This is a genomic window from Micromonospora sp. NPDC049891 (assembly GCF_040660295.1).
In the GTDB taxonomy this organism is placed as follows: Bacteria; Actinomycetota; Actinomycetes; order Mycobacteriales; family Micromonosporaceae; genus Micromonospora.
Genome location: NZ_JBFAML010000005.1, coordinates 173,015 through 228,564 on the forward strand (window position 1 = coordinate 173,015; position 55,550 = coordinate 228,564).

Genomic DNA, 55,550 nt, shown 5'->3' on the forward strand with positions numbered 1-55,550 from the left:
CACTCGTCACCGGCGTCGGCGACCGCCGGTGGCAGGCCGTCCGCCGACAGGGGCGCCTGCCGCAGCACCGGCAGGCGCGAGACGGTGACCAGTTCCCCGGCCGCCACGACGTGGAAGCCGGGGAACTCGGCGCGCAGCCGTTCCAGTGCCGTCTCCGTCGGCCCGGCGGTCCGGGCGTACCAGTACTCCTGCAACAGGTAGACGTCGGCGTCGGCCTCCCGCAGCACCCGGTACAGCGCCTCGGTCTGGCCGCCCTCGTCCCAGTAGTCGGTGTTCCACACGAAGACCCGCACCGCGTCGGCCGGTGCGACACCGTCGCCGCCCTGCCACCGACGGGTGTTGATGCCGGACTGGCCGGCGCCGAGCAGCAGCGCGGCGGTGGCGAGCAGCGCCACCGTGCGCCACCGTCGGCGCAGCACCGCCGCGCCGACGCCGAGGGTCAGGGGGACGACGACGAAGGCCAGCGGCGGCACGGCGTCCACCGCGAGCCACAGCCACCAACGCCCGCTGACCGCCAGGTGCACGGCGGTGAACACGAGCCAGAGCGCCGCGCCGGCGACCAGGAACGCAGCCGGCAGGCGCCGGGGCGCCGCGCGGGCGGGCGCGTCCGGTTCGGTGCCGGCGGTGGCCACCGGCGCGGCGGTCGTCACGCCGACTCCCACCGGGGGGTGCTGTCGATCGGGAACGAGGCGTCGTACAACTGCCGGAAGGGCCGCGACAGCAGCCACTGCGCCGCGCCGGTCGCCACTCCGGCGGTGATGGTGACGTTGACCAGGAAGTGCAGCACGGCGAAGCCGAGCAGGGACGGCAGCCCGCGACGGCGCAGCACGAAGCGGTACATCCCGGCGTCGCAGGCCAGCGAGGTGGCGAGCAGAGCGGCCGGTACGACGGCAGCCCAGGGCCCCAGCACCAGCGGCACGGCCAGCGCCGGCAGGACGGCGAAGGCGGCGAGGCTGCCCCAGGCACGGGAGGCGGTCTCGAAACCCTTGCCGAATCGCCGGGCCCGCGCGTACAGCGGGATGCGCAGCCGGCCCCGGTGGAACAGCTTGCGCAACAGCCCGACCAGTTCGTGGTCGTGGTCGTGCCGGCCGCGTACGTCGGAGGTGAGCAGCATCCGGTGCCGGCGGGTGAGCCGGTAGCCGTAGTCCACCTCCTCGGTCTGCCGCAGGGCCGGGTTGAACGGCCCCACCTCCTCGTGGACGCTGCGCCGGATGACGCACATTGCGGGGAAGAGGAACGACACGTCGCCTTCGGAGCTGATCGACCAGTAGTGGTACTGCAGGCCCCGGTAACGGGAGACCACCGTGTCGTGGAGCAACGGTTCGGCGTCCTGGATGCCGCAGACGGCGCCGATGCTCGGGTCCTCGGTGAGGATCCGCACCGCGGTCGCCACCGCGTCGGGTGCGAGCGCCAGGTCGGAGTCGACGTAGCAGATCAGCTCACCTCGGGTGTGCGCGACACCCACGTTGCGGGCGGTACCGCAGCCACCGTTGACGCCGGTGCTGACCACGTTCACGCCGAGGGCGGCGGCCACCGCGACGGACTGGTCGGTGCTGCAGTCGTCGACCATCAGCAGCTCGATGTTCGGGTAGGTCTGGTCGAGAATGGACCGCAGGCACAGGTCCAGCGACTCGGCGTAGTTGTAGTTCGGCACGATTATCGAGACCAGCGGAAGCTCGTTCATCGGGTGGCGACCTCCGGACGGTCGTAGAGCCGGCGGAACCGGGCCGAGGTCAACCAGGCGGCCACACCGCACGCCGCGGCGACGGCGATCACCAGGTTCAGGAAGAAGTGCATCGCGATGAAGTAGACCAGAAACAGGATGCCGCGTTCGGCCCGGACGAACCGGTACATCGGCAGGTCTCCGGCGACGAACGCGACAAGCGCGGCGGCCGGCACCAGCAGGAATGCCGGACCGAGCAGCAGGGGCAGTACCGCGGTGAGCACCGACAGCGGGGCGGCGATGCTCACCCAGGCGCGGGGACCGCTGCGCAGCCCGCCGGGAAACTCCGGCTTGCGGGCGTACAGCGGGATGTGCAGCGCGGTGCGGGTGAACACCTTGCGCACCAGCACGCCGAGTTCGTGGTCGTGGTCGTGCACGCCGCGTACCCGTGGGGAGAGCAGGATCCGGTAGCGCTGTGCGAGCCGCATCCCGTAGTCCGCGTTCTCGGTCTCCCGTAGCCCCGGGTTGAACGGTCCCACCTCGGCGAACACCCGCGCCGGAATGGCCAGCAGCGCGGTGTAGAGGGTCATGATCTGGCCCTCGTCGGCGATCAGCCAGTAGGACTGTTGCAGGCAGCGGTACTCCTCCAGCAGGCTGTCCCGGATCAACGGCACCGGGTCGTAGTTGCCGCAGACCGCCCCGATGGTCGGGTCGGTGGTGAGCAGTTCGACAGCGTTGGCCACCGCGTCGGGCCGGGCGGCCACGTCCGAGTCGATGAAGAACAGGATCTCCCCCTTGGCGACCGCCGCGCCCAGGTTGCGCGCCGCCGCCGGCCCACCGTTGTACGGGGTACGCGTCACCCGCGCCCCGTGCGCCTCGGCGACCGCTACCGAATCGTCGGTGCTGCAGTCGTCCACCACGATGATCTCCAGGTGGGGGTAGGTCTGCGCGCGCAGCGAGTCCAGGCAGAGGTGCAGCGCGCGGGCGTAGTTGTAGTTCGGCACGATGACCGACACCAGGGGTTGCTTCATCAACTGTCCGTCCAGGTCAGCAGGTTGGGGTAACGGGCGATGATCTGGGCCAGGGCCAGCGTGGCGCCGGCCAGCGCGGCGCACACGACGATGGTCCGGTCCCGGAGCAGGATCCGGATCGGGTCGCCGCCACCGCGCAGCACCAGGACCGCCTGGAGATAGCGGAACGCGGCGAGCAGGCCCAGCGGTACGACGATGGCCAGCGCGACCGGCGGGTAGGCGTCGACCGGCGCGTCGATGTGCAGGTACAGCAGGAAGGTGGTGCCGGCCAGCGAGGCGGTGAGGCCGAGCAGGTGGTCGGCGAGCAGCAGGTTGTACCCGTCGAGCGCGGGACGGTGGGGCGTCCCCAGGGCGGCCAGCTCGTGCCGCCGCTTGCCGAGGATGAGCACCAGGCACCCGCTGAACACCGCGGTCAGCAGCAGGCTGGAGACCTCCGCCCCGGTCGCCGCGTAACCCTGCAACACCCGCAGCACGAAGCCGGCGGAGACCACGCAGACGTCCAGCAGCGGCACGTGCTTGAGCCACCGGCTGTAGGCGATGCTCAGCGCCAGGTAGGTGAGCAGCGGCCACCAGCTCATGGCCGGCCCGCTGGCGGTGACCACGGCGAGCGCGGCACCGAGGACGCCCGCGTACGCCCAGGCCACCGGGACCGGGACGTGGCCGGCGGCGATCGGGCGGGTCCGCTTGGCCGGGTGGTCCCGATCCCGGTGGCGGTCGGCGATGTCGTTGACCACGTAGATCACCGAGGACGCCAGGGTGAACGCGGTGACCGCCCAGAGACAGCGCCACAGCGTCGCGGCGGTCCACACCGGGGTGTCGGCCAGCGCGAGCGGCACGGCGAGCAGGTTCTTCACGGCGTGGCCGGGCCGGGCCAGCGCCACCAGATGTCGCAGCGGCGCGGGCAGGCGGGTGGTGCGCCGGGTGACCACCGGGGCGACCGGCTCCACCACGGTTTCGACGGACGTCATCGCGGGACCCCTGTCAGAAGAAGATCTTGGCGGCGGCCAGGGCACCCTGCCGCCAGGGATCGCGGCTGGTCCGCCCCTGGCGGGCCGGACGGGCCCGGTGCTGCTCGGCGCGCCACCACTCGTAGGTGCGCAGGATGGCGTCCTGGTTGGACAGCTTGGGTTGGAAGCCCAGTCGGTGTCGGGCCTTGTCCGTGCTGACGTACGAGTCGGCCATCAGCTTGTGCAGCAGCCGGCCGTAGACCGGCGACAGTCTGAGACGTTCGAGCAGGCTGAGGGCGGCCAGCGCGGGCCGGGCGGGCAGCGAGACCACCCGTCGGCCGTGACCGGCGGCGTCCAGGACCGCCTGGAAGTCCTCGCGGAGGGTGCCGAAGCGGTCGGCGCCGAGGTTGTAGGTGTCGTTGGCGACCTCGTCCGGTGCGTTGAGGACGGTGACCACCGCGTCGACCAGATCGTCGACGGCGAACATCTGGATCCGCACGTCGCCACGGCCCAGCACGGGGAAGTTACGACCCTCCTCCGCCCATTCGAAGAGCATCGCGAACAGCCCCATCCGGCCGGGGCCGAGGAAGGTCTTGGGCCGCAGCACCGCCACCGGCAACCCAGCGGCGCGGTGTCCTTCGGCGATCTCCTCCGCCGCTGCCTTGGCCGCGCTGTAGGTGTCCACCGGGGTGCGGGGGTGCTCCTCGGGGGTGGGCACCTGCCTGGGCAGTCCGTACACGGCCGTCGACGACACGTGCACGACCCGCGCGGCGTGGGCCCGCTGCGCGGCGGCGAACACGCTTCGGGTGCCGTCGACGATCACCGACCGGATCTGGTCGGGCGGGTAGCTGGGCAGCGCCGCGGCGCAGTGGATGACCACGCTGCTGTCGGTGAAGGCGCGGTCCAGCAGCCGCGCGTCACGGATGTCGCCGACGTCGGTGACGGTGGCCTGGTCCCGTAGGTCGACGCCGCGTACCTGGTGCCCGTCGGCGGTGAGCCGTTCGACCAGGCGGGACCCGAGCATGCCGGCGGCGCCGGTAACGGTGATCACCACAGCGAGCCCATCTTCTGCGCGACGAAGCGGGAGACCAGCCGGGTCAGACCCTGGTCGAGCACCTGGCCGAGGGCGTCGACGCCACGTTGCACGTCGGCCGGGTCGGTGACCAGGGAGGGACCGATGATCAGAGGGTTGCGTCCGTTCAGGGCGTAGTAGGTGAAGATGTCGTGGTCGCGGTACAGGGCGTTGACCACGGCGGAGGTCACCAGTTTCGCCTTGAACCGGGGATCGCGGGCGACGCCGCCCGGGGCGAGGCGGGACACCAGGTCGAGAACCTTCGGGCCGCCCTCGATCTGGACACCCCAGAGCGCCCCGGCGCCGGCCACCCGGCCGACGGCGTCCGGGTACTCCTTGGCCAGTCGGTTCAGCGCCGGTTCGAGGACGCGTTCCAGCTCGCGGGCACGCGCCGGGTAGTCGTCCTCCACCACCACGTTCATCGCCTCGATGGCGGTGACGCACTCCTCCCCCATGCCGTAGTAGGTGGTGCTGGTGCTCTGGAGCAGCGCGTCGGTCAGATTGTCGTAGGCCCTGCGAAACACCGGCTTCCGGGCGACGAAGGCCGAAATGGACGACTTGCCGCCACCGAAGGATTTGCTCGTGGTCAGCACGTCCGGTATAAGGCCCGGGTATCGCATGAAGTAGAAGAGGCTGCCCGTCTTGCCCCAACCGGTGTAGATCTCATCAAAGATCAACACGATGTCGTGCTGGTCACACAGTTCTCGCACCCCGCGTAGGAAAGATTCGTCACACCACTGAATCGTAGAGGCGCTGAACGGCTCGACGATGAGCGCATAGACGTCGTCCGGATTGTCGTCAATGGCCGACCGGACGGAATTTAGATCGCCATAGGCGAAAGGGACGATTCCCGGAATCGTCGGAAAGTTGAAGTGCGGTTGTCCGGTGAGCCCACCGGAAGCGAGCAGCTTTCCGTGAAAACCGCAGTCCGCGCGCAGGATGGTCCCGCGCCGGCCGCCGTGGTACTTGTAGGCGAGCTTCACCGCACCCTCCACCGCCTCCGCCCCCGAGTTGGGCAGGAAAGACATGGAGAGGTCACCGGGCAGCAGCTGCGCGAGGTTGTGACCGAGCGCCGCAAGGTAGGGCGAAAAGTACGTCTTGTGGACCTCCATCCGCTGGCGTTCGGCGAACCGGCGGCGAGCCTCGACGATCCGTGGGTGGTTGTGCCCGTGGTTGAGCACCCCCACCCCGCCGGTCAGATCGAGGATCCGGCGACCGTCACGTAATGTCAGGTAGGCGCCCTCGGCCCGGTCGACCAATTCTCGGCCGAACCCGAACGAGGTCATCAGATTGACCTGGCTTGCGTTCACGTACCGCCGATAGAGGTCGTGCACCTCCCGAATGGTGAGACGTTCGCATTCCTCGACGCTGACCAGATTGGGCATGTCGGGACGCTATCCATTGCCCCGAGATCTTTCCTGGACCGATGCTGGATGCAACCTTGACTACGCAAGGCAACACTTGCGGCAGGGCTTGCCGGTAGATAACTTGGTCGCTGCACAGAGAATTTTCCCCGTCAATTTCCTTAGTGCATTGCCCTACGCCCCGAAGGTGTTGAACATGCCGCCGACGGTCTCGGTCATCATCCCCACCCACAACAGCTCGAAGACCCTGGGTGCCTGTCTCGAGGCGATTCGTCGGCAACGCCATCCGGTGACCGAGGTCATCGTCGTCGACGACGCCAGTACCGACGACACCCGGGCGATCGCCCGACGTTTCCCGTGCCGGGTACTCGTCACCGACCGCAACGCCGGACCGGCCGCCGCCCGCAACCGCGGCATTCTGGCCAGCACCGGTGAGCTGCTGTTCTTTCTGGACTCCGACTGCGCGCCCGAACCGGACGCGCTGGAGAACGCCCTCGCGGTCCTGCGCGAGCAGCCGGACGTCGCCTGCGTACACGGCATCTACGCGCTCGAACCGCTTGTCGACGACGGGCCCGTCGAGGCGTACCGGCTGCTGCACGGGCACTACTGGCGGCTGCGTCACGTCGGGCGGGTACGCACCACCCTCTTCGCGATCTGCCTCATCCGGCGCGAGGTCTTCACCTCCGTCGGCCTGTTCGACGAGAACCTGCGCGCTTCCGAGGACGTCGAGCTCGGCGACCGGATGGGCGACCGGTACGGCATCGTCCTCACCGACGCGGTCGTCTGCCGCCACGACGACGACAGCCGGCTCGGTGCGCTGCTGCGCAAGCAGTTCCGCCGCTCGCAGCTGCTGATCCCGGTGGCCCTGGCCGAACGCGGCCCGGCCGGCATCCGGGCGAACACCCCGGCGGGCCTGCTCACCGCCGCTTTGGTGCCGGCCTCGCTGATGCTGGCCCCGCTCACCGGCGGTTGGCCGCTGGCGGCCCTGCTGTGTTTCGCGCTGTTCAGCGTCGCCGAGCCCGGCCTGCTGCGGTTCGTGCTACGCCAGCGGGGGCCCGCCTTCACCGCATTCTTCTTCGCCGTGCACCTGACGGTCCAGCTGTCCGTCGTCGCCGGCGCCGTGGTGGGCGGGTTGCGGCACCTCAGCGACCGCGACTTCGGGCCGACCCGGGTGACCGCCGCGAAAACGTCCCGATGAGCGCCTGCCGCGGGCCGGTCACCCGGCTCACCTCTCACCTCTGCGCGCAGGCACTGCACTACCTGCTGTTCGCCTACCGTGGCCGCCAGCTGCTGCGCCGCCGTCCGACGCTCGGCGGTCCCCGCTGGCCGGCGTTCGGCACCCCCGGCGACGGCATCGCGCTCACCATCGACGACGGCCCGCACCCGACGTGGACCCCGCCGATGCTCGACCTGCTCGACGCCCACGGGGTACGCGCCACGTTCTTCCTCATCGGCGACCGGGTACGCGAGCACCCCGAGCTGGCCCGGCGGGTGCTGGCCGCCGGTCACCTGATCGGCAACCACTCCATGACGCATCCCCAGCCGTTCGCCGCCCTGCCCCGCCCGATGCTGCGGGCGGAGATCGACCGGACCCAGCGCGAGATCGAGGACGCCACCGGGATCAGCCCTCGGCTGTTCCGCGCCCCCGGCGGCAACTGGTCACCCGCAGTCCTCCGAACCACAGTCGACAGTGGCCTCACCCCGGTCGACTGGACGGTCAACCCCAGCGACTGGCGCAGTCCGGGCGTCGAACGGATCACCCGGACCCTGTCCCGTACCCGTCCCGGGCAGATCATCCTCTGCCACGACGGCGGCGGCGACCGGTCACAAACCCTCGCCGCCCTGACCGCTGTCATCCCGAGGCTGATCGGCCGGGGACTCCGCTTCGTCACCGTCGCGGACGACCGGTAGGTGGGAAATGCCGGAGCCGTCGACACCGCACAAAGCGCCGGAGCCGGGTCGTGACACCCGGCTCGATTGGCTGGGGGAGAAACTCTGATGTCGCACGATGACCTGTCCATACTGCTGCTCGGCCCGATCCAGGCCCGCCGGGCGGACACCCGCCTGTATCTGGGCACCCCACGACAACGCGAAGTCCTTGCGGTGCTGGCGATGCGCAGCGGCATGGTGCTGTCCGTGGCCCAGATCGTCGACGCCATCTGGGTGGGCCGCCGACCCGATTCGGTGGAGAACATGGTGCACACCTACATCGGCCGGCTGCGCCGGGTGCTGGAGCCGCCCGGCCGTCGCCCGGCCCTGGCCCGGGTGCTGCGCTCCACCCGTCCCGGGTACACGCTCGACGTACCGCCGGACGCGGTGGACATCGTCCGCTTCGAGCGTGACGTCCGGGCGGCCCGCGCCGCTCGCTCCCGGGCCGACCTGTCCCAGTCGCTCTACCTCTTCCAGCGCGGCCTGGCGCACTGGTCCGGCCAGGCCCTGCACGAGGCGACCGGCCCACTGGCCGAGGCCGAACGGATCCGGCTGACCGAGCTGCGTCAGGACGTGCTGGAAGAGGTGACCGGCCTGCGCCTGCTGCTGGGCGACGTGGAGGACGTGGTGGCCGAGCTGCGCTGGATGCTCGTCGAGCATCCGATGCGGGAGCGGCTCTGGGAACTGCTGCTCGTCGCCCTCGGGCAGACCTCCCGGCGGGCGGAGGCGCTCACCGCCTTCCAGGACGCCCGGGCCACTCTCGCCGACCGGCTCGGCGTGGAGCCGGGACACCGGCTGCAGGATCTGCACCGCCGGCTGCTGCGCAGCGAGCCGGTGACGGTCCGCCCGTGGTGGGAGCGGCGGGTACCGGTCTGACCGGCACGTTCGGCGCTGCGCGGCGGGGGGCAGGGCTTCGGGGCGGCGGTCGGGTCAGGGCTTCGGGGCGGTGGCGGGGGTGAGCACGAAGAATGCCCCCGCCGCGCCACCGTCGGAGTCCGTGGGCAACCGGGTGGCCACGTCGAGCGCACACTCGCGGATCACCTCCACGAACTGCCGCGACCGCTGCACGTCGTAGATCTGCACGAGGATCCGACCCCGGTCGGTGAGCAGCCCGGGTAGCCGGCGCAGCAGGTGCGTCGCCTCCGGCACGGACAGGTAGTAGATGACCTCACGCAGCAGGATCGCGTCGAACCGCCGGGTGGTGTCGTACGTCCGGATGTCGGCCACCTCGAACGACGCGGCCGGCCGATCGAGCGACCGGGCCGCCTCGATCGCCCGCCGACTGATGTCCACCCCGTGGTAGTGCCGGTGCCGGCCCTCGGCCAGCGGCAGGTTGGCGCTGGTGCCGCAGCCCAGGTCGAGAATCGTCGGGCGCGGTGCCCAGGTCTCGATGAGCGACAGCGGCACCTCACCGCCGCCGGTGTCGTCCAGGTAGCCCCAGAACCCCAGCGCGTACTGGGTGTCCCAGAGCGCGGCGGTCAGCCGAGGGCTGCGCCGCACCAGCGCCCGAACCGGCGCGCCGACCAGCCGTGCCATCGTCCGCAGTGGTGCCTTACCCATGGTCTCCTCCGACAGGTCGAACAGGACGGTGCTCAGCCGACGGGTGCGACCCGTTGCGCCGGGTCGGGGCGGCGCCGGTGCATGTACTGGGCCAGCAGCAGCCCTCCCCCACCGACCGCCACCTCGCTGAGTGCGCAGACCAGCCGGCTGACCAGCACCACAGGCGTGGCCACGGCGACCGGCAGCACGGTGACCAGCCCGAGCATGAGCACCGCCTCACGCACCCCCAGGCCGTCCGGGGCGATCATCACCGACAGGCCGGCCACCGTCGCGGCGGCGAATCCGGCGACACAGATCAGGTACGACCGGGCCGGCGGCGCTCCGGCGACCACCGCGAGCAGCCACAGGTGGTGCCCGGAGACCAGCCAGGACAGCGACTGTGCGGTGACCGCCCGACGTACGCCGCCGGGGGACGCGGTCACCTGTGGGGGTGGTCGCCGCAGCAGCCGGGCCGCCGTCGCCAGGCCCCGGTTCAGCAGGTCCGGACGGGCCACCAGCACCACCAGGGGCACGGTGGCGACCAGCAGCCACCCGGTGGCCCCCGACAGCAACGCCGGCCCCGCCGCGAGCGCGACAGTCATCCCGGTCATCGCCACCACCGCCCAGCTGAGCAGGAAGACCCCGGCCAGTCGGACCGGACCCACCTCGATCTCCTTGCCCATCCGCAGCAGCACCGGCAGGGCGACGAAGCGGCCCGGGACGAACTTGGCCAGGAAACCCACGAAGAACAGCCGGTACGCGGTCCACTTGTCCACCGCCGCGCCGAGGTCGACGAAGAGCGCCCGCCAGGAGGCGAGCCCGAGCAGCAGCCCGGCGGCGTTGATCAGCAGCGCTGCGGTAAGCGCCGCCGTCACCCGCAGCGGATCCAGCTGGCCGGCCAGCGTGGCCACCGGAGTCCAGTCCTGGGACCGCACGAACAGCACCAGGCCGACGGTCAGGGCCACCACGAACACGGCGGTGAACACCTGGTTGGCCAGCCGCCACCAGCGGCCGTTCACCGACGTGACACCAGGCTCGCCGGTCGGGACCGGTCGGCGCGGACCCGTCTCAGCAGCGCGGCGCACACCCCCAGCCCCATCCCGACGAACTCGGTCAGGTGGGTCATCGACCGCAACCAGGTGGCGTAGATCAGGAACCCGGGCCCCCGGTGCCGCAGGGCGAACGCCAGCAGCTCGCGGTCGACCACCACGGCGGCGGTGAACAGGGCCACCGGCAGCAACCCCAGCCAGGGCGAGACGACGACAAGTGGCACACCGGCCACCGCCAGCCCGGTCGCGCCCATACCGACAACGGACCCCACGTCCACCGAAGGCGGCAGCCGCTCCCCGGCGTCGGCCCCGGCGGGCGGCCGCTGCCAGCGGGCCGCCACGACCGCGTCGGCGTACGTCACCGCCCGGCGGAACAGCTCCGACAGGTACGGCCACAGCCGGTCCACGTCGTCGTGCCGGCCGACGATCTCGTCGCTGACCCGGACCTCGTACCGCCGGGGCAGTCGGGTGCCGAACTCCACGTCCTCGGCGTCCCGCAGCCGCTCGTCGAAACCGCCCACCAGGTCGAAAACGTCCCTGGGCACGGCCGTGAGCGCGAACATGGTGCTCGTGGTGACCCCGGTGGCCCGACGTCGCCAGTAGTGCTCGAACAACGTCTTGTACGCCTCGACCGGCCCGTCGTCGTAGAGCGGACGCAGGTCGTAGATGCCCTGCACCACGCCACAGTCGGGGTGGCTCTCCAGGGCGCGCACCGCGGCGGCCAGCGCGCCGGGGGCCAGCGCGATGTCCGAGTCGACGAAGAACAACACGTCGCCGGTGGCCCGGGCGGCACCGGCGTTGCGGGCCGCCGACACGCCCCGGTTGGCCGCGAAGGCCACCACCGTGCAGGGGAAGCCGGCCGCGATCTGTCGCGACCGGTCGGTGCTCGCGTCGTCGACGACGATCACCTCGGCCGGCGGCGGGGTCTGCGCGTACACCGCCGACAGGCAGTCGTGCAGCGTCCGCTCCTTGTTGAAGTTGGGCACGACCACCGAAACCCTCACCGGATCCCGCCCTCGATGGTGTCGGCGCGGTTCACTGTGGCACCGTCCCTTCCGTCCGGACGCGCGATGGGGGTGGCTGCCGGCCGTGGGCGGGGCGGCTGCGCGTCGGTGGCCGATCCACCCGGACGCAGCGCCAGCCAGCCCAGTGCGGCCACCCCGACCAGCACGTACAGGTTTGTGTGCAGCAGCTCCCAGCCCTGGAAGTGCAGGTCCGTCCCGCGCAGACCGATGACCGTCCACCCGGCGCTGGCCACGTAGCCGGCCCAGAGGGCCGCGCCGAGCAGCACCGTGGGCCGATGCCCGGCCCGGCGTCCGCGTACCACGAGCAGCACCAGCGCCGGCACGCACCACACCCAGTGGTGGTGCCAGGAGACCGGCGACACGAGCAGGCCGGTCGTAGCGGAGGCGATCACGCCGAGCAACGGTGCGCCGGCCCGGACGCAGCGCGCCGCGATCACCAGCCCGGCCACCGCGGTCAGCGCCGCCACCGGCAGCCAGACGGCCCGTACGTCGGCGGTGTCGCCGAGCCGGGCCAGCGCGCCGTGCAGCGACTGGTTCAGCACGGTGCGGGGGTCCCCGGTCACCCGGGCGGTGTCGAGCAGGCCACCGCCCCAGAACCGGGCCGAGTCCGCCGGACGCCAGGCGAATCCGAGCCCGACGGTGGCGCCGAATCCGGCCAGCGCCACGCCGGCGGCCCGCCACCGACCGGTGCACAGCAGGTACGCCACAAAGATGAGCGGGGTCAGCTTCACCCCGGCGGCGATCCCGACACCGAGACCGTGCCAGCGTCGGCCGGGGCCGCGCATCAGGTCCAGCAGCACGATCAGCATCAGGAACAGGCCGACCTGACCGACCTGGAGATGGCCGGCCACCGGGAACACCGGCAGCATCGCCACGGTGCCGGTCAGCACCGCACCGGCGGACGCGGCCACACCGGCGGCGCGCAGCGTCACGCCGACCACGGCGGACAGCGCGACGACCGAGGCCAGCAGCCAGATCCCGACGCCCACCGTGGGGTCGACGTGCGCCAGCGGTTGCAGCAGGAGGGCGGCGAACGGGGGGTAGGTGAAGCCCAGCACGATGCCGTCGGTGCCCCGGTGGGCGACCTCGTAGAGCTGCCCGTCACCGCGCGCGGCCGCAGCGGCGCCGGCCTGGTAGACCGCGAAGTCACCCCAGAACAGACCGGTCGTCCGGTGTACGGCGGCGGCCGCGCCGGCCAGCAGCAGCGGCAGCAGCACCAGGGCTGTTCGGCGTGGTGCCAGCCACCGCCGGACGCCCGGACGGAGGGCTGGTGCCGGAGAAAGGGCCATCACCGGTCTCCCCCTTCAGGCGTCGGCGCAGGAAAGGTAGCAATCGATCTATCAACGGATCCTGTAACCGATCTGGATTACCGAGGGTCCACTGCCGGCGGCCCACGGACCGCCGCGAGGAATGGGTGACCACCGACCGGGGTATGGCACACCTGTTCGAGAGGAAGGGGCGTGGAGATGACCGAGCAGCACGATCCGCAGGCCGCGGTGAAGGACCCGGACGAGTGGGTGACCGGCGACGAGCCGACGACGGCGGCGCAGGAGTCGTACCTGCGGACCCTGGCCCGCGAGGCGGGCGAGACCGTGCCGGACGGCCTCACCAAGGCCGAGGCGGCAAAGTTGATCGATCAGTTGCAGCAGCAGACCGGGCGGGGTGATCAGGGCTGATCCCCTGAGGCCACCTTCATCTTATCTATCGGTCAAGTCGTGCGAATCACCCTGGATGCCGATTTTATGGGTCTGGCCGGTACATATTCTCGACCAGTCCCCGTGCAGCAGCCTCTGGCAGACCAGGGAGCGGTGTGTCCGAAACAGTGCGGCAGCTCGCGATCGAGCAGCAGGTGGTCGACAAGGTGTACGAGCGACTGGAGGTCATGCGTACGCAGGCGAGGGAACTGGAATCGGAGGGTCGCGGACGCGCCTCGGCCGGCCCGTTGACCGGGCTGGTCGAGCGCGACGCGATGGTGTTACGCGCCGCGGCGAGGCTGTCCGACCTGGACGGTCAGGAGGAGGGCCTCGTCTTCGGCCGGTTGGACTTCGACGACGGCGACACCTACCGCGTCGGCCGGCTGGGCGTACGCGACGAGGACCGGGAGCCGCTGGTGGTGGACTGGCGGGCGCCGGCCGCCGCGCCGTTCTACCGCGCCACCCCCGGTGAGCCACTGGGGGTGGTACGCCGTCGGATCATCACCTGCGCCGGTCCCAGGGTGGTCGGCGTCGACGACGAGGTGCTGTCGGCCGGCGACGTCGACGGTGTGGTGGGCGAGGGAGCCCTGCTCGCGTCACTCACCCGGGAACGCGGCCCGCACATGCGTGACATCGTCAGCACCATCCAGCGCGAGCAGGACGAGGCGATCCGCGCGCCGGCGCACGGTGTCACAGTCATCACCGGCGGTCCAGGGACCGGCAAGACCCAGGTCGCCCTGCACCGTGCGGCCTATCTGCTCTACACCGACCGGGGCAGGTTCGCCGACGGTCGGGTGCTGGTGGTCGGTCCGTCGACGGTGTTCACCGAGTACATCGGCAGGGTGCTGCCCGGTCTCGGTGAGGACAGCGTCCACCTGCGGGCGATCGGCGAGCTGTTCGACGGGGTCGTGGCGACCCGACGTGACCGCGCCGAGGTCGCCAGATCCAAGGGCGACCTGAAGATGGTGCGGGTGCTCACCGAACTGGCCTGGGACACCCCGCCCAACGCGCCGGGGCGGTTGGGCAGGCTCGACGCCGACGACCTGGCGAAGGCCCGTCTCGACGTACGACGACGGTGCGAGGCGCGCGGCATCAAGCCCAACGGCGCCCGCGCCGAGGCGGCGAAGGTGCTCTCGGAACTGCTCGGCGGCAGGGAGATCCCGGACGCCTTCCTGAACGCGTGGTGGCCGACGCTGACCCCGCAGGACGTGCTGCCCGCGCAGCACGGGCAGTGGTCGGTGGACGACGTCCCGCTGCTCGACGAACTCGCCGAGATCCTGGGCCGGCCGGTCACCCCGACGGTGGCCGGGAGCGAGTGGCAGGTACGCGAGTTGAGCAGTGGTCCGCGGCTGGCGGAGACCTTCGTGCTCAGCCTGAGCCTCAACGACGGCTGGCAGCTCTTCGCGCCCGGACTGGCCACCCCGATCGCCGTCTCCGGCCAGTCCCTGGACAGCGGCAACGCCTGGGCGGCCCAGCGCTGGGCGGCGGCGATCATCCTGCGTGAGGGCCACAAGGTGGTGGGCTGGGCGGACGGCTTCGACCCGTACGGCGAGGAGGGGTACCTGCCGGAGCTGGCCGAGCCGCTGCCGGTCGCCGAGGTCGCCGCCCCGATCGAGGACGCGTACCTGCACGTCATCCTCGACGAGGCCCAGGATCTGTCACCGATGGAGTGCCGGATGATCGCCCGCCGAGCCGCCCACGCCTCGATGACGATCGTGGGCGACCTCGGTCAGGCGACCCATCCACTGGCCGCCGGAAGTTGGCCGGAGTTGGTGAGACAGCTCGGCAAACGCGAGGTCAGGATGCTCGACCTGCCCACCGGCTACCGGGTGCCGCAGGTCATCGCCGACTTCGCCGCCCGGGCGTTGGCGCCCGGGATCGCGCCGACCCGTTCCTTCCGTCCCGGCGGAACCCTCACGATCCGTCAGGTGGACGACCTGCCAGCGGCCCTCGCTGCGGAAACCGGTGTGATCATCGCTCCGGACGCGATCGCCGACCGGCTCGGGGCGATCCCGGTCAGCCAGGTCAAGGGGCTGGAGTACGACCGGGTGGTGCTGGTGGAGCCCGCCGACATCGTCGCCGCCGAACCTCGGGGCATGAACCGGCTCTACGTGGCCCTGACCCGGGCCGTCGCCGAACTGGTCATCCTGCACACCAGCCCACTGCCGGAGGCGCTCAGGTCGTGACCTCGGCGACGACCCGCCACACCTGGGCGGCGAGCCAGTCGTTGAGTTGATCCGGCTCGACCTCGTCCCGGTGGTCGAACCACCAGATGATGCCGGCGTCGACCATGCCGACGACGCTTGCCACCACGTACGCGGGCAGGTGGGCCTCCTGACCGGCGGCGCGCAGGTTGGCGACGGCGGCCTCGGTGATTTCGGGAACGGCGTGTGCGGTACCGAGGCGGGCCCGGAACCGGTAGAGGTTGGGGTGGGCGACCGCCCAGCTCAGCACCCGGCCGATGATGCCGTGCACCACCTCCGGCGGCGCGCCCGGGGCGGACAGCGACGGGCGGATCCAGGCGCTCACCAGGCGTGCGGCGTGCCGGGCGACCGCCTGGTCGAGGTCGTCCTTGCTGGTGAAATGACGGTAGACGTGCGGCCTGGGAAGCCCGGCCCGGTCGGCTACCGTGCCCAGGCCGGTCTCCGTGCCGTGTTCCTCGATGACGCGGACCGCAGCTTCCACGATCGCCTGCCGTCGCCGGGCCCGCTCCTGTGGGATGCCCCCGGCACGGCGGGCGGCGATGGTGTCCCGTTTCACCGCCGCATTGCTCACCGGATCACTGTAGCGGCTCTGTACTGTTGATCGGGTACGAGCTGTACCCAACCAGCGTCCCTGCGAGGTAGCCATGCCCAGTCACGCACCCGGCCCCGTCGACCTCGCCCGCCTTCAGGAAGTGCTCGACGGGCCGTGGGCCGAGGTCCGCAACGCGCACCGCAGGCACCTCGACGAGCGGTTCCTCCCGGTCTACGGCGAGACCGGCGACCAGGCCCGGGAGCGGGTCACCCGGCTGCTCGGCGAGCTTCCGGTCAAGCTGGGCATCGCCTCGGCCTTCCCCACCCAGTACGGCGGCGGATCCGACGTCGGCGGCTCGATCATCGCCACCGAGATGCTGGCGCAGGTCGACCTCTCGCTGATGGTCAAGGCCGGCGTGCAGTGGGGCCTGTTCGGCGGCGCGGTCGCGGCCCTGGGCACCCGGCGCCACCACGACGCCCACCTTCGGGACATCATCTCCGGCCAGCTCCTGGGCTGCTTCGCGATGACCGAGACCGGGCACGGCTCCGACGTTCAGCAGCTGCGCACCACCTGCACGTACGACCCCGGGACGCAGACCTTCGACCTGCACACCCCGCACGAGGCGGCCCGCAAGGACTACATCGGCAACGCGGCCCGGGACGGGCGGATGGCTGTCGTCTTCGCGCAGCTGGTCACGAACGGGCAGCGGCACGGCGTACACGCGTGGTTGGTGCCCATCCGCGACGAGCAGGGCAACCCGCTGCCCGGCGTGACCATCGGCGACGCCGGGCCCAAGGCCGGCCTGCTCGGCGTGGACAACGGGCGACTGAGCTTCGACCACGTGGCGGTGCCCCGGGACATGCTGCTGGACCGGTACGGCCAGGTCGCGGCGGACGGCACCTACTCCAGCCCGATCGAGAACGACTCCCGGCGCTTCTTCACCATGCTCGGCACCCTGGTGCGCGGCCGGGTCAGTGTGGGCGGCGCCGCGTCGGCGGCGGCCAAATCGGCGTTGGCCATCGCGGTCCGGTACGGCGACACCCGCCGCCAGTTCAGCACCCCGGACGCCGACCGGGAGGTCCTGCTCAACGACTACCTGGCCCACCAGCGGAAGCTGCTGCCCGCCCTGGCCACCACGTACGCGCTGCACTTCGCCCAGGCCGAGCTGGTCGCCGCGGTGCACGAGGTGCAGGGCGGCGACGGACCCGTTGACGAGCACCGGCAGCGGGAGCTGGAGTCCCGCGCCGCCGGGCTCAAGGCCGCGCAGACCTGGCACGCCAGCCGCACCATCCAGCTGTGTCGCGAGGCGTGCGGCGGCGCCGGCTACCTGGCCGAGAACCGGTTGCCGGGGCTACGGGCGGACACCGACGTCTTCACCACGTTCGAGGGCGACAACACCGTCCTGCTGCAACTGGTCGCCAAGGGGCTGCTCACCGGCTACCGGGACGAGTTCGGCTCGCTGGACGGCTGGGGTCGCGCCTCCTTCGTCGCCGAGCAGGTCCGGGAGATGGTGCTCGAACGCACCGCCGCCCGGTCGCTGATCCAGCAACTGATCAGTGCCGTGCCCGGGCGCGACGAGGAGGTCGCCGTCACCGACCGGGGCTGGCAGCTCAAGATCTTCGACGACCGCGAGAAGCACCTGCTCGAAGGCGCGATCCGCCGCCTGCGCAACGGCGCGACCAGCAAGCAGGACCGCCCCTTCGACATCTTCAACGACGTTCAGGACCACGTCCTGACCGCCGCCGCCGCACACATCGACCGGGTCACCCTGGAGGCGTTCGTCGCCGGCATCGAGGACACCACGGATCCGGCGGTCCGGGCGCTGCTCTCCCGGGTCTGCGACCTGTACGCCCTCAGCGTCATCGAGTCCCACAAGGGGTGGCTGCTGGAGCACGGCCGGCTCACGCCGGCCCGGTCAAAGGCGATCACCGCCGTGGTGAACGGCCTGCTCAAGGAGCTGCGCCCGCAGATGCGGACGCTTGTGGACGGGTTCGCCATCCCGGACACCTGGCTGAACGCCGCCATCCTGCGCGAGGAACCCGCCCGCCAGGACACCATGACCGCCCACGACACCACCCCCACCCCCCACCCCTAACCCAGGGCGGGGGTCGGGGTGCTTGACATCGGTTGGTGGGGGAGGTGCGATATGTTGCATGCCGATCCCTGCGCGTGCTGGCGTCGTCACCCGGTCACTGCTGCGCGACGACGCCTTCCGGGCGATCCGCGACGCCATCGTGAACGGGACACTGACCCCTGGCGAGCGGCTCAACGACGCTGATCTCGCCCAGTGGCTCGGCGTCAGCCGTACCCCGGTGCGCGAGGCGTTGGCCCGGCTCGAAGAGGCCGGCCTGGTCCGCACCAAGCCGGGCCGCTACACCATGGTCAGCCCACTCGACCTGCGGGCACTGCGCGGCGCCCAGTCGGTGACCACCGCGATGCACGAACTGGCGGTGCGCGAGGCACTGCCCAACCTGTCCACCGCCGAACTCGACGCGATGCGCGCCGCCAACGCCCGCTTCGCGCAGGCGCTGCGGGCCAACGACGTCGACGCCGCCATCGCGGCGGACGACGACTTCCACGGCGTCACGGTGGCCGCCTCGGCGAACGCGGCCCTGCGGTCGGTGCTCGACCAGTTCACGCCCGCGCTGCGGCGGCTCGAACGACTCCGCTTCGCCTCACTGAGCGGCCGTGGCTCGGTCGCCCAACACGAACGGATCATCGCGCTCTGCGAAGCCGGCGACGTCGAGGCCGCGGTCGCCGCCACCCGCACCAACTGGCAGACCCTGGCACCCCTGCTGGAGGCCGCGGTCGACGAGGACGAGCCCGGCACCGGCCCTAGCAGCCGCGCTGGGAGTCCTCCGCCGCCGCCTCGTTGACCTGCTGTGTCACCCGACCGGCGACCTCCCGCAGCGCGGTGACCTGCTCCTCGGTGAGCCCGTCGATGACGAACCTGCGCACCGCGGCGACATGCCCGGGCGCCGCGGCGACCACGAGATCCCACCCGGCGTCGGTGAGCACCGCCCGGTTGTAGCGGGGGCTCTCCGGGTCGGGCTCGCGGCGGAGCAGCCCCCGCCGCTCAAGGCGCGTGACGACGTTCGACAACCGGGACAGCGAGCTGCTGACCTGACTGGCCAGGGCGCTGAGCCGCAGCGTACGCCCGGGCGTCATGGACAGGCCGCTCAGCACGAAGTAATCGAACAACGTGAGGTTGTTGTCGCGTAGCAGTTGCGCGTCGAGCGCGCCGGGCAGCTTGAACATGAGGCTGGCCAGGGCGAGCCAGGCGTCGCGCTCGCACTCGTTCAACCACCGGGGTTCCTCCGGCATGCCGCTCAGCCTAGCGGCCGACCACTCGGCGGAGGTGAGGCATCTCGCATTTGGTTCAAGCTTGAAGTTCGACGGGTTATCGTCGGCTTCAAGCTTGAACCTCACACGTATGGGAGTTGTCGTGACCCTGTTCCGGCTGGATGCCAGCATCCGCACCCACGGCTCGGCGAGCCGCGAGATCGCCGACATCGTCGAAGAGGAGTGGCTCGCCGCGCACACCGGTGACACGATCGAACGTCGCCACATCGGCGTCGACGCCCTGCCCGCGACCGCCTGGGCGGCGGCGGTCACCGCCGGGATGACCGCGCCCGAGGAGCACACGGCCGAGCAGCGTGAGGCCGTCGCCCTCGCCGCGACGCTCGTGGACGAGCTGCTCGCCGCCGACGGCATCCTGTTCGCCGTGCCGCTGTACAACTACGGCGTCTCACAGCACTTCAAGACGTACGTCGACCTGGTCAGCACCGACCAGCGAGCATTCGGCAAGCCGTTCCTGGAGGGCCGGCGGGCCGTACTCGTCACGGTTCGAGGCGGGGCGTACGGGGGTGGCACGCCCCGGGAGGGCTGGGATCACGCGACGCCGTACCTGCGCCGCATCATCGCCGACTGCTGGGGTGCCGACCTCACCGTCGTCGAACGCGAGTTCACCCTGGTCGGCGTCAACCCCGCCCTTGACTCGTTCACCGACCAGGCCGCGGCGATGCACGCCGAGGCCCTGCAGGCCGCCCGGGAGGCCGGCCGCGCACTCGGCGGCGTGCCGCTCCCGGTCTGAGGCAGCGGCGTGCGCGGTACGCGCCGCGCACGCCGGCCCTCAACCATCCGCCCGGCAGGAGGCGTTTACTTCTGCCGAGGGGGTGGCGATGAGCCAGACGTTCCACGAGTTCGTGGTGCACCGTTCACCGGCGCTGTCCCGGACCGCCTACCTCCTCACCGGCGACCACCAGTTGGCCGAGGATCTTCTGCAGAGTGCACTCGCACGGACGTACCGACACTGGCGGCGGATCCGCGATGGTGACCCGGAGGCGTACGTCCGCCGGGTCATGTACCACCAGCAGGTCTCCTGGTGGCGGCGACGCCGACTCACCGAACGGCTGGAGGCCGACCCGACACCCGTGCGGGCCAGTCATCCGGACCCCAGCGACGCCGCCACCCTGCGGATGACCCTGGCCGCCGCGTTACGCCAGCTCACCCCCAGGCAGCGGGCGGTCGTCGTGCTGCGCTTCTACGAGGACCTGACCGAGGCACAGGTGGCCGCCGCGCTCGGCTGCTCCATCGGGACGGTGAAGCGGCACGGGCACGACGCGCTGGTCCGGCTTCGCGCGGTGGCTCCGGAGCTGGTCGATCCGGCACCCGAGAGGAGCGCGCGATGACCACACGACTGCGTGAGGTGCTGCGCGCCACAGCGGCGCAGGTTCCCGCGTACCAGGTGGAGCAGCGGGCGCTGGCGACGGCGCACCGCACGCGGCGGCGTCGGGCCACGGCGGTGGCCGCCGCACTCGCGCTCGTGGTCCTCGGCGGGCTCGTCCTCCCGACGACCCGCACGTCGCCTGTGGAGCCGGCCGATCCAGCCGAGTCGGGTGCGTTACCGGATCGGATCGGCCTACCGCCCTTCGGGAGCCTGCACGCCACGGACCGACCGCGGACCGGTCCGGCCTCGGTCATCTTCACCGGGGAGGCGGGGCGGCTGACCTACAACGACGAGTCGAGCCTCGTCACCGTTGTCGACGGTGACACGGACACCTACCGGATCGTCCGCAGCGGCTGGGAGAGGACCGCCGGCACGGACGTGGTGCTCTCCCCACAGGGCCGGTGGATAGCTCACAACCCGCAACGCGGCGATCCCCGGGTGGAGATCATCGACCTGGTCACCGGTGCGACCCGCCACCTGCGCAGCGGTGTCGCCGGGACGGTCGGCACGGAACCGGCCGGCTGGTCGCCGGACGGGATGTCGCTTGTGGTCCGTGACTCGGTGCCGACCCACCCCGACCGTGGTGATGACCGCCGCTCACTCAGCCTGGTCCGGCTGGACGACGGCAGCTCGGTCAGGCTGGCCGAGGCACCGTCCGGCACGGTGCCGGGCGTGGTCGTCGCCTTCACGCCCGGCGGGGATCGGCTCGCCTGGCAGACCGGGCGCGTGGTGACGGTCGCCGACCGGGACGGCGACGTGATCGCCTCCTTCCCGCTCGCGCCCGGCACCGACCTGGCCGGTAAGGGTGCCTGGACGCCGGACGGGCGGTGGCTCACGGTGTCGCGGCGCGATGACGCGAGGTGGACGCTGCACCGGATCGAGCCGGCCACGGGACGGGACCTCGGGGCATTGGGAACAGCCGGCGTCGACGACGTGGTCGGCATCCAACTCCTGGGCTGGACGGCGACCGGGGCGCCCTGGGTGGTGTCCTACCTTCCCCATCCGCCCGACTCACCGGACTTCACCCGCCCCTTCCCCAACGACGACCGCCCGGAGTACGGCCACATCGGGAGCATCGAGGTGCTGTCACTGCCACCGGACGGCCAGCCACCGACCACCCTGCTCACCGCACCGCGGCAGGTGGTCTCCATCGACATCGCCGACGAGGTGATCCGGGCCGGTCACACCCGCGTCGCCGATCCACCGCGCGGCGTCGGCGGCCGGTTCTGGATCTGGACCACCGTGACCGTGCTGGCGGTGAGCGCGATCGCGGCGTACCGGCGCCGGGAACAGCTCACGCTCTGGTGGGAGAACCGCCGGGTTCGGCGGTCCACCACGGCGTGACCGGGGCCGCCGGAGCGCTGGACGGCATTCGTCGGCCGTTCACGCCAGCGCCAAGCGGGCGTCAACTCGTCACGAGACGGTGACTTCCTGCGCACGTTGCGCGTGCGCGGTAGGGGTGGACTCTGCGTTCGGGACGGGGCCGGCAGACGATGCGATCCGACGTGACCGGAGAGACCACGCTCTCCGTGGTCGTTCCGATGTACAACGAGGAGGCCGTGATCGCCGGCCTCGTGGCCCGGCTCCGGCCGGTGTTGGACGACCTGCACGTCGACTACGAGGTGGTGGCCGTCGATGACGGCAGCCGGGACGCCACGGTCGCGTTGCTCACCGTGCAGGCGCGGGACTGGCCGCAGTTGCGGATCGTGCGACTGCGCCGCAACAGCGGCCACCAGGCGGCGCTGACCGCCGGCCTGCACCGGGCACGCGGCCGGTGGGTGGTCAGCCTCGACGCGGATCTCCAGGACCCGCCGGAGACCATCACCGAGATGTTGCGGCTCGCTCGGGCCGGTGCCGCCGTGGTGTACGGGGTACGCGCCGACCGCAGCACCGACACGTTGTTCAAGCGGCACACCGCGCGGGTGTACTACCGGCTGATGCGGCGGATCGTCGGAGCCGAGGTGCCGGCTCAGGCGGGCGACTTCCGGATGGTCAGCCGGGAGGTGGTGCAGACACTGCGCCGGCTGCCGGAACGGAACCCGGTGTACCGGCTGCTGATCCCGGCGCTCGGCTTCCCCAGCGCCGAGGTCCGCTACGTCCGCGAGGCCCGGCACGCCGGACAGACGAAGTACCCGCTGCCGCGCATGGTCGCGCTGGCCTGGGACAGCGTCGCCAACTTCTCCGCCGCGCCGCTGCGGTTGGCGACCTGGCTCGGGGTGGGCAGTTTCCTGGCCTGCCTGGCGCTGATCGCCTTCGGCGTCGTGGGGCACCTGCGTGGGGTGACCATCCCCGGCTGGACCTCGTTGTTCGTGGCGGTGCTGCTGTTCGGCGGGCTGCAGCTGGTCTGCCTGGGCCTGCTCGGCGAGTACGTGGGGCGGATCTACGCCGCCGTGCAGAACCGACCGACGTTCCACGTCGGCTCGGACACCGCCGACGACGGGCCCGCCGCGTCAGAGCCGCAGGTGGTCGACGCACGTCCCGTCGTCCCCAGCCGTGGCTGAACCGCTGCCACAGGTGACGCCGGTGCTTCGCCGCGTCGCCGCGCTGCTGCCGTGGCTGATCGTGCTCGCCGCGCTGCCGGTCGGGTGGTGGCACGGCGGGGTACCGACGCCCGAGGTCGGTGCGTTCGTGGCGTACTGGGCGCTGGCGGTGGTGCTGCCGGGGACACTCGTGCACCGGGCACTGCGCGGCAGCCGGGGCAACCTGCCCGAGGATCTCGGCTACGGCGCGGCCACCGGCCTGCTGCTCGAACTCGCCGCCTGGACGCTCGCCGCCGCCACCGGCGGGCAACACCTGTTGCGGTGGTGGCCGCTGCCGGTGGTCGCGATGTTCCTGGCCGTACCCCGGCTGCGCCGGCACTGGCGCACCGGTCCCGGCCGGCGACTACCGGTGGCCTGGCACTTGACGATCTGCGCGGTGCTGCTGCTCATCGCCCTCTGGGGATACTCCAGCTGGCGGACGCTGCCGCTGCCCCCGGCGGATCACGCCTACTACCCCGACCTGCTCTACCACCTCGGGCTGGTGCACGAACTCACCCGGACCATGCCCTTCGAGCTGCCGCACCTGGCTGGCGAACCGCTGCGCTACCACTACCTGTCCGACGCGCACATCGCCAGCGCCAGCATGATCACCGACGTGCCGCCGGCCACGGTGCTGCTGTACCTGTGGGTGGTACCCGTCGGCTGGGTGGCCGCGCTGGTCACCGCCGCACTGGCTCGGGAGCTGGCCGGGCGCCTGTGGGTCGGTCCCCTGGCCGCCGCCGTCGGGTACCTCGGCACCCCAGCCAGCCTCGGCTCACCGCTGGAACTGCCCGGGGCCCGCTCGCTGTCGTACGTCAGCCTGTCCCAGACGTACGCGCTGCCGCTGCTGATGCTGCTCGCCGCCGTCTGCGTACCGGTGCTGCGGGGGCGGGGTCTGGGCCCGGCCTGGGTGCTGGTCCCGGCGCTCGGTCTGGCGTGCGCCGGCGCCAAGTCCAGCGCACTGCCACCACTGATCGCCGGTCTCGGGCTGGCCGCGCTGGCGGCCTGGGTACGCCGCCGCCGGGTGCCGTGGCTGGTGTTCGCCGTGCTGGCCGTGCTGGTCGCCGCCATGGCCGTCGGCTACCGGCTGTTCGCCGGTGGCGGGGCGGGCACCCTGCGGGTACAGCCGCTCGGCCTGGTCCGCCAGCTGCTGCCCTATCAGCAGACCTACGGCGCGCAGGAGGGCGCCCGGTTCGGGGGCCTGCTGCCGCCGGGACTGACCGAGACCGGCGACCACGCCGCGTGGCTGCTGGCGGCGGCCCTGTTCGGGGTGTGGTTGCTGTGGCAGACGCCTCGGCTGGCCGGCGGGCTGCTGCTCGCCACGCCCAGCCGACGGGATCCGGCCGCCTGGTTGTTCACCGGTGCCGTCGCCGCCGGTCTCGCCGTGGCCTGGCTGACCTACCACCCCTCCGCCAGCCAGGTCTACTTCTGGCTACCGGTCATCCCGTTCGGTGCCGTGCTCGCCGGCTGGTTCCTGGCCCGGACCCGGGTACGGTGGCCGGTGCTCGTGACCGCGGCGGTCCTCGGCGTGGTCGCCCAACTCCTCGCCCCGCCGCTCGGCTCACCCGCTGTGCTGACCCAGCCGGATCGGGCCGTCGAGTCGGTACGCGTCGCCAACGCCGCCGACTGGCTGGCGACACTCGGCTGGTCGGCCGCTCGGTACGCCACCCTGATCGGGATCGCCGCGCTGCTCGCCGTCGCGGTGGAGGTGCTGCTGCTCAACCGGCCCCGGGCCGCCGTCACCGCGCGCCGCGCCGCCCTGGTGCGGCGGCGGGGCCGGCCGGCATGGACCACGCTGCTCGGTCGGTCGGCGCTGGCCGGCGCGGTCACGGCGCTGCTCGGCGCCAGCCTCGCCACCGGAGTGGACAGTACGTTCCAGCGTCTGCTCGCCCGCGAGGACCCACTCGGCGGGGTCGACGCGCAGTTCGTGGTGACCGAGGCGGAGATGCGGGCGGCGCTCTGGCTGGATGAGCACGCCGGCACCGAGGACGTGGTCGCCACGAACGTGCACTGCCGGCCGGTCCGCAGCACGCCACACTGCGACGCCCGCGCCTTCTGGGTCACCGGCCTGGGCGGCCGTCGCGCGCTCGTCGAAAGCTGGGGCTACACCGACGCCGCCCTCGCCGCCCACGGTCGCGACGGCTTCCGGTACCCGAGGCAGCCCGCCCCGGACCCGGCCCTGTTCGCGCTCAACGAGCGGGTCTTCACCGCCCCCGATCCCGACGACCTGGCTCGGCTGCGCGGCACCTACCAGGTGCGCTGGCTGCTCGCCGACACCAATGCCGGACCGGTCTCCGCGGAGCTGGCCCGATTCGCCCCGGTCCGCTACACCGCGGGCCCGGTCACCATCCACGAACTACTGTGACGCCACGCCCGCGCGTGGCCGGCTCCGGCAACGACCGGGGTGGCCGGCTCGCCTCGGCGAACCGGCCACCCCGTCCCGACCGGTCAGAACAGCCAGGTCGGCAGCTCCGGGTCACCACGCAACGGCACCAACGGCTGCGCGGCGGGGCCGGATTCCTGGCTCGGCGTCCGACCACGGGCGGACGTGGTGCCGGGCGGCGGGGCCGCGGCGCAACGCGTTCCCTCCGCCGGCACGACCTGGTCGATCAGGTACGCCTCGATGGCCTCGTCCGCGCAGCTCACCCGGCCGTACACGATGTGCCCCCAACCCTCGTAGGTCAGCAGTTCGGCATGGTCACCGAACTGGTCGGCGGCACCGAGCGCCCAGTTGTAACCGGTCGCCGGGTCGTGCAGCGAGTTGGTGAGCAGCAACTTCGTCTCGTTTGTCGGGTTGATCCGCCGCTGCGGGTTGTCCGCCGCGGTCGGCCAGCCCAGGCAGATCGCGCCGACCGCCGCCCGTGGCAGGTCCGGCAGGTCCGGCGCGGCACGCTGGGCATCGGCGAGGATGGACCGCCACTGGGTGACGTCGCGGGTCTTCAGGTTCCAGTCCTGGCAGAGCACCGCCTGGTACGCGAAGGGCACGACGATCGGCGGCTCGTCGGCCGAGTTCCGCGTGGCCGTCGCCGACGTCCCCCACGGTCGCCCGGCGTCGACCCGTTCCAACTCGGCCGCGATCTCCAGCCAGTACGGCTGGTAGTTGAGGTTGTTCAGCACGAAGTTGACCAGATCCCGCTGGGTGATCTTGTAGCTGTGATCGTCCGGGTCCGGCAGCTCACCCCGTGCCGCGCGGTCGAGCAGCCGCTGCCAGAACTGACGGATGTTCCGGCCGTACAGGGCGCACTGCGGCAACCGGGAGCAACCGGCCACGAACTCGTTGAACGAGTCCTGCCCGGTGGCCGCCTGGGTGACGGCGAATCCTCGCGCGTCCTGGCTGTGATCCATCACGCTGTCGGCCACGATGGCGCGGACGCGGCTCGGAAACATTTCCGCGTACTGCTGGGCCATCAGCGTGCCGTACGACATCCCGAGGAAATTCAGCTGGGCGTCACCCACCGCCGCGCGAATGGCGTCGATGTCCCTGATCACCTGGAGCGTGTCCACGTGGTCGAATACCGGTCCGCTGTTGGCGCGGCAGTCGTCGGCCAACGCCCGGCTCGCGGACACCATCCGGGCAAATGCGCTTGACGTTTTGATGGGCTCGACGGGCAAATCATTGATCTTGCCCAACGTGCACATGATCGGTGAACTGCGAGCCACCCCACGCGGATCGAATCCGACGATGTCGAAAAGACGTCGCAATTCGTCGCCGTAGCGTGCCCACAGCGCCGAGTCGACTCCGGACCCTCCCGGCCCACCCGGATTCACGATGAGCGAACCGCGGCGCGCCGCCGGGTCCGTCGCCGGCCGCTTGGCCAGCGCCAACTCGATCGTCGGCCCGTCCGGATCGGCCCAGTCGACGGGTACCTCCAGGGTGCCGCACAGGGCGCTCGCGTCCTGCTCGCACGGCGTCCACTGCACGTCCCCGCCCGGTGACGCGGACACGGACGACGGGGCGAGCGGTGCCAGCACCACCCCCACAGTGACCCCGGCGAGCAATCGCCGGATCAGTTTTCTGCGCATGCTCCCTCTTCCAGATCGTTTCCCGGCTTTCCACCGGCCGGTGCTGAACGTAGCCAATGCGCCACGGTCCGGGGTTACCAGCAAATGTCGCCGGCAATACCATTCGGAACGCGACCCGATCGACCGGATCGACAAGCACCGGGAGCGCTCCCACGCCTCGCCTGCGAATGGCGAGGTCACCGGCAATACCGCACGTGACCCGGCAGCCGAATCGACATCTGCACGTCGATTGTCAACATGGCGGAGGTCACAGGCGACGCCAGTGTGAGCGCTAACCTGGAAGGCACTCCATCGCAAACTGCGGTCAAATTACGTGACGAATTGGAAACCCCGGATTCACGTATTCAACAGCCGGGGCCGACCGGACAGCGTCGCCACCGCCGGCCGGATCACGGCCGGGCGTAGTGGCGGCAGCGACCGGTGAACGTACCCGCCAGGACCGGCTCGATGACCGCATCGACGTGCTCCCGGCAGCGGGCCGGGTCGTCGGGGCCGACCAGGATGAGGCTGGCCGCCAGGCCGTAGGTGGTGGCGAGGATGCGGGCGGCCGCCGTGTCGACGTCGACGCCGCCGTCGACCTCGCCGCACCGCTTTCCGTTGCGTACCGCGATCGACGCGCGCAGGTGCAGGTCGGCCTGTGCGCGCGCCGCCATCTCGGCGATCGCGCGATCGTGCAGGGCCTGAGTCGTCAGGTTCTGGGTGACGTGGAACTCCTCGACCCGGATCTCGTCGAGCGGGAGCAGTTCGACCACAGCGGTCGCGATGATCTCGCGGATCGGCCGTTCGGCGACCTCGCCCTCGGCGATGTGCGCCGCGATCCGGTCGTCCCGGCGGCCGAGCGCGTCGACGTACACGAATCGGAGCAGCTCGTCGCGGCTGCCGAAGTAGTGCTGGATGAGGCCGACCGAGACGCCGGCAGCGGCGGCGACGCGGGCGAACGTGGTGGCCTGAAGACCGTGTTCCACCAGGTGACGCCGGAACGTCCGGGCGATGAGCGCGCGTCGCTCGTCGTGGTCGGCAACGCGGGGCATTTGATAACCGTACCGCCATATGGTTACGGTTGCCATATGAGCGTATTGCAACGGGGGATTGTCGTGTTGCTGCTCGCGCTGCCCGGCGTCGGCGTCGCTGTCGGCGCGGTCGAGGCGGCGCCGGCGGGAAGCACCGCCGTCGAACCGGGCCGGCTGGATGCCTTCGTCACCGAGCAGATGGACCGGGCCGGGATCCCGGGCGTCGCGTACGCGATCGTGGGCTCCGGTGGGGTGGAGCACCAGGCGACGTTCGGCGCGGACGGCGACGGCACGCCGATCACCGACGCGACGCCGTTCCTGTGGGGCTCGGTGGCCAAGCCGGTGACCGCGAGCCTGGTGGTGACGATGGCGACGGCCGGGGAGCTGGATCTCGACGCGCGTGTGACGACCTACCTGCCGGACTTCAGCATGGCTGACGAGGAAGCAAGGACGATCACGCTGCGCCACCTGCTGAGCCAGACCGGCGGCATACCGGAGCGGATGGACCTCACCGACCGCTACGACGCCGATCGCCGCCCGAGCGATGTGCTCGACGCCCTCGGCACCATGCACCTGGCCGCCCGTGTCGGCGAGAAACACCTCTATTCCAGTGTCAACTACCTGCTGCTCGGTGCCGTCGTCGAGGAGGTCACCGGGCGCGACTTCGCCGACGTGCTGAGCGAGCGACTGCTCACGCCCATGGGGATGGACACCGCGGTCACCGCTGCCGACGACGCGGCGGACCGGCTCCCGCCGGGCCACCGGTACGTGTTCGGGGAGCCGACGGCGTTCCGCAGCCGGTTCGACCCCGCCGGGGTCAGCTACGGGTATCTCGGTGGCTCGCTTCGCGACGCCGTCGCGTTCGCTCGGGCGAACCTCGACGGCGGCGACGTCCTGTCGCCCGAGCAACGCGCCACTCTGATCCGGCCGGAGGTCACCACCGGTGACGGCCGGAGCTACGGGCTCGGCTGGCGCACCTGGCCGGTCTTCGGTGGCGACCAGCCGATGGTCTGGCACTCCGGTGCCGCACCCGGCTACCAGGCCGGGATCGTGCTGCTGCCCGAACAGGACAGGGCCGTCGTGGTCCTGCAGAACGTCTACGGCAGCTTCCAGGAGAACCAACTCCTGGACACCTCGTGGGGCCTTGCTGCCCTCCTCTCCGGAGCCGTTCCCGAGACCCACGAGAACGAGCCGACCTACGTCGCGTTCCTCGCCGGCCTGGGCCTGCTGTGCCTGCTGCTGCTCACGGCGGTGGCCGGCTCGCTGTGGCGGGTGGCGCGGCCGGTCTCCGCCTGGTCCCGTCGACGCCTGCTGGGTCTCGTCGCCTGGCTGGTGGTCCTGCTGCTCCTCGCCTCCGGCCTGCTCTCCCTGCCGTCGTCCTTCGGTGTGACGCTGGGGCAGGTCCCCCTGTGGGCGCCCGACGTCGCCGCGCTGCTCGGTGCCGCGCTGCTGCTCGTCGCGGTGCTGATGGTGTCCCGCGCCGCCGTGACCGCGCGTACCTGGCGCCGGACGACCGGCTCGCGTGCGGTCGGCACGGACCGCCACGAGGAGAGGACCAGCGGCGATGAGGCGCGGCCGGCGGCGCACGTGCCGCGCGGTTCGACCGGGTAGCCGGTCACCGTTCGAGTTCAGGAAAGCGGGGTGCCGCGCCGGGTCAGTCGGCACTCCGAAGCTGGCGGCGCATGATCCACGTCGCCACCGTGCCGTCGCCGGTCACCGCGCCGGTTCGCGGGTCGATCGCCCGCCAGTGGTGCTGATGAGGTCGGACGATCACGTAGCCCAACCTCGCGTAGAACGAGACGGCCGCCTCGTCATCGACGTCCACGTCGAGGCTCATCGCCTCGGCACCGCGTGCCGCACCTGCCGCTTCGCCGGCCTGGACGAGCGCCCTTCCGATCCCTCGGCGACGGGCCGACGCGACCACCGCCAGCCCGTACAGCCATGGGTGGGGTGGGTCGCAGCCGTCCCGCCACCGGACACTCACCACTCCCACGACGTGGTCGGCGGCCACGGCGACGAGCATCTCCTCCTCGCCTCGCCCGGCGGCCCGGACCCGCACCTCGGCGCGGTCCCCCGATCCGGCCAGCTCGCCCAGATGGTCCAGGTCCACGTGTTGCGCGGCACGGATCATCACGTCGTCGAGCGGGCTCATTCCGGCAGCCCCGCTTGCGCCGCTGTCCGGAGAATGCCGGTGAGGCCCTCCTCGAACAGCACGTCGTCGTCCCATCGGGCGTCGTCGAGATGCCCGGAGGCGTCGAGGGTCGGGTAGGTGGCCGCGTTCGCGGCAATATGGTCACGCGCCGCGGCCCTCGCCCGCGGGTCGGCGGTCCGGTGCCAGGTGGCTTCCGTGAGCGAGGCGCCGATGACGTAGTTGGCGAGCATTCGGGTGGCCACCGCGAGCGGAAGCCCGCGACAGCCGCCGCGCAGCAACGCCGACTGGAGAAACTCGGTACGGGTCAGGACGTTCGGTCCGAGCATCGGACGCCCGATCAGCCCGGGCGCCCACGGGTGTCGCAGCATGGTGGCGCGCCAGGCTCGGACGAGGACGCGGATGTCGTCAAGCCAGTCGTCGCTCACGGCCGGCACCGGCACGTCGCCGAAAATCTCGTCGACGGCCAGGTCCAGAACGTCGTCCTTGGTCTTGACGTGCCAGTACAGCGCGGTGGCCGTCACGTCGAGCCGCTGGGCGAGGCTGCGCATCGTCAGGCCCTCGGTGCCGTGCTCGTCGAGCAGGTTCACTGCGGCGTCCACGATCCGCGCAAGGGTCAGCGGCGGCTTCCGCCGCCGCCGGGACGGCTCCGCGCGCAGCCACACCGGCGGCCGGGCGCCGCTGCCCTCTCGCCCGGTCGCCGGCACGCCTGGCTCTGCGGTGGTCATGGACCAACTCTAGTACGATGGACAGGCAACTTAACGTTGGTAAGTAACGTGCAGTTGCTCTACGACGTCGAGGTCCACTCCGACATCGCCCGTTGAGCGCCCCCGCGTAGCTCACCGGCTCGGAGGCGTCGTCGGTGCCGCGTCCGCCGGGTACCAGCGAAGTTCGACGGTGTTGCGGTCCGGGTCCTGGATGTAGAGCGAGATGCCCTCTCCCCTGGCGCCGGAACGGCTCACCGGCCCGTCCAGGACGGTGAACACGCCGGCCGCGATGACGTCCTGCCAGTCCACCGGGTCGACCACCAGGCAGATGTGGTCGACGTTCGACTCTCCCCGGTGGCGCTGCACCAGATCGATGATGGTGTCCGGGCTGATCCGGACGGAGGGGAAGCCGGCCCGCCCGGCCCGCCACTCGTCGACGCGCATGGTTTCCAGACCGAACATGGTCGAGTAGAAAGCGAGCGATCGCTCGACATCCTCGACGTTGAGGACCAGGTGGTCGAAGGCCCTCACCTGCACAATGCTCACTTGCCCTCCAGGGCACGTGCCTGGCGCAGCCAGTCGGCGAAAAGCGGTTCGTCGATGTCCGTGATGGCGGAGAGCCGTACCGAGGCCATGTGCCGGGCGCCCGGGAGCAGCCGATCCGACCGGTCGCTGATCTCCTGGCCACGCCAGAGCCCGAAGGTGAGGTACGAGGCGTATGCCTTGAGCAGGCAGATCGGCCGCCGCCCCGGAGCCTCGCCGAGACCCCACACCGGGTGCCCGTGCCACATCACTGCGGTGGTGTCCGCCAACGTGCCGTCGATGACCGGGCGCAACGCCTCGGCCGTCTCCCTCAGCGAGGCGTTCAGTCCGGTCAGGTAGTCGTCGATGCTTGCCGTCTTCATGATCTTTCTCCTCGATCGTCCCGGCGACCGCTCCGCAGGTGGAGCGGACATCGCCGCCGCCGGCGTCCCGGTGGCGCCCTCGACGATTCACTGGACGGCGAGGCCGACCAAGCCAAGATCGGACTACGATCGTTGAGCCGGATTCAACGAAAGAGCGGCGGAATGCTGGAGCGACACGAGATCGAGACCTTCCTGACGCTCGCCGACGAGCTGCACTTCGGTCGTACCGCCGAACGTCTCGGCGTGACCACCGGCCGGATCAGTCACGTCATCAGGAAGCTGGAGCGGCGCATCGGTGCGCCACTGTTCGAACGCACCAGTCGGGTCGTCCGCATCACACCCATCGGCCGGCAGCTGGCCGACGAGCTGGCCCCGCTCGTCGAGCAGATGGACGCGGCGCTGCGCCGCGCGATCGAGGCCGGCCGTGGCGTGACCGGCCAACTCCGGGTGGCGTTCCTCGGTGAGTACCTCGCGCCGGTGCTGCTCAAGGCGGTCAGGCTGTTCAGCGCCCGACATCCCGACTGCGAGGTGGACGTACGCGAGGTGCAGCTCGCCACCTCACGGGCCAGCCTGTTGGACGGTTCGATCGACGTACTCGTCGCGTCATACCCGTTCGACGGCATGGCCTGCGGCCCCGCGCTCATGGTGGAGCGGCGCGTGCTGGCGGTGGCCGCCACGCACCCGCTGGCCCGGGCGGAGTCGGTCTCGCTGGAAGTGCTCGCCGACCACCCGCTCATCCAGTACCCGGCAATGACGTCCGCGGCGTTCAAGCGGGACCGCACCCCCGAGCAGACGCCGGCCGGCCGACTGATCCCCAAGGGCCCGCGCGGCAACACGTTCTCCGAGATGCTGTCCCTCGTGGCGATGGGCCGGGGCGTGCTGCCGGTGGGCGAGCAGACCGAGTACTACCACCCGCGCCCCGACATCGCCTACGTGCCGATCCACGACGCCCCGCCCATCGAGCGCGGACCGATCTGGCTGGAGGCGAACACCACCACTCGGGTCCGGGAGTTCGTCCGGGCCGCGACGGACGCCACCGCCGCGCCGCCGCGCTGACCCGCCAGCGGGTGCCTGACCCGTCCGCTCCACCGCGTCACCAGCCTAAAGGTATTAGGTTCCAGCCTACGGGGTGTAGGGTGTGGGTATGGCACGCGCGAACCTGACCCCGGCGGTCGTCATCGCCGCGGCAGCGGAGCTGGCAGACCGGGAAGGATTCGAGGCGATCACCCTGTCGGCACTGGCCCGCCACTTCGGGGTGCAGACCGCGAGTCTCTACTCGCATGTCCGCGACCGGTCCGCGCTGCTGGACAGCGTGCATGAACTGGCCCTCGGCGAGCTGGCCGACCGGATCGCGGTCGCCATCGGTGGCCGCGCCCGGCGAGACGCGCTCACCGCCCTCGCCGACGCGTACCGCGGCTATGCCCGCCAGTTCCCCGGCCGTTGGGCCGCCCTGCAACGTCCAGCGGCGGCATCGACCGTGCGCTCCGACGCGGCCGGTCGACTTGTCACCCTCACCCTGGCGATGCTCCGTGGCTACCAGCTGCCGGAAACCGAACTCGTCCATGCCACCCGGCTGCTCGGCGCGACCATCAACGGCTTCCTGGCGCTTGAGGTCAGCGGCAGCTTCGGGCACCGCGAGCCCGCCGCCGACGTCTCCTGGCAGCGAGCCCTGAGCGCGCTCGACATCGCGTTCCGCTCCTGGCCGACCGAAGGGAACCCCTGATGCCCGTCCCGTCCGAACTTCTCCGTGGCGTCGCCGAGGCCGAGATCACCCCGCGCGGCATCCGGCCACACCGGCTGCCGGCCTGGGTACGGGAGCAGTTCCCGGACGGCCAGCTGCTCTCGATGGAGAGCCAGCCGTCCGGCGTACGCATCGTGTTCCAGACCACGGCGGGCACTGTCGAGCTGGTGACCCACCCGACCCGGATCACCTACCTGGGCGCCGAGCGACCGCGTGGCCGCATCGACGTCTACGTCGACGGTGCGCTCACCGTCCGCGACACCCTTGACGGTGGTGACCGGATCGAGGTCGACCTCACCAGCGGGCAGACCGTCTTCCATCCCGGGCACGCGCACACGACCACAGTTTCCGGGCTGCCCGCCGGGCGTCACCGGATCGAGGTGTGGCTGCCGCACAACGAGAGCATCGACCTGGTCGACCTGCGAGCCGATGCCCCGATCGAGCCGGACGACGCCGCGCTGCCGCTGTGGGTACATCACGGCAGCTCCATCAGTCACGGCTCGAACGCCCTCGCACCGAGCGAGATCTGGCCCGCCGTCGCCGCCCGCCGGGCCGGTGTCGAGCTGCGCAACCTCGGCCTGGGCGGCAGCGCGCTCGTCGATCCGTTCCTGGCCCGCGTGATCCGCGACGCCCCGGCCGACTACCTAAGCATCAAACTCGGCATCAACGTGGTGAACCTCGACGGGATGCGGCTACGCACCTTCGTCCCCGCCGTCCACGGCTTCCTCGACACCATCCGCGACGGCCACCCGGACGTCCCGCTGCTCCTCATCTCGCCGCTGTTCTGCGCCATCCACGAGGACACCCCCGGCCCGGGTGCGATCGACCCCGGGTCGATCGGCACCGACCAGGTGCGCTTCGTGGCGACCGGCACGCCCGGGGACGTCGCACTGGGCCGGCTGACACTCCAGGTCATCCGCCGCGAGTTGCGCTCGCTGGCCGACCGCCGCGCCGCCGACAAGAACCTGCACTACCTCGACGGCACCGCCCTGTACGGCCCGGCCGACGCCGCCGAACTTCCGCTACCGGACGGCCTGCACCCGAGTGCCGAGGCCCACCAGCGGATCGGTAACCGTTTCGCCGAGTACGCCTTCACTCAGGACGGCCCGTTCGCGTAGCTACCGCCAGCCGCTACCTCGTGGTGGCCGCTCCGGAAGCGAACGGGTTCTGCCGGGACTGGACGACGGGGAAGGTCACTCCGGTGAGGTCTTCGGAGACGGCCCACAACCGCTGCTGGACGGCCACCTCGTACGACTCCGGGCTGGAGGTGACCAGCCGTGGGTGGCCCATGACCTCGTGGCGTCCGCCGGGACCGTAGTACTGGCCGCCGAACGCGGCGGGGTCGGTGGCGGCGCGCAGGGTCGGCAGCGCACCCATCGCCGGTGTCTGGGTGATCAGCGGCGCGAGCCAGGTGAGCGGAAGCCGGAGGGCCGCCGGGGTGTTCCGGGCGAGTTCGGTGCTGGACACCCCGGGGTGCGCGGCCACCGCGACGGTGGTGCCGTGCGGGGCGAGCCGGCGCTGCAACTCGTAGGTGAACATCAGGTTCGCCAGCTTGGACTGACCGTAGGCGGCGACCCGGCTGTACGACCGCTCCCAGTGCAGGTCGTCGAAGTGGATCGCGGCGCGGATGCGGTGACCGACACTGCTGACCGTGATCACCCGAGAGCCGGGCACCGGCAGCATCAGGTCCAGCAGCAGCCCGGTGAGCGCGAAGTGGCCGAGGTGGTTGGTGCCGAACTGCATCTCGAAGCCGTCCCGGGTGGTCTGCTTCGGGGTGTACATCACGCCGGCGTTGTTGATCAGCAGGTCGAGCCGGCCGAACCGGGAGCGCAGCGCGGCCGCCGCGGTCCGGACGGAGTCGAGCGAGGTCAGGTCCAGCGCCTGCACCGTCACGTCGCCGGCCATCCGGGCCGCGGCCTGCTCGCCCTTCTCGACGTTACGTACGGCGAGCACCACGGAGGCCCCGCGCTCGGCGAGCGCCTTGGCGGTCTCGTACCCCAGTCCGGTGTTGGCCCCGGTCACCACCGCCACCCGCCCGCGCTGGTCCGGGATGTTCGCCGTCGTCCACTTCTCGCCCATGCCAGTCTCCCCACTAACGTACCGGAGGTATCTTGCATCCACGACGCTAAAGTACTTTCGGTACGTTGTCAACGTACCGGCGGTACCTAAGTTAGGCTGGCGATCGTGACTTTCCAGCGGGCGCGAACCGAAGAGCAGCGGGAGATCCGCCGGCGCGCGATCCTCGACGCGGCGTCAGCGATGCTCGACGAGATGCCCGTGGCCGCGGTCACCCTGAACGAGCTCAGCCGCCGGGTGGGCCTGGCGAAGCCGAACGTGCTGCGCTACTTCGAGTCGCGTGAGGCGGTGCTGCTGGAACTGCTGGATCATTTCCTGGCGCAGTGGCTGGCCGAACTGACCGCCGAGTTGGCCGACGGCATCGACGAGAAGCTACCCATGGCCGAGCGGGCGGCGGCGATGGCCGAGATCATCAGCCGCTCACTCTCCGGCCGGGTGGTGCTGTGCGACCTCTTCGGCGCACAGGGCAGCGTCCTGGAACACAACGTCTCCGTCGAGGTCGCCATCCGTCACAAGCGCGCCTCCCTGGGTCGCCTGGCCACCATGGCCGACCTGATCCAGCAGCACCTGCCGGAGCTGGGCGGGAACGCGGAGCTGTTCAGCCTGCAGACAATGGTCATGGCCGGCGCGCTGTCGGCGTACAGCATTCCCCCGCCCAGCCTGGAAGCGGCCTACCGGGCCGAACCAAGCCTGGCCCGCTTCCGCATGGAGCTGAAGGACTCCTTGCAGCTGGCCCTGACCGCGACCCTGCTGGGCGTACTACCCCGCCGCTGACCCGAGACGGGATCGGACATCATCACAACATGGGCGACCTGCTGATCAATCTGCTGGCGAGTGTCATCGCCGGCACGGCCGTCTGGCTCACGGGGTTCCTGCTGCGACGACACAAGCTGAACCGGGCACGTGCCTTCTTCGGCCTCACCGCCGGAGCGAGTTGCCTGCTTGTGGTGTCCCGACACGCCTCCTCGCCGCGCGAGTTCAGCGTCCACCGTCGCGACGTCGCCGCGCTGGTGGAGCTGGCGACAATCGCCAGGGAATGCGGCGCCCGCGCGGACCGGGTCGGCGAGAACCAGCCGACCGGTGAGATCGGCCGGCTGACCGAGTTCTGCGTCGGCGGTCCCGGCGGTGCCAGCCCACGCAGCGCCACGCACGTACGCGCGATCCTCCGTGGCGTGACGTACGAGGTTTTCGACGAGGAGAAGCGTCGGCTGTCGTTCACGGTCGGCGGCACCGAGTACGTCTTCAGCCCGGAGACCAGCTACGTCCTGCTGGCCCGGTTCTGGGCACCAACCGGTGGCCGTCCGGTGTTCCTCATCGGCGGCCTGACCGCGGGCAGCAACCTCGCCGGTGCCCGCTACCTGGCCACCCACCACCCCGAACTCCACCGCAGGTACGGCGCCGACCGGCCCTTCGCCCTGGTGCTACGCATCGTCGAGCCCGCCGCGTACGGCACCGACTTCACCGAGCTGGTCGCCGACGTGACAGACGTCGCCTTCCAACCCGTTCCGCAGCCGGTGCAGTAGCCACCAGGTCGCCGGAAACGCGCACACGATGACTGTCGCTCGTTCTCCGGCACACCGGGACGGGAGTCAGCCTCCGCTGCCCTGATCCGGGAGTTCAGCACCAGGGCGGCTTGCACGCGTTCCGCGTCCTGCCGACCGTACGCGTCAGGCGGTAGCTCGGTGAGCCGCCGGATCACCTCGTCGGAGCTGCCGGGGGCCGGGAAATCCCGTCTGATCCTGCTGACCAGTCGCTTGATAGGCGTCGGCATGCTCTCGTCTCCCGAACCTCTACGGGCGAGCACTACGTTAGCTGAACTCCACGCGGCGGCGTGTCGACAGCAGGGAGGCCACGGGTGTCCGGGGGCAAGGGTTCTCAGATGAGTGCGGCGGGGGTCATCGTCGTCTCGGCGCTTTTCATCACCGCTGTCATCGTGAGTGTGTTCCGCAGCAGCGAAATGCTGGCCGCGCTGCTCGATCTGTTGTGTACCGAGTCAAGCTGCTCAGCGGTCGGCCTGGCCTTCACCGGCTGGGCCATCGTGGGCGGGCCGTTCCTGCTCGCCGGCCTGATCATTCTGATCTCGACGCCGAGCGCGACAGCCCGGTACGCGATGCTGGCGTGTGCGGGCCTGGGTGTCGTCGGCTTCACGGTGGTGTGGGCGGGATTCGACAAGCTCCACGCCAGCTACCCCGACTTCGTACCGCTCCACGTGGGAGCTGTCGCGGCCATCCTCGCACTGGTCGTGGGCGGCACGATCAGCGGCGACCCGGCGCACCACAGTTGGGAGCGGCCCCGCTACTCCTCGTCGGCGCGGCTGCCGACGGCGGCGATGCCGCTGCTCGCGGTGGGGGTCTGCGAACTGCTCGCTCTCGCCGCCGTCCTGTTCTGGGTCACCGCATTCCGCTAGTGCGGTGTCCAGGAACGTTTGCGGTGTCGCGGCGAGGTCCAGTGAACGTTCCCGGCCACCGCACCGGATCTGACGCGCAGCACCGACACCACGACTCGTAACGTGAGCGGTGTGAGCAACAGTGACGGGCGTGACCTGGTCCGGCGAGGGTACGACGCCCTGTCCTACCGCTACCGCGCCGACGACGCCGACGACGGCCAGTACGCACCCTGGTTGGCCGACCTGCATCGGCGTCTACCGGCTGCGGGATCTGTCCTCGACCTCGGCTGCGGCTGCGGCGTGCCGGTCGCGCGCTTCCTCGCGGATGCCGGGCACCATGTCACCGGGGTCGACCTCAGCGACGTGCAGATCGACCGAGCCCGCCGCCTGGTGCCGACCGGCACTTTCCTCCGTGCTGACGCTGTTCATCTCGAACTGCCGCCGATGTCGTTCGACGCCGTGGTCTGCCTCTACGCCCTCATCCACATGCCGTTGGCCGAACAACCGCATCTCATCGGCCGCATCGCTTCCTGGTTGCGCCCCGGCGGTTGGCTACTTGCCACCACCGGCCACAACGCCTGGACCGGCACCGAGGACAACTGGCTCGACGGCCCCGCCACCATGTGGTGGAGCCACGCCGACGCCCCCACCTATCGGAACTGGCTGCAACAGGCGGGGCTCAGCATCACCTCGGAGGAATTCGTGCCAGAGGGTGTCAGCGGACACGCCTCCTTCTGGGCGCAGCGACCACCCGACTAGACCTCTTCATTCCAGACCGTTCCACCGATCCTGCCCGGGCGGTCCGGCCGTGGCCGGACCGCCCGGTCGGTTGGTCAAGCGCGGGTGCGCTGCCGCAGCCGGGTCGAGACGACCGCGCCGCCTGCCATGAGGACCGCGACGACAAGGGACGGCAGGGCGTCGGGCCGGTGCAGCAGCTCCCCCGTCGACAGGTCGTTCCCCAGTTGGTAGAGCGTGCCCAGCAGCAGGGTCGGGGCGACGGCGATCAGCAGTCGCTGGTCGGCCGTCGCCACCCACAGAAAGGCGGCGGCCGCAGCGATCACCATGGCGGCGGCGACGACCTGCGAGCCCATGTCCACCCTGCGGAAGCCTCCCGCAGGGACCAGATGCAGGGCGAGGATGCCTGCGGTAACCAGAACGGCGTTGGCCCGGGGCGTCGGCGGCACGTCCGCCGCACGCCGCAGGCCCACCAGGATCAACGGCGTGGCGACAACCGGCGCCCACCACTGCGGCAGGCCGTTGAGGAACAGGTACGGGGAGATCACGGTCGGCACCACCGCCGCAGCCACCGCCAGGACGGCAGCGGTGCGGGTGCGGCCCGCGACGAGCGCCACCAGCGCCGCAATCACCATTACCTCGTGTACGCCCTGATTCCGCAGGACGGTCGCAGGGTCCGAAAGTCCGCCGAACTGGAACGCCTCGACGAGATCGTCCAGGCCGATGAGCACGCCCAGCGCCAGCACCGCCATGGCGCCCAGGTGGATGCCCTGCCAGAGCAGCACGGCGGTGGGCCGGGCCGCGGTGCTGCCACCGTGCACCCGCAGGGCGCCCCGGATCAGCGACGCCGCCTGCCGGACGCTGGGCCAGCGGCGAGTGGTTGGTTCGTCGCCGATCAACGTGTCGATCAGTTCGTCGGCACGTTCGCGACGGTAACCGGCCGGGTAGGCCCGCAGCAGCATCCGGTAGCGCTTCTCCAGAACATCGGAACTCATGCTGGTCTGATCCTCGCGGTAGAAGGTTGATCGGTGCTTCCCTGCGGGAAGATCCGGTGCGGCAGGCGGTCCATGACCACCCGGGCGGCCCGGGCGAGCCGGTCGGCTTCCTCGGCGAGTACCCGGTAGCCCTCGTCGGTGAGCCGGTAGTAGCGACGGGCACGCCCGTTGACGATCTCCTCGCCGTCGGCGGTGATGAGCCCTTCGCCGAGCAGCCTGTCGATCACCGAGTACAGCGAGCCGGCAGCGAGTGTCACCCGCTCATCGGACAGCTCAGTCACCCGCTTGATCACGGCATAGCCGTGGAGCGGGCCACCGAGCAAAGCCGCGAGGACGAAGTACGACGGTTCCCGCAGCGCGGGACGCGAAGTCGATCGCATGGCCTGAATATACAAGTAACGCGAGTATCTTGCCAAGGTGACCGTGCACTGTGGTCGGCCGTGCCCACACCGGACAAGGCACCGCAGGCTCCGAACACCCGGCCAGGCTGACCTCGCTCCTGGCCTTCAGGCCTCCCGCCAACCAGGCGACACCCGGGCTCGACCACTCGCAGGGGAGATGCTTGGCCGCCCCACCCCACGAGACTCGTTCCAAGATCGCGTTGGGGCACCGGGGCTGGGTAGCCGCACTCGTCAGACGCAATCCCAGAAGAAGCGACCTTCGCGGAGGTCCGGCGAGAGGAATCCGTATCCGGTCCCTCCACCGAAGTTGAGGGCGTAGAGGTCATCGGGGCCGTGGCCCTCTCCACCGTCGAGCTGGAAGTGGAACCGCCAATCGGCTGGTATTCCCTGAAAGTCGGTCTGCCACAGGTGAGCCTTGCCAACGTGCAGCAGGCCCCGACCGGCATCGCCGTTGTCTAGCCGCGAGGCAGCCGGCAGGCGGCGTCGGCCAGGTGCTCCGGCCAGTGCACCGCCGCCGGGTCGGCGGGATCCGCCATGGTGCGCCACCCTCCAACCCGGAAGCTCGCAGCCGGCAGTGTCAGCTCGACGACCTGCTCGCCGCGCAGGCCGGTCGCTCGCACCGGAATCGCGCGTGGCCCCGCCGGCACCGCCGCGCAGTCCACGACCTCGTACTCCAGCTCCACCTTCAGGATCTCGTCAGGCAGCAACAGGTAGGGCTCGCCCGCAACAAGGTCCCGGCCGCCGGTGGTCCACCGGTTCTCCGAGACCTGGTGCGTCTCGCCGACGCGGACGGCCTCCAGCCGCAGTCCCGACGGCGACTCGCCGATCCCGACGATCTCCACGGCCCGACTGCCGTCATTGGACAGCCCGAAGGTGAAGCTGACCCGCCGGCTCGGGGTGCTGCCCGCGTTGAAGACGAAACTTGACTCCGCGTCACCGTAGCGGTAGCTGGACGGCCCCCAGCCGTAGTCGGCTCGCAGCCGTGGCGTGATCAGGCCGGACACGGCCACCAGATGGGCGAGCCCGGTGACGCCGGCCAGCACGAGGGCGGTGAGCACCAGCAGCCGACGGCCCCGACCGGTCAGCCTGCCGGCGTGCGGCTGGAGCGTCGTCCACACCTCGTCGGTCAGCGAGCTCACAGCCACCCCTCTCATCGGGAATTCAATGTATCAGTGCTCTGCTACATTGGCAGTCCCGTTCTGGAAGGGCGATGACGATGCCGGATCCGATGCTCGCCCCACTGGCGCTGGCGGTCGCGCTGCTCGTGTTCGTGTTCGCAGACATGCCCGTGGCGCGTCACCGGGTGACGCGGCTCGCCGCGCGACATGGCCTCACCGTGACCGTCGACAGCGGACCGCAGCTCATCGCCTACCTCGTGGTGACCCGCCGCTGGCGGGCCGCGGGGGCGGCGTTCGGCTGTACGCTGTACGCGCTGCAGGGCCTGGCCGAGCAGCGACTGGCCTTCAGCATCGTGTACGCCGTGGCGGGCTGGTTCGCAGGCGCTCTGCTGGCCGAGGTACGACTGGCACACCGCACCTCGCCGCGCCCCGCGGCGCTCCTGGTCCGGCGCACTTCCGAGCGCTACCTGCCCCCGCCGCTGCGGGCCGCCCTGCCGCTGTCGGTCGCCACCTGCCTGGCGCTCGCCGCGATCACCGTGACCACCCCGGCGGGTTCTCAGGCGGGCGCCCGCGTCGCCCTGTGGACCGGCACAGCCGTGCTGGTGTCGGTGCTCGCGTGGGTGGCCCGGCGCCGGGTGCTGCTGCGCCCGCAACCGCCGGGGCCGCCCGAGGTCCTCGCCACCGACGACGCGATCCGATCCCGGTCACTGCACGCGCTGACCGCCAGCGCCACCACCCTCATGCTGTACTGCGTCCTCGACGAACTCGCGAGGCTGTCGGCCGGTCAGGCGTCGGAGGCGTTGGCGGTGCCGCTGGTGGTGGCCGGGCTGGTGGTGGTGCCGCTGGCCGGCTGGCGGATGGCGACATCGCCCTGGCGGGTGCCGACGGCGGCCGCGCAGTGATCATCGAGCTCGACCCGGACAGCCCGACGCCGCCATACGAGCAGATCCGCGGGCAGATCGCCGCGATGATCCGCAGCGGCGCGCTGCCCGCGAAGACCCGCCTGCCTACCATCCGACAGCTCGCCGCCGACCTCGGGCTCGCCGTCAACACAGTCGCCCGCTCCTACCGCGAGCTCGAAGCTGCCAGGCTGGTGGTGACCCGCGTGCGGCACGGCACCACGGTCGCCGAGCGCAAGCCCGACCTCTCACGTACAGAGGTGCTCGCCACCCTCGACACGGCGGCACGAGCGTACCGAGCGGCAGCCCGCGAACTGGGCGTGAGCCTCGACGAGGCGGTGCACGCACTGCGCCAGGTGGACAGGGACGACACGCGGGACGGCGTCACCCGCGACTGACCGGACCGCGCCCACGCCGGCACCGCGCCACCTGACACCCCTCGAAGTCACCGTGCGCATAGGCTCCTCACCACCGGCGGAACTGCACCGGCGCTCCGCTGCCCGTGCTTCTGCCCTGGCCGCGCTCGGGCAGCGCCAGCAGCAACGCGACGAGGCACAGGTGACGGCCGGTGAGGCGTGGCACGAACGACATGATGTTCGCCACCCACTACGGCACGCGCCCGGTTGGCCCAGCCGCCGTCCGGGAGTTCCTGCGCGGGTAGGAGGGGGCTCTCATCCGGGGTAGTGAACGGGCCGACACCTGTCGGGGTGTAGGCAGGCGGGATGCCGGGTACCTCGCGAGCTACCCCGTACCCCTGCCCAGGAGGCCCCCATGACCGTCGTACTCGCCGTTGTCTGCAGCGACGGGGTGGTGATCGGCGCAGACTCTCAGATCACCGACAGCGACCGCGGTCTGAGCTTCCCCGCCCAGAAGCTGCACCCGCTGGGTTCCTGCGCCGCCTGGGGCGGCAGCGGCGCGCGGGGGGTGCTCAACGATCTGCGCCCCCTCCTTGAGGACTCGGCCACCGCGATCCTCGAAGCACCCGAAATCGGCGACGAGTTGCAGGAGCGCGTCCTGCCCGTCTTCAAGAAGCACTACGAGAACTACATCCCGGACGTGCCCGGCGAGGACGACGGCGGCGGGGTGTCGGCATACCTGCTCGCGGCCGGCTACAGCCAGGGCGGGCCGTGGATCGTGGAGATCAACCCCAACGGGCTCATCGGCCGTTACGAGGACGTGGGCTTCCACGCCATCGGCTCCGGCGCACCCATGGCCCAGCAGGCCGGCGCGCTGCTGTCCCACTTCCGGATGACCACACGCACCGTCGAGTACGGCGTGGTGGGCGTGGCACGGGTGCTGGAGGCGCTGGAACGGACCTCGCCGTCGGTCGGCAGGCCGTTCAGCATCGCGCGCATCCGCGAGGAAGGCGCCCACCACCTTGACGACAAAGAGATCGCCAAGGCGCTGAAGGACTCCCAGCGCTGGTGCGACCTCGAACAGGAAGCCCTCGACCGGCTGTTCGACTGACGCGGCGGGTCACGGCGACCGGCATGGTGGCGGCCCGTCGGGCTGTTTGGGCTGCGAGTGTCCCTCGGTCCGCGCGTAGCATCGCCGGCATGTTGGGGGTGCACTTCGCCATCACATCGGAGCAGGGGCGCTCGTTGCTAGCGGCGGACGACGGCGACGAGGTGGGCGAACTCCTTGAGGACATCGAGGAGTCTTGGGACGATGACGCCTCGAAGGTCGACACCGACAAAGCCTGGGACGCCATCCATCGCTGCCTGACCGATGGCACGCTCGACCCAGAGGGCGGCGTATATCCGTTGTCCCATGCGGTGCTCGGTGGCCGACACCTAGACGATGACTACTACGTCGTGTACGTCAGCGCCGCCAAGGTGCGGGATGTGGCCGAGGCTCTGCGGACTGTCGACCGAACCTGGCTACGTCGCCGCTTCGATGCCATCGATGACCGCGACTACGACGGCGCCCATGACGACGAAGACTTCGAGTACACCTGGCGCAACTTCGTTGATGTCAAGGCGTTTTACGACCGAGCCGCCGCAGCGGAACGTGCAGTGATCTTCACTGCCACCTGACCCAAGATCAGGTGCACTCATCTGGCCGCGATCCGAGCCTTCGCTGCGTCCGCTGCTGTTGATCGGCGCGCTCTCGGACTTCCGGTGACAGTGCATGTCGGGGCGTGGAAGGCCGAAGCTCCGGTTGGGCGCTCAACGTTGCTGGCCGAAAGCCACCGCTCAGGCTGGGCGCGGCGTCGTTGCCTGTGACTGATTGACTCGCTGCGTGGAGCTGTTCATCGATGCTGGCGACGTGTCCCTACCAGCCACGCTGGACGTGCCGCCGGACAGGCCGGCGCGTGGCGCGGTCGTCGTCCTGCACGGCTCTGGCAGGCCGCAGCGCTCGTACTTCCTGTACGAGCACGTGGCGCGTGCGTTTCCTGCGGCCGGTGTGGCGGTGCTGCGCTTCGACCGTCGTCCGCGTGAGCAGGGCGACGTGCCGTACGCCGTCCAGGCCGGTGACGCCGTGGCGGCTATCGCGGAGGTGCGCCGACACATCGGCGACGTCCCGGTGGGCCTGTGGGGCTGGAGCCAGGGCGCCTGGCCCGCGTCCGCAGTCGCGGCCCGTCGGCCCGAGTTGGTCTCTTTCCTCGTGTTGGTGGCCAGCAGCGGTGTGAGCCCGGCGGTTCAGATGAGGTACGGGACAGCGCAGCAGTTGCTCCTACGCGGCTACGGAAGCGCGGACTTGGCCGACCTGACCCGTCTGCGAGAAGCACTTGAGAGCGTCGTACGCGGGCACATCGACCGGGAAAGCGCTCAGGCGGTCATCGACCGGTACGCCGACCGGCCGTGGTTTCCACTCGTGTACGTCCCGCGTGACCTGCACAGCTATTCCGGCACGTGGGACGACATGGACTACGACCCGCAGCCGGTCATCGCGCAGGTGCGCTGTCCGACGTTGCTGTTCTACGGCGAGGCCGACGAATGGACTCCCGCCGAGGACAGCATCGCCGTGTGGCGGCGCGCCGCCGCTACCGGTGACCTGACCATCCACCGGCTTGCCGGCTGCACTCATCTACCGACCGTCGGTGGGGCCGACGCCGTTGAGGCCATCAGCTCCGACTACGGCAGCACGATGCTCTCCTGGGTCCAGGAACGAATCAATCGCTGAGCGGCAAGCAACCAGCCGCCCTCGAGACCTGGAAAGTCCCGGTCGAACTGGGCTGCTGCCCTCGCCGCGCAACCGAGATCGTGCAGGCCATCCTCGTCCTGCACCACGTCGAGGCGAACCGCACACAGAATGAAAGTGGCTCATACCGCGCCCGCAGGCACGTCATGACCACAATTTCAGCTGCAGGTCACCTTCCGCTACACGGCAGCCCCGGCCCGCTGGACCTCGGCGTGCAGGAGGCCCTGACCAACGCCCTCAGGCGCGTCGGTCCGCGCACCACCGTCGACCTGAGCCTGGCGGCCGACTCCTGCCAGGTCCCCATCGTCGTGCACGACAGCGGCCCGCCCGACGACGGACCCGCGCAGTCGGCCATTCGGCCTGAGCGCCGTTTAACAGTCGTCTCAGGTTCGCTCGGTATGAAGTAGGCATCGCCGGGCGACGCGGGTCTCGGCCTCGCCGGCATGGCCGAACGCGCCGCGCTCTACAGCGGCACGGTCAGCGCCAGCCCCGCACCGGGCGGCGGTGGGAGCGTCCACGCGACCCTGAAAGGCATCGTTCATGATCACTGTGCTCGTGGTGGACGCCCAGCCGCTGCAGCGCTTCGGGTTTCGGATGCTGCTGGAGAGCACCCCCGACACCGAGTTCGTCGGCGAGGCCGAGAACGGCGCCGAGGCCGTTCGGCGGATCACCGAACTGCGTCCCGACGTGGTGGTGATGAACATTCGCATGCCGGGCGTCGACGGGATCGAGGCCACCCGGCGCATCGTCGCCGCCGGCGGGCGTTCGCGGATCCTGGTGCTGACGTTCGACGTGGACCGGTACGCGCTCGCCGCGCTGCGGGCCGGGGCGAGCGGTTTCCTACTCAAGGACACCCGCCCGGAGGAACTGCTCGCCGGCATCCGGGCCGTCGCCGCCGGGGACACGGTGATCGCGCCGGCGCTGACTCGGCGGCTGCTCGACGCGTTCGTCGACCGGCTCGACGATGACCTCTGCGGCCTCGTGCGGCAGGATCCCCGGCTTGACTCCCTGACCGACCGCGAGCACGAGATCCTCGTCGCCATCGGCCACGGCCTCACCAACGGCGAGATCGCACAACGGTTCACGCTGTCGGAGTCGACGGTGAAGACCCACGTCGGGCGGGTCCTCGCCAAGATCGGCGCACGGGACCGGATCCAGGCCGTCACCCTCGCCTACGACCTGAGACTCACCCGGCCGAATTAGCGCTTCATCTCGCGCGTCCCTCAGGGGCACGATCGTAGTTCCCAGCCGCACCGCTCCGGGCCGATCCGTTCCGGGTGATCAACCGCTCCGCTGTCGGGTCCACGTGCAGCCGCCCACGTCACCGCCTGTCCGACCGCCGCGATGCCGCACGGATGTGAGTTCAGTGCCCACGTGTGTGAGCTCAGAGCTGTCTTTCGGCTTGTTGACCTCAATGAGCTCACACACGTTCGCGCTTCGTCAGGACTTGCGGGGGGAAACCGTCATGATGCCGATGCACATCTCGTCGCTGGTGCCGTCGCCCCACACCACGTAGCGCGGCGGCAGCTTGCTCAGCTGCGGCACGCGTTTGCGCAGCCCCGCGTCGTGCGTGCACGTCACCCGCAGCGTATCCCCCGGGCCGATCTCCACCGGCGACGGCAGCTTCATCAACCGCTGGTTGTCGAAGTCGAACTGCGGCACGTCCAGCACGACCTTGGCCTTCGGCGTGCCCGGGTTGAGTTCGACCTTCATGGCCCGCCCGAGCATGTGCATGTGGCCGAAACCGGCGAACAGCGTCATCGGTGCCTCCACCTTGTGGTCGCAGGTCTGGGTGTCACCGGGCTTCGGCTCGCCGCCCTGGTTGCACTCCTCCACCTGACGGTCCGCCATCTCGCCGACCTCCGGACCGAACCGCTTGGTCACGTCTGCGATCGAGGTCGCCCGGTCACACAGCGGGCCCGATTCGTCGGCGGCGCAGGGCAGGTCGGTCGGCGCGTCGAGCGACCACGTCTCGAGTTCCCGCGTCTGCGGCGTGCCGTCCGTCAGCCGTAGCCGCACCGCCGAGCGGTCCGACCCGGCGGGCTTGCCGTCGGTCGCGAGCAGGTTGTAGTGGATCTGGAGGATGAGCAGGCTGCCCGGCTCCAGCTTGTGGCCGGCGTCCTGCGTGAGCAGCGTCTCCGTGGCGCCCGGTGCCCAGGTGTCCACCCACGCCGCGTCCCCCTCTTCCACCTCGGCGCCGGCCACGCCGGTCCCGCCGAAACACTGCCAGCCGGGGCCGGGGGTCTTCGCGTCCTGCTCGCGCACCGCGGCAGCGCCGCCCGGCGGCACCGCGTACACGATGGCGTGGTGTGCGATGGCGACGTTCTCCGGCGTGAACTGGGTCCCGGTCAGGAATGCCGCCTTGGTCAGGCCCGGATCGATCATCTGGCACCGGTACTCGTCCGTGCCGCCCTCCGGCGGCGCGGGGGTGTATGCCTCGGGCATCTTCAGGTCGACGAACCGCTCGCCGGCGCGCAGCGGCTGCGGTGGAGCTGACGACCCGCCCGCGTGCGCGCCGTGCGATCCGGTCGCGGCGGGAGCCGAACTGTTGTCGGCGTCCGGCCCGCAGGCGGCAACTGCGAACGCCGTCGCCAGCGCCATGGAGCCCGTCCCGAACCTCCACAGTGGCCTACTAGGTTTCCTCATGGCCTGAACGCTAGGCCTGATTCTGTCCCGTTTCGTCGTACTGCGGCCTCATCCTCGGGAGTGAGGCGGTACCGCGGTACTACCTCTCCGGAGCGCCGTTCGACAGCCGCACGAGACTCAAGGCCGGTCGCAGCTGGGCCCGAAGCCACGCCCACGAAAGTGTGCCGTCGATGGACGGAAGCCAAGCTCTCAGCTCAGAACCGGCTTCTACGCCTGCCTGACCGCGCGGGTCGACGCCAGCGCACTGCGGTCTCCTGCCCCGAGCACCGCGGACCGTGCCCGAGGGCCGCCGTCCCTTGTCCTACGCCGACGCCGGGGCGGGGGGTGGGGGGTGGGTCAGCGCACCGCGCTGTCCTCCCCGGCGGCGCTGTGCGCGATCGGGGCGGGCGGGGTCGCGGCCGGAAGGTCGACCCGGAGCAGCGCGCCACCGCGTGCGGAGCGGGCGACGGTGGCCCGGCCGCTGTGGGCGTCGACGACCCGCTGCACGATCGACAGCCCGAGACCGGATCCGGGCAACGCCCGGGCGCTGTCGGCACGGTAGAACCGGTCGAACACCCGCGGTGCGTCGGCGGCGTCGATGCCCGGCCCGGCGTCGTCGACCTCGAGCACCGCCGACGCGCCCTCGGCACGGAGCCGGACCTGGACCGGCTGGTCTGCGGGGGACCACTTGCCGGCGTTGTCGATGAGGTTGAGCACCGCCCGCTGGAGCGCAGCGGGACGGCCGCTCACCCACACGGAGGTGAGGTCGAGCGCGAACTCGATGTCGGGCACACGGGAACGCGCCCGGGTCGCGGCGGCCACCACCACGTCGGCGAAGTCGAGCAGCTCGGTGTTTTCGTCGCTGACGTCACCGCGGGCCAGTTCGGTCAGCTCGGCGGCAAGGGTGCTCAACTCGGCCACCTGAGCGCCGAGATCGTTGAGCAGCCGGGTCCGGCTCTCCGCCGGCAGTGCGCTGTCCAGGGTGCCGCGCCGATCGAGCCGGATCAGCAGCTCGACGTTGAGGCGCAGGCTGGTGAGCGGGGTCTTGAGCTCGTGGGCGGCGTCCTCGGCGAGCAGCCGCTGGGCCTGTCGGGAGTCCCGGAGCGCGGCGAGCATGTCGTTGATCGACTGGATCAGCCGCCGGATCTCGCCACCGCCTTCGTCCCGGATGTGGGCGTCGAGATCCCGGGTGTGCGCGACACGTTCCGCGGCGGCGGTCAGCCGGTCGATCGGTGCCAGCCCGGTCCGTGCCACGGTCCGCCCGACAAGGGCGCCGCCGACCACGCAGAGCAGCCCGATCAGCAGCATGCCGAACCCGAACTGGTTGACCGGGCTGTCGTCGACGACGCGGGCCGCCTGGACCGCGCCGTCGCCCGCCCGGAGCGTGTAGACGAGGTAGCCCTCCTCGTCGCTGTCGTTCGACTCCATCAGGTCGGCCAAGCCGCCCTGCGCCACGCGCCCGGCGTGCTCGCTGACCGGGGGCAGCGCGGGTTGGCCGACCGGCGTCCGGGTCGAGCCGTCGGGCAGGATGACCCGCACCAGCGGACCGGATCCGGGATACGGTGGTAGCGGGACCTGCGCCAGACCGGCGCGCTCCGCGTTCGTCGCCAGGACGCGGGATTCGGCGCGCAACTGATTCTCGGCGGTGTCCCGCAGCTGCCAGTCCAGCAGCTCGCTGGCTATCTGAAAGGCCATGAACACGCTGACGGCGATGGCCGTCGCCGCGATCACCGTCAGCCTGGTCCGCAGGGACCGCCGGCGCCACCATCGGGTCAGCCGGCGCGGTTCCCGGCCGGCGGGCCTGCTCACGGAGGGGTCTCCCGCAACGTGTATCCCAGGCCGCGCAGCGTGTAGATCAATCGTGGCTCGCCCTCGGCCTCCATCTTGCGGCGCAGGTAGCTCACATACACCTGGAGGTTGTTGGCGGTGGCGCTCATGTCGAAGCCCCAGATCGCCTCGAACAGCGCGTCGCGGGTCAACACTCGGGTCGCGTTGCGCACGAGGACCTCCAGGAGGGAGAACTCGGTCCGGGTCAGGCGCAGCGGCCGCCCGCCACGCCACGCCTCGAACCTGTCGGGATCGAGCCGGACATCGGCGAACGACAGGATCTGCGACTCGCCGTCGCCCGCCGTGCGGCGGCGCAGCAGGGCCCGCACCCGGGCCAGCAACTCCTCGGTGGCGAACGGCTTGGGCAGGTAGTCGTCGGCACCCGCGTCCAGCCCCGCGACCCGGTCGGAGACCTGGTCACGGGCGGTCAACATCAGCACCGGCAGATCCCGACCCGCGGCCCGCAACCGCCGGCAGGTCTCCAACCCGCCGAGGCGGGGCATCATCACGTCGAGGATCAGCAGATCCAGTGCGTCGCCGCCGGCCCCGCCGAGTCCGTCGAGCACGGCGAGACCGTTGGCGACGGTGCTGGTGTCGTAACCCTCGACCTGGAGCACCCGCTCCAACGACTCACGGATGGCCGCGTCATCATCCGCGATCATGATCCGCACGCCGACCCGCCCCCTTCCAGCCGACGCTCTTGCCGCTCATTCTCCCCAATCAACCTGAGGCCAGGATTAGCGTGTCGCTGGGACCGCGCTCTTACGGAAGAAATGGAACCCACCGTCGGCTCGCGAGCAGGGGAGGACCAGATGACCAGCATCGCACCCGGCAACCAGACAGTAGATCCTCCGCGCCGGTCACGGACGCTCCGGCGCACGAAACGGAACAGTCCAGCGGGATCGGCGCGACCGGTGCGGTGATCCGTGTGCGTCACGGCATGACCACCGTCGCGACCGATGGCGGGCGGGTGCTCCGCCGGAGAGGTTCCTGCACCGGGACCGTTCGTGGGCCGCCCGGTCCAGGTGCAGGACCTGCGCATCAGCGGTCCCGGCCCGCCAACTCGAGCACGGGCACCCGGGAGACCCGGAACGCGGGCCACGCCGCAGCGACGACGCCGGCCGCGACCGCAACGACGAGCGTCACTGCGAGGCGGGACCACGGTACGACGACCGATGGGATCTCCGCGCCACCGGTGACGTCGATCAACGCCCAACCGAAGCCGACTGCGACGGCGATACCGACCGAAGCAGCCACGAACGACAGGAGTGCCACCTCGAGCCGCACGATTCGACGCAGCTCTCGGCGAGTCGTGCCGACCGCTCGCAGCAGTCCGAGCTCTCCAGAGCGTTCATTGATCGCAAGCGCCGTGGTGTTGGCGACTCCGAGGAGCGCGATGAAGCTCGCGAGGAGGAGCATCCCGTCGATGAAGTTCCGGAACGCGGCAATTTCGCTCCCGCTGTTGGCGACATGTTCTGCCCGGGTCTCGAAGAACGACCCGGGCGTGGCTCGCACCAACGCCCTCACGTCCTCCTCCGCGTCCGCGACCACCCCGTCGGCGAGGTCGACGAACAACAGAGCGTCGAGCAGACGGCCGACCAAGGCGTCGAGCGTCGCACGGCCGACGAAGTACAAAGGCGCTTCGAAACCGCCGGTGCTCCTCGCGACCACGGCAACGATCGGCGCCTCGAGGGTCGAGCGTTCGAACTCGATCGCGAGGGTGCCGCCGAGCAGCGTCGGGTCGTCGCCGACCACGGCCACTCCCCCCTCGCTCAGGTCGGCGAGGTCGCCGGCGATCAGGTCGAGGTCGAACGTGGCGGGCAGTGCCGTCGGGTCGATGCCGCCGATCGCCTCGGCTTTCCCTGCCACGATCCCTTCGGCGACCGACAGTGCAGCGACTGCGTCGACGTCGGGCAACGCTGCGATCCGGCCGGCCAGGGTGGGGTCGATCGTCGGGAAGTCGGCGGTCGCTGACGTGACCACCAGGTCCGCCTGCAGTCCCTCACGAACGTCCGTCCCGACCCCGCTCGTCAGTGAGCTCGCGAAGATCCCGAACATCGTCACCATCGCGGTGCCGAGCATGAGCGCGAGCGCCGTCGACGCCGATCGACGGGGGCTCGCAGCCAGGTTGCCCGCCGCGATCGAGCCACACACACCGGCGGCCCGGCGGGCCACCTGAGCGCTCCCACGCGCTGCGGCGGTCACGATCGCCGGGCCGCACAGCACGAGCGCCGGGACGATGGCAACGACGAGCATGATCCACGTCGCGCTCGAGCGCACCACAGCCACAGCTCCTCCAGCGATCGCCGCCGCGGCGAGCACGAGCCCGCTCGCAGTTCGCGCCGGGCTCACGACCCGGGATTCCGCCGCGCTCTCGCGCAGCGCCTCGATCGGCGGTGTCGCCGCCGCGCGGCGGGCCGGGATCCATGCCGACAGGATCGTTGCGCTGATACCGACGGTCGCGGCGACCGCGATCGAGGTCGTGCTCACGATCGACGGCCCGGTGAGCAACGTGATCCCGGCGAGTCCGACGAGCCAGCGCAGCGCGCCCACTCCCGCGATCCCGCACACGAGGCCGACGATCGTGGCGACCGTCCCGACGAGCGCCGCCTCGATCACCACTCCGCCGAGCAGTTGGCGTCGTTCCGCACCGATCGCACGCAGCAGCGCCGACTCCCGCCGGCGGCGGGCGACGGTGAGCGCGAACGTGTTGAAGATGATCGTCACACCGATCAACACCGCGACCACGGCGAAGGCCAGGAGAAACACGGTCAGGAACTGCAGCGGTGACGTCGCGGCGTCCTGCATCGTCCGGATGTGGTCGGGCCCGTCGATGACCTCGGCATCAGTCAGCGCCGACAATCGGCCGAGCACCTCGGCGCGGTCAGCGCCCTCCGCGACGTCGATGAGCACCTCCGTCGGCGCCGCAGTGTCGAGCCAGGCGGACACCGCTCCGTCGGGCAACAGCACCGTTCGCTGCAGCGGTGCCGCGTCCGCCGACGCGAACGTCGCGACACCGGTGATGGTCGCGTCGTGTATCCCCGTCGCGGTCAGGACCTGTACGACGTCACCCGGAGCCAAGCCTGCGTCACCGGCGAGCGACCGATCGATCACGATTTCTCCGACCTCGATCGGTGGCCGCCCGCTCGTGAGCCGGAACGGATTGAGCACCGGGTCGGCGACCCAGTTGCGACCGACGTCGCTCGCCGTGCCGGTTCCGACTGACGATCCGTCGACGACCAGCTTCGCGAAGCCGACCCATTGCGAGGCGGCCCCGTCGACGCCATCGACCGTAGCCACGCGCTCGGTGATGTCGGGTTCCAGTGATCGCCGAACCGACCTTTCCGGATCTCCCGGCCCGCCGCCAGGCTCACCGAGGACGACGCCCTGCACCACGGCGTCCGTCCCAGCCAACGCTTCGGCGATGTCACCGGCCGCCCGGCCACGCATCGAGTCGGAGAGCACCAGCGTCGCGACGAGGAACGCCACCGACAGCGCGATCGCCGCGCCCGTCAGCACGAACCGACCCCGACTTGCGAGTACGCTTCGAACCGCACTCCGCATCATCTGGCTCATCGCCCCAGGCCCCTCATCACGTCGATCACCGCATCGGCCGACGGGTGATCCATCACGTCGTGCACTCGGCCGTCGACGACGAACACGACGTGGTCCGCCCAGGCAGCGGCGTTGGGATCGTGCGTGACCATCACGATCGACTGGTGATGCAGATCGACTGCTGATCGCAGGAATCCGAGGATCTCCTGTCCGGACCGGGTGTCGAGGTTGCCGGTGGGCTCGTCGGCGAAAACCACCTGCGGCTGGGCGACCAGCGCCCGGGCTACGGCGACTCGCTGTTGCTGGCCACCCGAGAGCTCCGTCGGCCGATGATGCATGCGATCACCGAGGCGCAGCAGCGACACGACCTGATCGAGCACTGCGGCACTCGGCCGGCGCCCCGACAACGTCAACGGCAGGCAGATGTTCTCCTCAGCCGTGAGCGTCGCCACGAGATTGAACGCCTGGAACACAAACCCGATCCGTTCTCGGCGCAGCCTGGTCAACTCGCGGTCGTCGAGGGCCGACAGATCGGTGCTGCCGACGAATGCGCGACCCGACGTCAGTTGATCCAGCCCCGCGGCGCAGTGCATCATCGTCGACTTTCCCGAACCCGACGGGCCCATCACCGCCGTGAACTTCCCCGCCGGGAACGCGATGGTGACGTCGTCGAGCGCGACGACGGCCGACTGGCCGGAACCGTATCGCTTGACGGCACCGACGAGCATGGCCGCAGCGTCATCAGCGTCGGCTGACAGCGCGCTCCCGAACTGCCGATCGACGACCGTGGAATCTGGACGTGAGGACACAAGACCTCCGATAAGTGCTTGATCAGGGTTTTGTAAGGGATTCCGATGAGTGGCTGGTCATGGAGCAGGTCTGCCTCACCGTTCGATGTCCGGATTCGACGAGCGATCTGGGACGGAAGCGGGCGCGTGCTGTCCCTGTTCACAGTGCCGGTATGCCGTTTCGGCGAACTGGTTTGGTAGCGCGAGCGTGCACGCCCGTTACCACGACCGCCGCCAGCGCCACCCACAAGCCAATCACCAACCACGACACCCACCGGCCTGCCAGCAGACCGGCCGGCGCTTCCCCGGACGGCGCTGCGTTGACTGCCATCACTGGCCCCCTACATACGGGTTACATCGCTCATCTGATGCCGACTTTCATACCGAGCGAACCTGAGACGACTGTTAGAACGGCGCTCAGGCCGACTGGCCGAACCAGGTGCCCAGCGCACGCACCAGCGTGGTGGCGCCGAGGTCCTGTCCGTAGGCAAGGCCCAGGCGACACAGCCGTGGGGCCGGATGAGCAACGCATCGACGTCCACCCAGTCCAGGGACTACGAGCACAACCCGTCGGCGCGCCAGGAATGCGTGGATGTGTGGCCACCAGGTCTCGATGGTGGTGGCGAGTCGATGGAGTTCGGGCAGGTCGGTGGTGGCGCAGCGGGTGTAGAAGCGCAGGAGTCGGTGGATGTGTCCCCGGCCGGATTGGGTGCGGGCAGTCGCGAGGAGGTCGAGCAGGTACCAATGGCCGCCGTGCTGCACGACACGTCACCCCCACAGAAACGGAATACAACCGTGAGGAATGCACGCCCACTGGTGTGCTGCGCACCTTGCCCCGCGATCTACACGCGGATAGCTTCCGAAAGGGACATCTGATCGCGAAGGCAGCCCAAACCGCAGCGTGACCAGAGAAAAGGATGCCAGCTGATGATCATTCTGGGATGCAACGGTTTTTCCCGCAGTGCGGAGATGTTTGCTGAACATTATGGCGCAGTTGGCACCGAGAAGCATTATCTGCTCGGGCACGACGCCGGCGCGGCGCTGCTCGTGGACGGCGAGCTGGTCGCCGCGGTGGAGGAGGAGCGCCTCAATCGGCAGAAGAAGACCTCAGACTTCCCGATCAACTCGATCCGCTGGGTCCTGGATCATGCGGGGATCGGTTTCGGTGA

General features: G+C 70.7%; 56 protein-coding genes and 1 pseudogene (2 of these 57 running past the window's edge). 29 read left to right on the forward strand and 28 right to left on the reverse strand.

Annotated features, from left to right (window positions below; genetic code table 11):
* The 6 genes in view from AB0I71_RS09450 to AB0I71_RS09475 are tightly spaced (at most 13 nt apart) and all read right to left on the reverse strand, a layout consistent with a single transcriptional unit that may run on beyond the window.
* Positions 1-650, reverse strand: partial view of an endonuclease/exonuclease/phosphatase family protein gene (locus AB0I71_RS09450; RefSeq protein ID WP_357582769.1) — the 5' portion only. The gene continues 466 nt to the left of window position 1, outside the view; the window shows 650 of its 1,116 coding nt (coding positions 1-650); it begins with the start codon at positions 648-650; its stop codon lies off the left edge, out of view.
* On the reverse strand, positions 647-1,684 hold the full coding sequence (locus tag AB0I71_RS09455) for a glycosyltransferase (RefSeq protein ID WP_357582770.1): 1,038 nt from the start codon (positions 1,682-1,684) through the stop codon (positions 647-649). The genes AB0I71_RS09450 and AB0I71_RS09455 overlap by 4 nt, the downstream gene beginning before the upstream one ends.
* Positions 1,681-2,694, reverse strand: coding sequence for a glycosyltransferase (locus tag AB0I71_RS09460; RefSeq protein ID WP_357582771.1), 1,014 nt, complete (start codon positions 2,692-2,694; stop codon positions 1,681-1,683). The genes AB0I71_RS09455 and AB0I71_RS09460 overlap by 4 nt, the downstream gene beginning before the upstream one ends.
* Positions 2,694-3,662 carry a UbiA prenyltransferase family protein gene (locus AB0I71_RS09465; protein ID WP_357582772.1) on the reverse strand — a complete coding sequence of 323 codons (969 nt, stop codon included), beginning with the start codon at positions 3,660-3,662 and terminating at the stop codon, positions 2,694-2,696. Before AB0I71_RS09465 ends, AB0I71_RS09460 begins: the two co-directional genes overlap by 1 nt.
* A 13-nt stretch (positions 3,663-3,675) precedes the next feature.
* Entirely contained in the window at positions 3,676-4,695 is a 1,020-nt protein-coding gene (locus AB0I71_RS09470) for an NAD-dependent epimerase/dehydratase family protein (protein WP_357582773.1), read from the reverse strand.
* Positions 4,689-5,999 carry an aspartate aminotransferase family protein gene (locus AB0I71_RS09475; RefSeq protein ID WP_357582915.1) on the reverse strand — a complete coding sequence of 437 codons (1,311 nt, stop codon included), beginning with the start codon at positions 5,997-5,999 and terminating at the stop codon, positions 4,689-4,691. The genes AB0I71_RS09470 and AB0I71_RS09475 overlap by 7 nt, the downstream gene beginning before the upstream one ends.
* A gap of 274 nt (positions 6,000-6,273) precedes the next feature.
* Between AB0I71_RS09475 and AB0I71_RS09480 the strand changes: the two genes are divergently transcribed.
* The 3 genes from AB0I71_RS09480 (at position 6,274) to AB0I71_RS09490 (ending at position 8,882) form a co-directional block, all read left to right on the forward strand.
* Positions 6,274-7,275 carry a glycosyltransferase family 2 protein gene (locus AB0I71_RS09480; protein ID WP_357582774.1) on the forward strand — a complete coding sequence of 334 codons (1,002 nt, stop codon included), beginning with the start codon at positions 6,274-6,276 and terminating at the stop codon, positions 7,273-7,275.
* Positions 7,272-7,988 carry a polysaccharide deacetylase family protein gene (locus AB0I71_RS09485; protein ID WP_357582775.1) on the forward strand — a complete coding sequence of 239 codons (717 nt, stop codon included), beginning with the start codon at positions 7,272-7,274 and terminating at the stop codon, positions 7,986-7,988. Before AB0I71_RS09480 ends, AB0I71_RS09485 begins: the two co-directional genes overlap by 4 nt.
* Before the next feature lie 87 nt (positions 7,989-8,075).
* Positions 8,076-8,882 carry a BTAD domain-containing putative transcriptional regulator gene (locus AB0I71_RS09490; RefSeq protein WP_357582776.1) on the forward strand — a complete coding sequence of 269 codons (807 nt, stop codon included), beginning with the start codon at positions 8,076-8,078 and terminating at the stop codon, positions 8,880-8,882.
* Between the two features lie 54 nt (positions 8,883-8,936).
* Here the strand turns inward: AB0I71_RS09490 and AB0I71_RS09495 are convergent, their stop codons facing one another.
* The 4 genes from AB0I71_RS09495 to AB0I71_RS09510 are packed head-to-tail and all read right to left on the reverse strand — an operon-like array spanning position 8,937 to position 12,908.
* A complete protein-coding gene (locus AB0I71_RS09495; RefSeq protein ID WP_357582777.1) occupies positions 8,937-9,566 on the reverse strand; it encodes a class I SAM-dependent methyltransferase in 630 nt (209 codons plus the stop codon).
* Positions 9,567-9,598: 32 nt separating this feature from the next.
* Positions 9,599-10,564, reverse strand: a complete 966-nt coding sequence (locus AB0I71_RS09500; RefSeq protein WP_357582778.1) for a lysylphosphatidylglycerol synthase domain-containing protein — start codon at positions 10,562-10,564, stop codon at positions 9,599-9,601.
* Complete coding sequence (locus AB0I71_RS09505; RefSeq protein ID WP_357582779.1) at positions 10,561-11,598, reverse strand: glycosyltransferase family 2 protein; 1,038 nt, start codon at positions 11,596-11,598, stop codon at positions 10,561-10,563. Before AB0I71_RS09505 ends, AB0I71_RS09500 begins: the two co-directional genes overlap by 4 nt.
* The gene (locus tag AB0I71_RS09510) at positions 11,595-12,908 is read right to left on the reverse strand and encodes a glycosyltransferase 87 family protein (RefSeq protein WP_357582780.1); all 1,314 of its coding nucleotides are present in this window, start codon (positions 12,906-12,908) and stop codon (positions 11,595-11,597) included. The genes AB0I71_RS09505 and AB0I71_RS09510 overlap by 4 nt, the downstream gene beginning before the upstream one ends.
* A gap of 177 nt (positions 12,909-13,085) precedes the next feature.
* Here AB0I71_RS09510 and AB0I71_RS09515 point away from each other — a divergent pair, with 177 nt between their 5' ends.
* Entirely contained in the window at positions 13,086-13,295 is a 210-nt protein-coding gene (locus tag AB0I71_RS09515; RefSeq protein ID WP_204007089.1) for a DUF3072 domain-containing protein, read from the forward strand.
* 134 nt (positions 13,296-13,429) lie between these two features.
* Positions 13,430-15,499 (forward strand): UvrD-helicase domain-containing protein, encoded by a 2,070-nt coding sequence (locus tag AB0I71_RS09520; protein WP_357582781.1) that lies wholly within the window; start codon positions 13,430-13,432, stop codon positions 15,497-15,499.
* Here the strand turns inward: AB0I71_RS09520 and AB0I71_RS09525 are convergent.
* A complete protein-coding gene (locus tag AB0I71_RS09525) occupies positions 15,489-16,088 on the reverse strand; it encodes a helix-turn-helix domain-containing protein (RefSeq protein ID WP_357582782.1) in 600 nt (199 codons plus the stop codon). The genes AB0I71_RS09520 and AB0I71_RS09525 overlap by 11 nt on opposite strands.
* A 73-nt stretch (positions 16,089-16,161) precedes the next feature.
* Here AB0I71_RS09525 and AB0I71_RS09530 point away from each other — a divergent pair, with 73 nt between their 5' ends.
* The gene (locus tag AB0I71_RS09530; RefSeq protein WP_357582783.1) at positions 16,162-18,144 is read left to right on the forward strand and encodes an acyl-CoA dehydrogenase; all 1,983 of its coding nucleotides are present in this window, start codon (positions 16,162-16,164) and stop codon (positions 18,142-18,144) included.
* 58 nt (positions 18,145-18,202) lie between these two features.
* Positions 18,203-18,925, forward strand: a complete 723-nt coding sequence (locus AB0I71_RS09535; protein WP_357582784.1) for a GntR family transcriptional regulator — start codon at positions 18,203-18,205, stop codon at positions 18,923-18,925.
* On the opposite strand, the gene AB0I71_RS09540 is transcribed toward AB0I71_RS09535, so the two are convergent.
* Positions 18,885-19,373 (reverse strand): MarR family transcriptional regulator, encoded by a 489-nt coding sequence (locus AB0I71_RS09540; protein WP_357582785.1) that lies wholly within the window; start codon positions 19,371-19,373, stop codon positions 18,885-18,887. The two genes, AB0I71_RS09535 and AB0I71_RS09540, sit on opposite strands and share 41 nt — an antisense overlap.
* Positions 19,374-19,482: 109 nt before the next feature.
* Between AB0I71_RS09540 and AB0I71_RS09545 the strand changes: the two genes are divergently transcribed.
* From AB0I71_RS09545 to AB0I71_RS09565, 5 genes are all read left to right on the forward strand, one after another.
* Positions 19,483-20,142: an NAD(P)H-dependent oxidoreductase gene (locus tag AB0I71_RS09545; protein WP_357582786.1), complete on the forward strand. Its 660-nt coding sequence runs from the start codon at positions 19,483-19,485 to the stop codon at positions 20,140-20,142.
* A gap of 88 nt (positions 20,143-20,230) precedes the next feature.
* On the forward strand, positions 20,231-20,740 hold the full coding sequence (locus AB0I71_RS09550) for a SigE family RNA polymerase sigma factor (RefSeq protein ID WP_357582787.1): 510 nt from the start codon (positions 20,231-20,233) through the stop codon (positions 20,738-20,740).
* Positions 20,737-22,122 (forward strand): hypothetical protein, encoded by a 1,386-nt coding sequence (locus AB0I71_RS09555; RefSeq protein ID WP_357582788.1) that lies wholly within the window; start codon positions 20,737-20,739, stop codon positions 22,120-22,122. The genes AB0I71_RS09550 and AB0I71_RS09555 overlap by 4 nt, the downstream gene beginning before the upstream one ends.
* A 161-nt stretch (positions 22,123-22,283) precedes the next feature.
* On the forward strand, positions 22,284-23,279 hold the full coding sequence (locus tag AB0I71_RS09560) for a glycosyltransferase family 2 protein (RefSeq protein ID WP_357582789.1): 996 nt from the start codon (positions 22,284-22,286) through the stop codon (positions 23,277-23,279).
* Between the two features lie 22 nt (positions 23,280-23,301).
* The gene (locus tag AB0I71_RS09565; protein ID WP_357582790.1) at positions 23,302-25,662 is read left to right on the forward strand and encodes a hypothetical protein; all 2,361 of its coding nucleotides are present in this window, start codon (positions 23,302-23,304) and stop codon (positions 25,660-25,662) included.
* 83 nt (positions 25,663-25,745) lie between these two features.
* Here AB0I71_RS09565 and AB0I71_RS09570 read toward each other — a convergent pair whose 3' ends face one another.
* The gene (locus tag AB0I71_RS09570) at positions 25,746-27,320 is read right to left on the reverse strand and encodes an alpha/beta hydrolase (protein WP_357582791.1); all 1,575 of its coding nucleotides are present in this window, start codon (positions 27,318-27,320) and stop codon (positions 25,746-25,748) included.
* Positions 27,321-27,709: 389 nt separating this feature from the next.
* Positions 27,710-28,351 (reverse strand): TetR/AcrR family transcriptional regulator, encoded by a 642-nt coding sequence (locus tag AB0I71_RS09575; protein WP_357582792.1) that lies wholly within the window; start codon positions 28,349-28,351, stop codon positions 27,710-27,712.
* A 36-nt stretch (positions 28,352-28,387) separates the two neighbouring features.
* On the opposite strand from AB0I71_RS09575, the gene AB0I71_RS09580 reads away from it, so the two are divergent.
* A complete protein-coding gene (locus AB0I71_RS09580; RefSeq protein ID WP_357582793.1) occupies positions 28,388-29,941 on the forward strand; it encodes a serine hydrolase domain-containing protein in 1,554 nt (517 codons plus the stop codon).
* A 43-nt stretch (positions 29,942-29,984) separates the two neighbouring features.
* Here AB0I71_RS09580 and AB0I71_RS09585 read toward each other — a convergent pair whose 3' ends face one another.
* The 4 genes from AB0I71_RS09585 to AB0I71_RS09600 form a co-directional block, all read right to left on the reverse strand.
* The gene (locus AB0I71_RS09585) at positions 29,985-30,482 is read right to left on the reverse strand and encodes a GNAT family N-acetyltransferase (RefSeq protein ID WP_357582794.1); all 498 of its coding nucleotides are present in this window, start codon (positions 30,480-30,482) and stop codon (positions 29,985-29,987) included.
* Positions 30,479-31,207, reverse strand: coding sequence for a TetR/AcrR family transcriptional regulator C-terminal domain-containing protein (locus AB0I71_RS09590; RefSeq protein ID WP_357582795.1), 729 nt, complete (start codon positions 31,205-31,207; stop codon positions 30,479-30,481). The genes AB0I71_RS09585 and AB0I71_RS09590 overlap by 4 nt, the downstream gene beginning before the upstream one ends.
* Positions 31,208-31,318: 111 nt before the next feature.
* Entirely contained in the window at positions 31,319-31,717 is a 399-nt protein-coding gene (locus tag AB0I71_RS09595; RefSeq protein WP_357582796.1) for a VOC family protein, read from the reverse strand.
* Positions 31,718-31,728: 11 nt separating this feature from the next.
* Positions 31,729-32,091, reverse strand: a complete 363-nt coding sequence (locus tag AB0I71_RS09600; protein ID WP_357582797.1) for a DUF1801 domain-containing protein — start codon at positions 32,089-32,091, stop codon at positions 31,729-31,731.
* Positions 32,092-32,253: 162 nt separating this feature from the next.
* On the opposite strand from AB0I71_RS09600, the gene AB0I71_RS09605 reads away from it, so the two are divergent.
* The 3 genes from AB0I71_RS09605 to AB0I71_RS09615 all read left to right on the forward strand — a co-directional run bounded on the left by AB0I71_RS09605 (position 32,254) and on the right by AB0I71_RS09615 (position 34,950).
* A complete protein-coding gene (locus tag AB0I71_RS09605; protein WP_357582798.1) occupies positions 32,254-33,147 on the forward strand; it encodes a LysR family transcriptional regulator in 894 nt (297 codons plus the stop codon).
* A gap of 88 nt (positions 33,148-33,235) precedes the next feature.
* Complete coding sequence (locus AB0I71_RS09610; protein ID WP_357582799.1) at positions 33,236-33,814, forward strand: WHG domain-containing protein; 579 nt, start codon at positions 33,236-33,238, stop codon at positions 33,812-33,814.
* Positions 33,814-34,950, forward strand: a complete 1,137-nt coding sequence (locus AB0I71_RS09615) for a GDSL-type esterase/lipase family protein (RefSeq protein ID WP_357582800.1) — start codon at positions 33,814-33,816, stop codon at positions 34,948-34,950. The genes AB0I71_RS09610 and AB0I71_RS09615 overlap by 1 nt, the downstream gene beginning before the upstream one ends.
* 13 nt (positions 34,951-34,963) lie before the next feature.
* Here AB0I71_RS09615 and AB0I71_RS09620 read toward each other — a convergent pair whose 3' ends face one another.
* Entirely contained in the window at positions 34,964-35,911 is a 948-nt protein-coding gene (locus tag AB0I71_RS09620; RefSeq protein ID WP_357582801.1) for an SDR family NAD(P)-dependent oxidoreductase, read from the reverse strand.
* A 105-nt stretch (positions 35,912-36,016) separates the two neighbouring features.
* On the opposite strand from AB0I71_RS09620, the gene AB0I71_RS09625 reads away from it, so the two are divergent.
* From AB0I71_RS09625 to AB0I71_RS09640, 4 genes are all read left to right on the forward strand, one after another.
* Positions 36,017-36,682 carry a TetR family transcriptional regulator gene (locus AB0I71_RS09625; RefSeq protein ID WP_357582802.1) on the forward strand — a complete coding sequence of 222 codons (666 nt, stop codon included), beginning with the start codon at positions 36,017-36,019 and terminating at the stop codon, positions 36,680-36,682.
* A gap of 29 nt (positions 36,683-36,711) precedes the next feature.
* Positions 36,712-37,431 carry a hypothetical protein gene (locus tag AB0I71_RS09630; RefSeq protein ID WP_357582803.1) on the forward strand — a complete coding sequence of 240 codons (720 nt, stop codon included), beginning with the start codon at positions 36,712-36,714 and terminating at the stop codon, positions 37,429-37,431.
* Positions 37,432-37,787: 356 nt separating this feature from the next.
* Entirely contained in the window at positions 37,788-38,315 is a 528-nt protein-coding gene (locus AB0I71_RS09635; protein WP_357582804.1) for a hypothetical protein, read from the forward strand.
* A gap of 111 nt (positions 38,316-38,426) precedes the next feature.
* Entirely contained in the window at positions 38,427-39,053 is a 627-nt protein-coding gene (locus tag AB0I71_RS09640) for a class I SAM-dependent methyltransferase (RefSeq protein ID WP_357582805.1), read from the forward strand.
* 74 nt (positions 39,054-39,127) lie between these two features.
* Here AB0I71_RS09640 and AB0I71_RS09645 read toward each other — a convergent pair whose 3' ends face one another.
* Positions 39,128-40,024: a hypothetical protein gene (locus tag AB0I71_RS09645; protein ID WP_357582806.1), complete on the reverse strand. Its 897-nt coding sequence runs from the start codon at positions 40,022-40,024 to the stop codon at positions 39,128-39,130.
* Entirely contained in the window at positions 40,021-40,404 is a 384-nt protein-coding gene (locus AB0I71_RS09650) for a helix-turn-helix transcriptional regulator (protein WP_357582807.1), read from the reverse strand. Before AB0I71_RS09650 ends, AB0I71_RS09645 begins: the two co-directional genes overlap by 4 nt.
* 354 nt (positions 40,405-40,758) lie before the next feature.
* On the opposite strand from AB0I71_RS09650, the gene AB0I71_RS09655 reads away from it, so the two are divergent.
* Positions 40,759-40,884, forward strand: coding sequence for a hypothetical protein (locus tag AB0I71_RS09655; protein WP_357582808.1), 126 nt, complete (start codon positions 40,759-40,761; stop codon positions 40,882-40,884).
* Here AB0I71_RS09655 and AB0I71_RS09660 read toward each other — a convergent pair.
* Entirely contained in the window at positions 40,881-41,564 is a 684-nt protein-coding gene (locus tag AB0I71_RS09660) for a hypothetical protein (protein ID WP_357582809.1), read from the reverse strand. The genes AB0I71_RS09655 and AB0I71_RS09660 overlap by 4 nt on opposite strands.
* 71 nt (positions 41,565-41,635) lie before the next feature.
* Here AB0I71_RS09660 and AB0I71_RS09665 point away from each other — a divergent pair, with 71 nt between their 5' ends.
* The 7 genes and pseudogenes from AB0I71_RS09665 (at position 41,636) to AB0I71_RS09695 (ending at position 46,789) form a co-directional block, all read left to right on the forward strand.
* Entirely contained in the window at positions 41,636-42,445 is an 810-nt protein-coding gene (locus tag AB0I71_RS09665; protein WP_357582810.1) for a hypothetical protein, read from the forward strand.
* Entirely contained in the window at positions 42,442-42,840 is a 399-nt protein-coding gene (locus tag AB0I71_RS09670; protein ID WP_357582811.1) for a GntR family transcriptional regulator, read from the forward strand. Before AB0I71_RS09665 ends, AB0I71_RS09670 begins: the two co-directional genes overlap by 4 nt.
* 373 nt (positions 42,841-43,213) lie before the next feature.
* Positions 43,214-43,909: a proteasome protein gene (locus tag AB0I71_RS09675; protein WP_357582812.1), complete on the forward strand. Its 696-nt coding sequence runs from the start codon at positions 43,214-43,216 to the stop codon at positions 43,907-43,909.
* Between the two features lie 89 nt (positions 43,910-43,998).
* Entirely contained in the window at positions 43,999-44,478 is a 480-nt protein-coding gene (locus AB0I71_RS09680; protein WP_357582813.1) for a YfbM family protein, read from the forward strand.
* Between the two features lie 205 nt (positions 44,479-44,683).
* Positions 44,684-45,568, forward strand: a complete 885-nt coding sequence (locus tag AB0I71_RS09685) for an alpha/beta fold hydrolase (RefSeq protein WP_357582814.1) — start codon at positions 44,684-44,686, stop codon at positions 45,566-45,568.
* Positions 45,569-45,582: 14 nt separating this feature from the next.
* Positions 45,583-45,690: pseudogene (locus AB0I71_RS09690) on the forward strand (IS5/IS1182 family transposase); the annotation flags it as partial.
* A 436-nt stretch (positions 45,691-46,126) separates the two neighbouring features.
* Entirely contained in the window at positions 46,127-46,789 is a 663-nt protein-coding gene (locus tag AB0I71_RS09695; RefSeq protein ID WP_357582815.1) for a response regulator transcription factor, read from the forward strand.
* Positions 46,790-47,026: 237 nt separating this feature from the next.
* On the opposite strand, the gene AB0I71_RS09700 is transcribed toward AB0I71_RS09695, so the two are convergent.
* The 6 genes from AB0I71_RS09700 to AB0I71_RS09725 form a co-directional block, all read right to left on the reverse strand.
* Positions 47,027-48,187 (reverse strand): monooxygenase, encoded by a 1,161-nt coding sequence (locus AB0I71_RS09700; protein WP_357582816.1) that lies wholly within the window; start codon positions 48,185-48,187, stop codon positions 47,027-47,029.
* Positions 48,188-48,568: 381 nt separating this feature from the next.
* Positions 48,569-50,020 (reverse strand): HAMP domain-containing sensor histidine kinase, encoded by a 1,452-nt coding sequence (locus AB0I71_RS09705; RefSeq protein WP_357582817.1) that lies wholly within the window; start codon positions 50,018-50,020, stop codon positions 48,569-48,571.
* Entirely contained in the window at positions 50,017-50,709 is a 693-nt protein-coding gene (locus AB0I71_RS09710; protein ID WP_357582818.1) for a response regulator transcription factor, read from the reverse strand. Before AB0I71_RS09710 ends, AB0I71_RS09705 begins: the two co-directional genes overlap by 4 nt.
* A gap of 370 nt (positions 50,710-51,079) precedes the next feature.
* On the reverse strand, positions 51,080-53,557 hold the full coding sequence (locus tag AB0I71_RS09715) for an FtsX-like permease family protein (RefSeq protein ID WP_357582819.1): 2,478 nt from the start codon (positions 53,555-53,557) through the stop codon (positions 51,080-51,082).
* 53 nt (positions 53,558-53,610) lie between these two features.
* On the reverse strand, positions 53,611-54,321 hold the full coding sequence (locus AB0I71_RS09720) for an ABC transporter ATP-binding protein (protein ID WP_357582820.1): 711 nt from the start codon (positions 54,319-54,321) through the stop codon (positions 53,611-53,613).
* Positions 54,322-54,798: 477 nt separating this feature from the next.
* The gene (locus AB0I71_RS09725; RefSeq protein WP_357582821.1) at positions 54,799-55,143 is read right to left on the reverse strand and encodes a hypothetical protein; all 345 of its coding nucleotides are present in this window, start codon (positions 55,141-55,143) and stop codon (positions 54,799-54,801) included.
* Positions 55,144-55,308: 165 nt separating this feature from the next.
* Here AB0I71_RS09725 and AB0I71_RS09730 point away from each other — a divergent pair, with 165 nt between their 5' ends.
* Positions 55,309-55,550, forward strand: partial view of a carbamoyltransferase C-terminal domain-containing protein gene (locus tag AB0I71_RS09730; protein ID WP_357582822.1) — the 5' end (the start) only. Its footprint extends 1,561 nt past the window's final position; 242 of the gene's 1,803 nt are visible here — the first part of the coding sequence; the start codon lies at positions 55,309-55,311; the stop codon falls past the right edge of the window.

Excerpts from the sequence above, each read along its gene's own strand:
- AB0I71_RS09455 (WP_357582770.1), bottom strand. The coding sequence starts at position 1,684 with ATGAACGAGCTTCCGCTGGTCTCGATAATCGTGCCGAACTACAACTAC.
- AB0I71_RS09460 (WP_357582771.1), bottom strand. The coding sequence starts at position 2,694 with ATGAAGCAACCCCTGGTGTCGGTCATCGTGCCGAACTACAACTACGCC.
- AB0I71_RS09465 (WP_357582772.1), bottom strand. The coding sequence starts at position 3,662 with ATGACGTCCGTCGAAACCGTGGTGGAGCCGGTCGCCCCGGTGGTCACC.
- AB0I71_RS09475 (WP_357582915.1), bottom strand. The coding sequence starts at position 5,999 with ATGACCTCGTTCGGGTTCGGCCGAGAATTGGTCGACCGGGCCGAGGGC.
- AB0I71_RS09480 (WP_357582774.1), top strand. The coding sequence starts at position 6,274 with ATGCCGCCGACGGTCTCGGTCATCATCCCCACCCACAACAGCTCGAAG.
- AB0I71_RS09485 (WP_357582775.1), top strand. The coding sequence starts at position 7,272 with ATGAGCGCCTGCCGCGGGCCGGTCACCCGGCTCACCTCTCACCTCTGC.
- AB0I71_RS09490 (WP_357582776.1), top strand. The coding sequence starts at position 8,076 with ATGTCGCACGATGACCTGTCCATACTGCTGCTCGGCCCGATCCAGGCC.
- AB0I71_RS09495 (WP_357582777.1), bottom strand. The coding sequence starts at position 9,566 with ATGGGTAAGGCACCACTGCGGACGATGGCACGGCTGGTCGGCGCGCCG.
- AB0I71_RS09510 (WP_357582780.1), bottom strand. The coding sequence starts at position 12,908 with ATGGCCCTTTCTCCGGCACCAGCCCTCCGTCCGGGCGTCCGGCGGTGG.
- AB0I71_RS09515 (WP_204007089.1), top strand. The coding sequence starts at position 13,086 with ATGACCGAGCAGCACGATCCGCAGGCCGCGGTGAAGGACCCGGACGAG.
- AB0I71_RS09530 (WP_357582783.1), top strand. The coding sequence starts at position 16,162 with ATGCCCAGTCACGCACCCGGCCCCGTCGACCTCGCCCGCCTTCAGGAA.
- AB0I71_RS09535 (WP_357582784.1), top strand. The coding sequence starts at position 18,203 with ATGCCGATCCCTGCGCGTGCTGGCGTCGTCACCCGGTCACTGCTGCGC.
- AB0I71_RS09540 (WP_357582785.1), bottom strand. The coding sequence starts at position 19,373 with ATGCCGGAGGAACCCCGGTGGTTGAACGAGTGCGAGCGCGACGCCTGG.
- AB0I71_RS09545 (WP_357582786.1), top strand. The coding sequence starts at position 19,483 with ATGGGAGTTGTCGTGACCCTGTTCCGGCTGGATGCCAGCATCCGCACC.
- AB0I71_RS09550 (WP_357582787.1), top strand. The coding sequence starts at position 20,231 with ATGAGCCAGACGTTCCACGAGTTCGTGGTGCACCGTTCACCGGCGCTG.
- AB0I71_RS09555 (WP_357582788.1), top strand. The coding sequence starts at position 20,737 with ATGACCACACGACTGCGTGAGGTGCTGCGCGCCACAGCGGCGCAGGTT.
- AB0I71_RS09570 (WP_357582791.1), bottom strand. The coding sequence starts at position 27,320 with ATGCGCAGAAAACTGATCCGGCGATTGCTCGCCGGGGTCACTGTGGGG.
- AB0I71_RS09575 (WP_357582792.1), bottom strand. The coding sequence starts at position 28,351 with ATGCCCCGCGTTGCCGACCACGACGAGCGACGCGCGCTCATCGCCCGG.
- AB0I71_RS09580 (WP_357582793.1), top strand. The coding sequence starts at position 28,388 with ATGAGCGTATTGCAACGGGGGATTGTCGTGTTGCTGCTCGCGCTGCCC.
- AB0I71_RS09585 (WP_357582794.1), bottom strand. The coding sequence starts at position 30,482 with ATGAGCCCGCTCGACGACGTGATGATCCGTGCCGCGCAACACGTGGAC.
- AB0I71_RS09590 (WP_357582795.1), bottom strand. The coding sequence starts at position 31,207 with ATGACCACCGCAGAGCCAGGCGTGCCGGCGACCGGGCGAGAGGGCAGC.
- AB0I71_RS09600 (WP_357582797.1), bottom strand. The coding sequence starts at position 32,091 with ATGAAGACGGCAAGCATCGACGACTACCTGACCGGACTGAACGCCTCG.
- AB0I71_RS09605 (WP_357582798.1), top strand. The coding sequence starts at position 32,254 with ATGCTGGAGCGACACGAGATCGAGACCTTCCTGACGCTCGCCGACGAG.
- AB0I71_RS09610 (WP_357582799.1), top strand. The coding sequence starts at position 33,236 with ATGGCACGCGCGAACCTGACCCCGGCGGTCGTCATCGCCGCGGCAGCG.
- AB0I71_RS09615 (WP_357582800.1), top strand. The coding sequence starts at position 33,814 with ATGCCCGTCCCGTCCGAACTTCTCCGTGGCGTCGCCGAGGCCGAGATC.
- AB0I71_RS09620 (WP_357582801.1), bottom strand. The coding sequence starts at position 35,911 with ATGGGCGAGAAGTGGACGACGGCGAACATCCCGGACCAGCGCGGGCGG.
- AB0I71_RS09630 (WP_357582803.1), top strand. The coding sequence starts at position 36,712 with ATGGGCGACCTGCTGATCAATCTGCTGGCGAGTGTCATCGCCGGCACG.
- AB0I71_RS09635 (WP_357582804.1), top strand. The coding sequence starts at position 37,788 with ATGAGTGCGGCGGGGGTCATCGTCGTCTCGGCGCTTTTCATCACCGCT.
- AB0I71_RS09645 (WP_357582806.1), bottom strand. The coding sequence starts at position 40,024 with ATGAGTTCCGATGTTCTGGAGAAGCGCTACCGGATGCTGCTGCGGGCC.
- AB0I71_RS09650 (WP_357582807.1), bottom strand. The coding sequence starts at position 40,404 with ATGCGATCGACTTCGCGTCCCGCGCTGCGGGAACCGTCGTACTTCGTC.
- AB0I71_RS09665 (WP_357582810.1), top strand. The coding sequence starts at position 41,636 with ATGACGATGCCGGATCCGATGCTCGCCCCACTGGCGCTGGCGGTCGCG.
- AB0I71_RS09675 (WP_357582812.1), top strand. The coding sequence starts at position 43,214 with ATGACCGTCGTACTCGCCGTTGTCTGCAGCGACGGGGTGGTGATCGGC.
- AB0I71_RS09680 (WP_357582813.1), top strand. The coding sequence starts at position 43,999 with ATGTTGGGGGTGCACTTCGCCATCACATCGGAGCAGGGGCGCTCGTTG.
- AB0I71_RS09695 (WP_357582815.1), top strand. The coding sequence starts at position 46,127 with ATGATCACTGTGCTCGTGGTGGACGCCCAGCCGCTGCAGCGCTTCGGG.
- AB0I71_RS09700 (WP_357582816.1), bottom strand. The coding sequence starts at position 48,187 with ATGGCGCTGGCGACGGCGTTCGCAGTTGCCGCCTGCGGGCCGGACGCC.
- AB0I71_RS09720 (WP_357582820.1), bottom strand. The coding sequence starts at position 54,321 with ATGCTCGTCGGTGCCGTCAAGCGATACGGTTCCGGCCAGTCGGCCGTC.